The organism is Actinomyces sp. S4-C9 (assembly GCF_000758775.1).
GTDB lineage: Bacteria > Actinomycetota > Actinomycetes > Actinomycetales > Actinomycetaceae > Gleimia > Gleimia europaea.
Map to the genome: position 1 here is coordinate 115,185 of NZ_JRMU01000011.1, position 50,202 is coordinate 165,386.

Here is a 50,202-nt window from a genome sequence, read left to right on the forward strand (position 1 = left end):
CAGCCTTCATACCTGCGGAGATGAGTGTGCCTCGCTCCAGCATTTCGAGACACGCCTGCGCGGTAGACAAGTACTCCGGCTCAATGCGCTTGCCCCGCACTTCTTTTTCAAGCTTCGGTAGCTGACGTTCAAGGGTTTGCATGTCGGCAAGCATGAGCTCAGTTGAGACCGTCTCGATATCGTCCTTGGGCGACACTTTACCGTCGACGTGGACAACATCAGGATCGGCAAACGCGCGCGTTACCTGACAGATCGCGTCGGCCTCACGAATATTAGCGAGGAACTGGTTGCCCAAGCCCTCACCTTCGGAAGCACCCCGCACAATCCCCGCAATATCAACGAAAGACACAGTCGCATTAATGATCTTTTCGGACCCGAAAATGCCGGCAAGCTCTTTCAACCGTTCATCCGGGAGTGGAACCACACCAATATTCGGCTCAATCGTTGCGAATGGGTAGTTCGCTGCTAGAACGGTTGCGCGAGTGAGCGCGTTGAACAACGTCGACTTCCCAACGTTTGGAAGTCCTGCAATACCAATAGTCAAAGCCACGCCTATAGTTTAGGCCACGGGCGTTGATTAAAAAATTGCGAGGCAGGGCGTCCAAAATTTTGTCCGCCCCATCCGGTCTAATAGAACCATGACAACAATTGGCTGGATCATTTCTTTAATACTGCTGGTAGTCGGACTCGTTAGCGGATACTTTGCGGGCCGGTACGCCCAGCCGCGCCCGAGCACCCCCGAGAACGAGGGCGTAGCGCGTGACGCTTTGGCTTACCAGATTTCTAAAGAGCTAGCGCCGCTAAATCAGGCACTACATGCCATTGATGCGCGAGTTGGGCAAATGGATGCGGCGCAAAAGCATCAACTCGACTGGGTCATCTCCGAACTTGGTCTCAGCCAGAAAACCGGGCGCGAGGTTCTTGCCGCCACACAAAAGCTCGATACAGCGCTAAGGTCCTCTCCCACTCGCGGATCTTGGGGTGAGCTCTCCTTGCGCCGCGTGCTTGAAATGTCGGGCCTGACTAACCGCATTGACTTCCTCGAACAAATGCAGGTTGGCCCGGCGCGGCCAGACGTCGTTGTAAATCTACCGGGCGAGGGTGCTCTCGTAATCGACGCGAAAGTTCCCCTGGACGCCTACCTGAAAGCCATTGACGAGGAGGATTCGAGCGCTTTAAGAGCACATGCAAGCGCGGTGCGCTCCCACGTGAACCAGCTGGCAAACCGGCGCTACAGCGAGGTCATTGCTGGCTCTTTGGACCTAGTGGTCCTATACATGCCCTCTGAAGCGCTCATCTCTGCATCACTCGAAGCTGACCCTGCCCTTTTTGACGACGCCCTTCAAAAAGGCATCATTGTCGCTGGCCCCTCCGCCCTCCACACGCTACTGCGAGTGGTTGGATACTCGTGGGCAAAAGATTCCCTAGAGCAGGATGCGCGCGACATCCTTGAGCTTGGACGCACCCTCACCGAACGCATAAATGTGCTTGGCGAACACCTCGGGAAACTGGGCAGCTCCCTCCAATCCGCGGTTGAGAACTACAATCGCACCATCGGATCGTTCGAGAGCCGATTGGGAGTAACAGCAATAAACATCGCCAGCCTAGAGCGCTCCATCAAGCCTGCTCCTCGACCCATAGACAAGGCCGCGAGAAGCCTGTCCTCATCCCAAGAATAACGGCGGGTAGCCGCGTCAGCAGGTGTGGTCCGGGCCCGGCGTGCGCCTACCCGTTGCGTCCTCCGCGTCAGCACCCTCGCGTTTTAGCGCCTGACGCAAGTTGCGTGGAAGCGCGAACGTGATCGTCTCGGTGCGCGTACGCACTTCCTCAACCTCACCAAACCCAAGTGACTGTAGCCGCTCAATCACTTCGCGCACCAAAATGTCCGGCACCGAAGCACCCGATGTAATACCAACCGTTTCAACGCCTTCCAGCCACGCCAGTTCCAGTTCGGCGGCCTCATCGATCCGGTAGGCCGACTTCGCTCCCGCATCCAGTGCCACCTCAACCAAACGCACCGAATTCGAAGAATTTGCCGAGCCCACCACAATCATCAAATCAGCCTGTGGCGCGATAGTCTTTACAACCTCTTGCCGGTTCTGCGTTGCATAACAAATGTCATCCGACGGCGGGTCCATCAAAACCGGGAAGCGCTCGCGCAGCCTGCGCACCGTCTCCATCGTCTCATCGACCGAAAGCGTGGTTTGAGACAGCCACACCACCTTGTTCGGGTCACGCACCGTCACGTTATCCACTTCATCCGGCGTGCCCACAATCTGAATGTGATCCGGAGCCTCACCGTAAGTGCCCTCAACTTCCTCGTGCCCCTCGTGGCCAACAAGAATGATGTCGTAATCCTGCTTCGCGAAGCGTACAGCCTCCTTATGCACCTTCGTAACCAGCGGACACGTTGCATCAATCGTGGAAAGCCCGCGCTGCGCTGCCTCTTCATGCACCTGCGGGGACACGCCGTGCGCGGAAAACACCACGCGCGCCCCCTCGGGCACCTCATGTGTTTCTTCCACAAAAATCGCGCCGCGACGAGACAGGGTCTCTACCACGTAGCGGTTATGCACAATTTCTTTACGCACGTAGATCGGCGGACCGTATAAGTCCAAAGCCTTCTCCACCGCATCTACCGCACGGTCCACGCCCGCGCAGTATCCGCGCGGGGAGGCCAACAAAATTCTTTTACCGAATACGTCACTCACGCCTCTAAGATAGCCGCAAACTGGCGAACTTGCCGCCCGTAACAAACTGAAACAATTTATGTCCCACGTGTTTCGTAAACTAGAAGGTAGCAACACAACTTAGCGCTAGTGGGCGCTCACAGGGGGAAGCATGGAAGTTAGGACCACGCCGAGTCGCGGCGCGGACAAACCAGCGCTTGCAAAAGTAGCGCGCGAAACCACTCGGGAAAACCCGTGGCCTCTCGCCCTGCTCTCTAAGAACATGAAGCAGTACATTGACCGCATGTCCGCCCTGTGGGTTGAAGGCCAAATCGTTCAACTCAACGAGCGCCCCTCCACCCGCATGTCATTCCTAACCATCAGAGACGTAGATGAGGACGTCTCAATGGATGTAACGGTTTTTGGCGGAGTCCTTCAAAGAACGGGCGGAGCTGTCCAAGCGGGTACACGCGTAGTTGCATACGTAAAACCCACGTTCTGGGAACGCTCTGGGCGGCTCAACCTGCAAGCTAGCGAAATTCACCCGGTTGGAGTTGGCGACCTACTGGCACAGATCGAGCAACTGCGCCAGAAACTGCAAGCCGAGGGCCTGTTCAACGCCGAACACAAGAAGCTTCTACCTTTTCTTCCTCGCACCATCGGCCTCATTTGCGGGCGAAACGCGAAAGCTAAAGACGACGTGCTTGTGAACGCTATGGCGCGTTGGCCCGGCGCACGCTTCGAAATCCGCGAAGTACTCGTACAAGGCCCCAACTGTCCTCCCGAAGTTAGTGCAGCCATCGCAGAGCTCGATGCGATTGAAAGCGTGGAAGTCATCATTGTTGCGCGTGGAGGTGGTTCTGTTGAAGACCTGCTTCCCTTTTCCGATGAGCGCATCATCCGAGCCGCATTCAAAGCTAACAAGCCCGTAGTTTCGGCAATCGGGCACGAGGGTGACGCTCCTCTGTTGGACCTCGTTGCAGACGTGCGCGCCTCCACTCCAACCGACGCCGCGCGTAAAGTCGTGCCCGATCTGAAAGAAGAACACGCAAATCTCGCGCACGCGTTGGAAAGCATTCGCTCACGGGCGCAGATGCAGATCAAGCGCGAGAGCGAGTACCTCAACCTGTTAAAAGACAGGCCCGTGTTGAAAGAGCCAACCGGCTCTCTACAGATCTACAAGACTGGGCTAACTCAGGCGGTTACGAACATGCGCCACTTTGTGAGTGCGCGCATCGACCGCGAGCGCGCTGGCCTTGTTGAGGCAGCCGCGACCTTGCGGGCGCTCTCACCGCAGGCCACTTTGGAGCGTGGTTACTCGATTGTTAAAGCTCCCGGCGTTGGCCTTGTTAAAGACTCTGCGAGTGTGAAGAAGGGTGACATTTTGGAAATTATGCTTGCCCGTGGCTCCATGATCGCAACCGTGTTTGGAACCCAACCCGCGCATGGGGTGGATGAAGCGGACCAGTCTGCAAAATCAGATTCCCCCACAACGAACTAGATACTTTACAAAAGAGGAGAGAGAAAATGGATAAGGAAAAGTTGATTGACCCCGGTCAGCTTTCATACGAGCAGGCCCGCGATGAGCTGGTACAGATTGTGAAGATGCTTGAAAGCGGGAAAACTCCGCTGGAGGAGACGCTTACTCTTTGGGAGCGCGGTGAAGCTCTTGCCGCACGCTGTCATGCTGTTTTGAGCGCTGCAGAACAGCGCATTGAACAATCCCGCGCCGACTCGTCCCCCGCTCATGAAACTACGGCAGAGTAGCGAAGGCTCACCACAGTAAGAGCTCAAAACCCCCGGATACCGGGCAGTACCCAACGGTTCCCTCATCTGCGATCGGCATACGTTCAGAGATCGAAAGGGCCAAACCGCGCCCAGGGTGAACATATAAACTGAGATCAAAATCTCGAGAGTATGGAAGTCCAATGATTAATCCAAACGCACTGATAATCGGCGAAGCCCTGGTGGACATTGTTGTTCCCCAGCGCGGTGAGTCAAAAGAAATTCCTGGCGGGTCTCCCGCAAACGTTGCTCTTACACTCGGCCGGCTTGACCGCAATGCTCGCCTACTGACGTGGCTGGGCTCAGATGCGCGCGGCCAGCTCGTGCGCAAGCACCTGGAAGAGTCCAACGTGGTCGTATCAGAAGAGTCGATGCGTGCCGAAAAGACCTCTACCGCTCTAGCCAGGCTCGACGAAACAGGCGCCGCAACCTACACGTTCGACATCGAGTGGAAGCTACCCGAGTGCGAGATCGGTGACGATACCGTGGTTGTACACTCCGGCTCTATTGCCGCAACCCTGGAACCGGGCGGTAGCGATGTCGTGCGGCTTTTGGAAGGAGCGCGCGAAGTAGCCACCGTAACCTATGATCCCAACGCGCGGCCTACCATCATGGGAGATCCCGCTAAGGCATACGAACGCATCAAGGAATGCGTCCGCCTGGCTGACGTAGTAAAAATGTCCGACGAAGACGCTGAGTGGCTAACTGGAAGCTCCGACATAGACCAGGTGGCCCGCGAATGGTTAGAGCTGGGGCCCGCCCTGGTAGTTGTAACCAGAGGTGGCGAGGGCGTAAGCGCATACTTCGGCGACGAAGCTGTACACCTTCCCGCAGCCGATGTGAAGGTAGTGGACACGGTTGGAGCAGGAGACTCGTTCATGGGCGGACTCATCGATGCGCTCTGGAGCGAAAACCTGCTGGGGGCAAACAATCGTTACGCACTTGCTCACATTGATCGCGAATGCGTTATTCGCATGCTTGGCCGAGCTGGGTCGATATCTGCGATCACGGTATCACGTGCCGGCGCGAACCCGCCGTGGAAGAAAGAACTCATCTAATCCACCAGGTAGATAGAGCAACACAAAACGGCGGTTCAGATTTGAACCGCCGTTTCCATATGGGTGTATCTGCTCAAATGCAACGAGCTTAAGACCGTTACTGACTGAACTAGTGGGTTTCGATCCCGCGGGAGCGGAATACTTCTCGCGCAGCTTCGGTTTCTTCTGGTGTTGGAGGCTCTATGTCTTCCAACTCGTATTCCATGCCAAGCGCGTCCCACTTGTCTCGCGCCATCTGGTGGAACGGTAGTACCTCAACACGTTCAACATTGGGCCAGCCTGCCACGATGTCCGCCACGGCCTCGATGTTCTCATTTTTGTCCGTAAGCCCGGGAACTAGCACAAAACGGACCCACACCCTTTTGCCAAGCTCCGCGAGCCTATTGCCAAACGCGATAGTGGGCTCTAGTTGCGCTTTGGTGGTTTTGAAGTACGTCTGTTGGTCCCCGGCCTTAACATCCAAAAGCACTAGATCAATATCTGCAAGCATGTCATCCGAGCAGTTCGCGCCCAGATTCCCCGACGTGTCAATCGTGGTGTGGATCCCCTCCTCCTTGCACGCGCGAAGCAGGTTAGCAAGGAACGCGGGTTGCATGAGCGGCTCGCCGCCAGAAAAAGTTACGCCCCCATTGGTCACCTTGAAGATCGTCTTGTACCGACGCAAACGATCCATGAGGTCATCAAGCAGAACTGGCGTTCCCTTACGCATGTACAGCGTGTCCGGGTTGTGGCAGTACACGCAACGCAAAGGACAGCCCGAGAAGAACACAGTTGCCCGTGTTCCCGGCCCGTCCATTGCGGTCACAAGCTCCCACGAGTGCACCGACCCCAGCTTGCCTTCACGAACGGCCTGGAAATGTTCAGATCGTTCCATGTGCGGGGCAACAGCAATACCGTTCAGCCCCGCACCTTGCGCTCGGGGAACCTCATATTCTAAAGGATCGGGGCGGTATTCCCCCGTTGAACCTTCCGAGTAACCGGAAGATCCAACAAGCGAAGCCCGCCCCGAAGTTACGTCACTCAATCTGCTTACATACCCGCGTGGAAGGTACGAGAGAGCACGTCAAGCTGCTGTTCGCGCGTAAGACGCACGAAGTTAACCGCGTAGCCCGACACGCGCACGGTAAGCTGCGGGTACTTCTCTGGGTTCTCCATTGCATCCTCAAGGGTCTCACGGTTCAACACGTTAATGTTGGCGTGGTACAGGCCCTCAACGCCGCCGGTCGCTTCCCGGTTTGCCTTCATCGATGCGAGGCGTTCATCAAAGCTCTTTACAGTCATTTTGTTAGTCCTTCTTGATAAAGCCGGCATCCATGATACCGACGAGGTTCTCAATCTGTTCTTCCAGGTTTCGTCCCAAAGACGAAGGAATGATCGTGTTGGTAAGCGAAATACCGTCCAACGCGTCGGAGTAGTCGAGCTTGCCAACGGAAAGCATGGAAGCAAGCATTCCGTGCGTGTCTGCACCATTTTCTGGGTTTGCACCCGGCGCGAACGGCGTGCCAGCCTGGTGGCCCGACGGGAACGAGCCCGTGGCCTTACCGTAAACCACGTTTGAGGTGATCGTCAGCACCGACTGGGTCGGGATTGCGTTGCGGTACATCGGGATGGCCTTGATCTTCTCCATCACGGTGTGAACGATCGTCGCTGCGATGTCATCCGCGCGGTCATCGTCGTTACCGTAACGTGGGAACTCGCCCTCGGTTACGTAATCAACTACGAGGCCAGTTTCATCACGCACGGGCGTGACCTTCGCGTACTTGATTGCAGAAAGTGAGTCCGCAACGATCGACAGGCCCGCGATACCGCAACCCATCGTGCGGGTGATCTGCGAGTCGTGTAGCGCCATTTCCATGGACTCGTAGGCGTAACGGTCGTGACAGTAGTGGATGATGTTCAACGCCTCAACGTAGGTGCCGACCACCCAATCGAGCATTTGCTCGTACTTTTTCCATACCTCATCAAAATCCAGCGGGCCATCGCCCTCAACCGGAGCGTGGTCAGGCACAACGAGCTTACCGGACACCTCGTCGCGGCCGCCGTTGATGGCGTACAGGAGGGCCTTAGCAGAGTTGACGCGAGCGCCAAAGAACTGCATCTGCTTGCCGACCTTCATCGGGGATACACAGCATGCGATAGCTGCGTCATCTCCCCAGCGGTCGCGGATCTGGTGATCCGACTCGTACTGGATCGAGGATGTCTCGATCGAGACCTTCGCACAGAACTTCTTGTACCCCTCGGGAAGCTCGGGGGACCAGAAGATCGTGATGTTCGGCTCGGGAGCCGGGCCGAGGTTCACCAGGGTCTGGAGCAAGCGGAACGAGGTCTTCGTTACGAGCGTGCGTCCGTCCTCGCCAAAACCACCGTCGGACCAGGTTGCCCAGTACGGGTCACCAGAGAAGATCTGATCGTAAGCTTCGGTACGCAGGAAGCGGACAATGCGAAGTTTGATAACAAGCGCGTCAATGATCTCTTGCGCTTCTTCCTCAGTGAGGATGCCGCGAGCGAAATCGCGCTCAAAGTAAACGTCGAAGAAGCCGGACAGGCGACCGAACGACATTGCGGCACCATCCTGCGACTTAACCGATCCGAGGTAGCCGAAGTAGGTCCACTGCACGGCTTCTTTAGCCGTTGAGGCCGGACGCGAAATGTCGAATCCGTACTTCGAAGCCATGCTCTTCAGCTTGTTCAAAGCTTTGATCTGCTCGGAAATCTCTTCGCGATCACGCGCCCAGTCTTCCGAGAAAGGCTGGTCCGCACAGCGGTCTTTGTCAGCCTGCTTCTGGGCGATCAGGTAATCAACGCCGTAAAGCGCTACGCGACGGTAATCACCGATGATGCGGCCGCGACCGTATGCATCGGGCAACCCCGTGATGATATGCGAGGAGCGAGCCGCGCGGATGCGTGGAGTGTAGATGTCGAATACCGCATCGTTATGCGTCTTCCGGTACTTAGTGAAGATCTTCTTGACTTCTTCATTCGGCTCTTTACCGGCTTCCCTGATGGCGGTTTCAACCATGCGCCACCCACCGGCAGGCATCATCGCACGCTTCAGCGGAACATCGGTCTGGAGGCCAACCACTACATCGTCATCCTCGCTGATGTAACCAGCGCCGAAAGCGTCAACGTCCGCAGGAGTTTCAAGATCAACATCGTAAACGCGGCGCTTGCGCTCTTCCGAGAGGTACTTCTCCTCAAGCGTCTGCCATAGACGCAAAGTTTTTTCCGTTGGGCCGGCTAGGAAGTCCGCTTCACCCAGGTAGGGGGTGTAGTTGCGTTGAATGAAGTCTCGGACATCGATTTCCCAGTCCCAGTTTCCGGTGTTGAAACCTTCCCACTCAGCAAAATCGACTTTTTCACGGCCAGCGTGCTCGTCGACGGAGACAAATGACATTAAACACTCCGATTTCGATTATTTGACTTTCTCTTCACCAACAACGATACCTAACGTGATCACTGATTGGTCGGACATATATGTAAACTTGCTCACTTAACCACCCAAGCTCGTATTTTCTGCACAAACGCAACAAAAAATACAGGTAGCCAGCAAAGTGATTTTACTTACCCAGACGGCGTTCGCGCTGCCCGAAGTCGCGGAGTGCGCGCAAGAAATCAACTCGCCTAAAGTCAGGCCAGTATGCCTCGGTGAAATAGAACTCCGAGTGCACTGACTGCCAGAGCAGGAATCCCGAGAGCCGTTGCTCCCCAGACGTTCTGATCACGAGGTCCGGGTCTGGAACACCGGCGGTATATAGGTGGTCAGTAATGTCATCCACGGTTAGGACATCCGCCACCTCGTCAATACTCAAACCCTTTTGCGAGTATGCGCGAAGCAACGCGCGAACAGCGTCGGTAATCTCGTGCCTGCCGCCATAACCGACGGCAATATTCACATCTAAAGACCCCGGTTCTCGGCCTTTTGCACAGGTTAGGCAGTCTTCAAGTTCGTCTCGAATATCATCGGGCAAGAGCGAGAGGTCGCCAACATATTTCAGGTTCCATCGCCCATCATCTGCCAGACGCCTAGCGGCCTCCGCAATGATTTTGAGGAGCGGGCGAAGTTCGGCTTCATCTCTATCTAAGTTATCGGTTGAAAGCATCCAGAGCGTAACGATCTTGATACCAAGCTCATCGGCCCACTCCAAGAACTCGGTGATCTTGTCAGCACCTTTGCGATGCCCGTAGGCGGTTGCATTGCCGCCTTCCCGCGCCCATCTGCGATTCCCGTCGAGGATAAGGCCCACATGCTTTGGCAAGCGCTCCGGAGTGAGTTCGGATACAAGCCGTTTTTCGTACAGGCTGTATAACAAACGGTTTTCCATCCCTCACTCCTTCAAAAAATGATTTTACGCTTGCCTTACCTCGATAGTAGATGAGGTTTGATCGGGATTGAAGATAATGCCTCCTTGACCACTAACTTACTCCCGCGTAACCTTAAGTTACCACACCGTAAGTTATGGAGCAGAAATGCAACCTCACCCCCTTAGTGACACCGTCTTATCGGATCCAGATGTGAACTCGTCGCGGTCACTCACACCCCCCTCCATCAAGCCGCTGATGCGCGGTTGGATACACCTTGTCACGGCACCACTGGCGTTCGCCGCCGCCCTCGTCTTGCTAATCCTCGCCCCCACCGCTGGCACGAGGTGGGCATCGGTGGCATACCTCGTGTCTAGCCTGCTCCTATTTGGAATGTCCGCGCTGTATCACCGCGGAAACTGGGGCCCTAAAGCCAATGCGCTTCTGCGTCGATTTGACCATTCGAATATCTTTCTGCTTATCGCCGGAACCTACACGCCAATCTGCGTGGCGCTGCTAAGCCCCGCGCAAGCAACCAAGGTGCTGCTAATAGTTTGGATCGGAGCCGCACTAGGTATCGGCACAGCCGTGTTTTGGCCAAGCGCTCCGCGATGGTTTACAACCCCGATCTACGTACTGCTCGGCTGGGTGGCGCTTTGGTACCTGCCAGACCTATGGCAAGCGGGTGGTCCGGCGGTTGTTTGGCTACTGGTTGCCGGTGGCATCTGCTACACAATCGGCGCCCTCGTGTATGGATTCAAATGGCCCGGACCAAGCGCACGCGTTTTTGGCTTTCACGAGATATTTCACTCGTTCACGGTTGCAGGATGGGCAACTCACTGCGTTGCCGCGTTTATCGCGGTGCTGTCAGCTACCTAAACACAGGTTTACTTGCTAGAGTGATCACATCTCGCGCCTGCGACTTGGAACTTCAACTTCCGGGTCGCGGCGTCGTTCGTTTTATAGGGAGGGCCCAATGGCCGAAAAGACTTGGTTGACGCAGGAAGCATACGACCGGCTCAAGGAAGAGCTCACGCACCGTTCCACGGAGTTGCGCGCTGAGATTGCGCGAAAGATTGACGAGGCACGCCAGGAAGGCGACCTTAAGGAGAACGGCGGCTACCACGCTGCTCGCGACGAGCAGTCGATGAACGAGACGCGCATCCAGCAGCTTGAGAATCTTCTTAAAGAGGCCGAGGTTGGAGAGACGCCGGCTGATGACGGCGTCGTTGAGCTCGGCATGATGGTGACCGCGGAGATCCTGGGCGAGCGCACGGAGTTTCTACTCGGCTCGCGTATGACGGGCACGGGACTAGGGATCGAAGTTTACTCCCCTGATGCTCCTCTTGGCGAGGCCATCATGGGTGCTAAGAAGGGCGACACCGTCTCTTACTACGCGCCCAACGGAAAGGAAATCGCGGTGAAGATCATCGACGCCGTTCCGTACAAGGGCTAACGCGCACATAACGCACACATAAATATTGGCGGTTCTAGGAAATATTCCTAGAACCGCCAATATTTATATCTGCTAGTCCGCTCTAGATCGCATTTTGACCTGGCGATACTAGGTAAGACGGCGCTCACCTACCTGATAGCAGCTCTCTAAAGATAGGAGGACTACTCGGCGGATTCCCCACCATTTTTGGCCGGGGAGTCTTGTAGCACTGCCTTCACAGAATCTGATACCTGCTCGCTAACCTTCGAGTTATCCGCCTCTTCCTCGTAGGCCGTTTCTGCCGGCTCGGCTTCCGGATCGATGCGACGCATATTGGGATCGTAGGAAGTCAAAAGCTGTTCTTCTAAACTTCCGGGAGGCCCGCCCGCACGGTCATTGTCTGTGGCAAGATTCGGGAACTTGTCGTAACCATACAGGTACAGAATCGAAGTGTTGAGGAAGGCCAAAACCGGGACGGCAAATAGCGCGCCTGCAATGCCAAACAGGAACGAACCCGCCGCCACCGCGAGTAGCACCGCAACCGGGTGAAGCGAAACCGCGTTCGACATGAGCCACGGTTGCAACACGTTTCCCTCCAGCTGCTGAACCACCAAGATGACCACCAGCATGAACACGGCGGTCATGAGACCCTGATCAACCAAGGCGACCAACACGGCAATGGTGCCGGTGAGGAATGCACCCACGATCGGAATGAACGAGCCTAGGAAGACCAGAACAGCCAGCGGGATAGCCAGGGGAACACCCAGGAAGAAAGCGCCCAAACCAATACCCGTAGCATCAATAGCGGCCACGAGAATCTGCGCCTTCGCGTACGCACCGAGCGTGGTCCAGCCACGAACCGCAGCTTCGTGAAGCGGCACGCGCGCAGGCTCTGGCATGCAACGCAAGAACCAGATCCAAATCTTGCGTCCATCCTTCAACAGGAAGAACAGGACGAACAGCGCGATCAGGGCACCGGTGAACACATTACCGACCGTGGCCGTTATGGATAATGCCCCCGAAGCAAGACGTTGAGAGTTATGTTGAACCGCATTTATGATCTCGTCGTTAAGCGAATTTAAATACTTATCAATCGCTTCGCTCTCAATGGGAAGTGGCCCCGTCCTAAGCCATTCGGTCAGCCTTGAAAAGCCGTCGGTTGCACGCGAAACCAGATCGCCAAACTGCGCAATAATTTGCGAGGAAGAAAGAGAGATCAGGCCCGCAACAACCCCAATACCAATCAAGAGACTGAGCGTGGCACTAGCGGCCTTTGGCATACCGAGCTTGCGGTGAAACAGCCTATTGACCGGATCAAGCAAAACGGCAAGAAGTAGCGCTAACGCCACCGGGATAGCGATAACCGTCACGTACGAGAGCCCGTATGCAACGAGCCCCAGAGCAAAGATGACAATTACCATCCGCCAAGACCAAGCGGCCGCAACCTGTAGCGGCCAACTCACGTGGTCCTGCACTCGCCTATCCGGATGCGGGGCAGATTCAATCCTCTCCACTCGTACAGGTTCGGGTTGGATCGACTCGCGAGCCCTCAACAGGGGTTCAGAAAAACGATCAAAAAGATCGCTCACTCGCGTGGCACGACGCTTGGCCATGTGACCTCCAAAGTCTTTATTTTGCCGTCAAGGAAGTATACCGCTTCCGCTGTTTTCAAGTACAAGCGGTCGCGGCATCCGCCGCAGACATGTAAGTTGTGACCAACAGAAAGGTATTCACATGGCTACCCACAGCGGAACTATCGCGGGCAGGAAAACACCGGTTGCCTCCCACCTTGGAAATCATCCCGTTTTAAACACTCCCGTAGAGGGCCCCTGGGATAAACCACACGAGGTGCTCTATTTAGGCATGGGTTGCTTCTGGGGCGTGGAGCGCATCATGTGGCACCTATCTGGAGTTATTGCAACAGCTGTTGGCTACATGGGTGGCACCACCGAAAACCCCACGTATGAGGAAGTGTGCACGGGACAGACCGGACACGCCGAGATCGTCCGCGTGGTTTACGACCCGCGCAAGATCAGCAGCGAACAGATCCTGAAGGTGTTTTGGGAGAACCACGACCCTACTACACTCAACCGGCAGGGCAATGACCGTGGCACGCAGTACCGCTCCGCGATTTACTACACGAATGAGAGCCAACGCGAGGCTGCCCTAGCAACCCGCGACGCGTTCCAAAACGTTCTAGACGAGCACGGCAAAGGGCGGATCACCACGGAAATTGTTAGTGAGGGCGAGGCCGGCACGTTCTACCTTGCCGAACGCTACCACCAGGCCTACCTGCACCACATTCCAAACGGGTATTGCAACCACGGACCAAACGGAATGAGTTGCCCCATCGGCATCGTTTAAGACGCGTCGCGTAGTCAGCCACTCGGGCAAAACAAAGCGGCGGCCCTTGCCCAAAATGGGCTGAAGGCCGCCGCTTCGTCTATTGGTTTAACTAGCTGACTCGAACAACGTCAGTCACGAACACGAGGGTGTCCCCGCCGCCAATGCCGGCTTGCGGAACACCCGCATCGCCGTAACCCAGTTCAGACGGAATCGACAGCACAACGCGTGAGCCTTCACGAACACCGATCAGGCCCTCGTCCCAACCGCGAATGACCATACCGATACCAACGGTGAACGACAGTGGCTCGCCCCGATCATAGGAGTTATCGAAGATGTTGCCGTTCCAAACCTGACCGAGGTAGTGCGCATCGATCTGATTGCCAGGCGTAATGGGCGCACCCGCACCCTCGCGAATCACCTCAACATGCAGGCCCGCGGGAGACTCCTCCGTAAGGAACTCAATAGTGGGCTTGCGCAAGAAGTTATCGGAAACTTTCAAAAATTCACTCATGGCGTCAGTCTACTTAATCTCCCGCAGCAGAGCGCAATATTGCGAGGACGCGCAACACCTCAACGTAGATCCACACGGCCGTCACGGTGATTCCAAAAGCCACACGCCAGGCGAAAACGGCGGGTACGCCGGCCTCTACGCCACGCTTCGCCACATCAAAATCTCCAATAAGGCTGTACGTACCAATCACGATCGCGAGGCCGCCTACAATCACCCCGAGGGGGATCCCCAGCACCGAGATAGATCCCAGGCCAAACGGCGTGGTTATAGCTCCCGTCCAGACCAAAACCATGTTCACGAGGTTGTACCCCAGCACCGAGAGCAGGCCAATCAACACAAAACGGTTTGTGCGCGAGGTGTAACGCACCTTGCCGGACGCGAACAGCGCGAGAGCCACCCCGATCACCACGAACGTTGCGATAACCGCCTGTAGCACAATACCGGGGTATAGGACCTCGAATAGTAGTGATAGCGCGCCTAGCGTTACCCCCTCTGCAATCGCGTAAGCCGCGATCAGCGCGGGCCGGACCGTGTTCGAAAAGAGGTTTACTATTACGAGGACGAGGCTGACAATCATGCTGCCGAATATGACAAGGCGGGCAAGCCCCGGCGCCGCGAGAAGCGCGAACCAGCCCACCGCCGCACCAAGTAGCAAGATGGCGAGCATCGAGCCGGTCTTCACAATCACGTCGTCATAGGTCATGCGTCCCGTATTAACCGCATCGGCAGCCGGAGCCCTGTAAGCGTCCTCAAACTGATCCATGGGCGCGGTACCCGGCGCGGTTTCCTGTGGGTGATGCGTCGTAGCGTACGGATCAAACTGCCCGGATCCCGTCGCCTGTGCGCCGGTGCCAGATCTGCCCGGCTCATAGCCCGGCATCGTTGGGTATCCAGCCGGGGTCCTAGAAATATCTCTATCGAGCTCTACCATCACGGGATTACTGCTCATATGCATCCGCTCCTAAAAATAGTTATCTCGTGAATTGCTATGAATATAACGGACTTTGCACGTGGCCGAAACATTTAACTGCGAACTTGGTACCCCCAGCCGGGCTCGAACCGGCACTCGGTCGATTTTAAGTCGACTGCCTCTACCAATTGGGCTATGGGGGCTCGCGCCTATTCTACGGGGAAAACGTCTGGTTACACCAAACGCGACTATCTCTCCAACTTCCAAAAACATCGCGAAGCAGGTACAAACTGTTACAAATCGCACCGTTTTCGCCCACATTTTAACCTTGTCCACTCACGCGGCAGACAGATTGATTAAAGTCGAGGATAAGGTGTGTCTCGCGCGAGGCACCGATTAGCTGAAAGAAAGGTGAGCCGTATGTGGTCTGACGGCCGTAGAAGGCCCGGCGTCAACCCTGACCCCAGCATTAAGCGCAGGTCAACACACAACCTGCCGGGAAATGTGGGAATGCAACGCCCCTTCGCACTCTCTTCGTCGCAGACTAGGCGAATCGAACGAGAACGAAACGCCGCTAGACCGCACGCGTTAAAGAGCGTCAAGGACCTGCCCAAGTCATTCGTTCGCTTCGTATCGGATGAGACGAAAGCGGGCATGCTCCTAGTGGTTGCAGCATTGCTGGCACTGGCATGGGCGAACTCGCCGATCGGCTTCATTTACGAGACCATGGCTAACTTCACCTTTGGCCCGCAGGCGTGGCACCTTCATTTGCCGATCTCCGCTTGGGCCGCAGATGGCGTTTTGACCATCTTCTTTTTCGTGGTTGGTCTTGAGCTGAAAACCGAGTTCGTAACCGGTGCACTTCGAGATATTCGCGAAGCAGCTCTGCCCATGCTGGCCGCAGTTTTTGGCATGATAGGCCCTGCGGTGGTGTACCTGCTGGTACAGATTTTTACTGGTTCCGAGGCGTTCTCGGGCTGGGCCATCCCCGCAGCAACCGATATTGCGTTCGCGGTGGCCCTCCTCGGAGTGTTTGGCAAAGGCATGCCCCCTGCGACACGCACCTTCCTACTCACCCTGGCCGTGGTTGATGACCTCCTCGCAATCATCATCATTGCCGTGGTTTACTCCACTGATCTGAATTTCATTGCCCTCGGCATTTCGCTGGCACTCATTGCCCTATTCGGCTTCTTGGTCCAACGCCGCTACATGCACTGGTGGCTCCTGATACCGGTAGCAACCGTAGCGTGGGGCTTCATGCACGCATCCGGTGTGCACGCCACGATCGCGGGCGTAGCGATGGGCTTGCTCGTGCCCGCAGTCCGTAGGCGCGGCGAGCCACAGTGGTCCCACCACCTGGCAGAAAAGATCAATCCGATTTCAGCAGGCCTGGTAGTTCCCTTCTTCGCATTCTTCGCAGCTGGCGTGAACGTTTCGGAATCCGGCGGCATTCTAGAGACGCTTGCCGACCCGGTAGCGATTGGCGTCTCCCTCGGCCTGCCAATCGGTAAGCTGCTGGGAATCGCGGGTTCCGTTTGGCTACTAACCAAGTTCACGCGTCTGCGTCTGGGTGCCGGCGTGGATATGCCCGATATTGCCGCGATTGCGATGCTCGCCGGTATTGGCTTCACCGTGGCACTACTGATCGCGGGGCTCGCATTCCCCGCCGATTCGGTTCACATTCCGCACGCCAAGATGGGCGTCATGATGGGTACTGCGATTGCGGCCATCGCGGGTGGTTACGCGGTGCACTACCGTGCTCACCTGCATGCACGCGGCGCGGCCGCAAACCGCTTGCGCGCGCTCTCCTCGTAATCTGCTTAGAGGATCAACTAGATGATGGACAGCGCGATTCCATCGAGGATGTCGTGCTCCGAAACCCAGTTGCCGCGTAGCTTCGGATTATCCGCTGCTGCGCGGCAAACTATTTGCCGCCAAATGAGCGCGCCGACACTAATGACGTCTTCGCGTCCAGCCGGCATGTAGGGCAGTCGCGCAAGCTCATCCACGCTCGCATTGATCATGTAGTCGCAGGAAGCCACCATCTGTTCAAGACTAAAGCGCGACGCGTGCACGGCCTCCGGATCCCATTTTTTAAGCCCCAGGGCGTGGCAGGTAATGGTCGTAACCGTGCCGGCAACGCCAACTAGCGAGTTCACCTGAGTGAACGGCACGGCCGCTGCGGCCTCGTCAATCAAGCTGTCAATCCACGCTACGGCCCTGCTCGCATCCGGGTTAGGGGCTGCTATTTCGGGGAACTTCTCGGTGACACGAACCGATCCCATGTTCATAGAGATCGCGCCTAGCACGCCAGTTTTAGCAGCGCCCGCCACGAACTCGGTGGAACCTCCCCCGATATCAATCACCATCACGGGGTTTTCAGCTTCGTACAAGCTCGAGACCGCACCGGTGAACGAGAGCGCAGCTTCCTCGTTGCCCTCCACAACTTCTGGCTCAATCCCAACCGCGTCTTTAACGGCTACGCGGAAGTCGTCACGGTTTTGCGCATCGCGACTCGCAGACGTGGCCACAAAACGCAGTCTATTCACACCGGCTTCGCGGCAGATCTGCGCGTATTCCTTCGCCTGGTTAGCCGTGCGCACAATCGCCGCCTCAGAGAGGTAGCCGGTGCGATCCACGCCCTCCCCAAGCCGTACGATTTCCATTGTGCGCAGGTCGTCAACAAACGAGCCAGACTCCATGTGGCCAATCAGAAGCCTGATGGAGTTGGTACCACAATCAATGGCTGCCACCTTGCCGCCCTCGCGGCCCAAAAGCCACGGGAAGTCTTCACTCACGCGTCCGCTCCTTCAAAATCAGCGGGAGTTTGGCCCGGCAGGCAGGAACACTTCTTCTGGTCCCACAGCCCCATCTCTTCTAACTTGGCCAGTGTCCAATCTCCAATCGGATTTACGCCCGGGCCAGCGGCAAGCGCGTGGCCAAGCAGGGCATGCAAACACTTCACGCGCTGCGGCATTCCTCCAGCCGAGAAACCACTTATCTCATCAACTTTTTCCACAGCGTCACGCGCCTCAATATAAGCGAGGTGGGCAGCGGCGTATTCGCTGCGCAACTGCTCGTCGTTTGCAAGGCACTCATTCAAATGCTCCATCCACTGATTGGACTCGAGAACGGAACACCCCTTAACGGCGGCGGGATGGGTCAAGTAGAACATGGTTGGAAAAGGACTGCCATTTTCTAAGCGAGGAGCAGTTGCTACTACCAATGGAGCACCGCAAACACACCTGGCCGCAATCCCTAAAACCCCGCGCGGCTCGCGCCCTAACTGAAGCTCAAGAATCTTCAGATCAATATCTTGCGTCTTATCCAACGCCTACTCCTCTTTTTTCTTTAAGCACACCGACGGGTCAAGACGAACCGGCTGATTCACATCATCGGCGGCATCCGCAGTATCAGCCACCACCAGGTACCAAGGCCGAGGCGGACCCTGGTCCTCAACAGGCTTGGTATCTGTCATCCCATCCGCGATGCCGGGCGCGTCAAGCACTTGATACTGCGTCTCCCCCGGCTGGACATACTGTAGTCGCGCCCGCGCCTGTGAGGCTACGTACGACTTGTCGCCCCACCGGTCCAGCTGATCTTGCAGCTCGGCGTTAGTCTGCTTCGCCTGCTCGATTTGGATTAGAACCGAACGATACTCACGCTGCTGGGCCCACCACTGGTGAAGTGGTTGTGTTACGCCCAAAAGAGCAATTACTAAAGTCAAAGTCAAGGCGAACGCTTTGAGCGACACCTTTCGCTCCGTAGCGGGAGCCTCTGCCGTTTTGGTGACGCTGGTCTTTCTTGCCCGCGAACGCGGCCTGCTACTTCCCGCTGACGAGTGTGGCCGCGCCCCCCTCCGCGCGATACCGGCGGGCTTGGATTGCGAGGTAGCTTTCTTCGCGCCGCTCCCCATGCCTTTAGGCATGGTTGGACGACGAACTCCGCTAACCCTACGCTCACTCATGCCTCTAGTTTTACAAAACTTAAGCGAAGTTGCCTAAACCGCGCCGGCGGCGGGTGAAACAAAAAAGACGGGGCCCGAAGGCCCCGTCTCGATGCTCTATCAGCTAGCGGTTAAACCACTTGCTGCAAAGAGTTAGAAGTTCGCGCGTGGGAAAGCGCTGCGGCCAGCGTAAACCGCTGCGTCAGCAAGCTCTTCCTCAATACGCAGAAGCTGGTTGTACTTAGCAACGCGCTCAGAACGAGCCGGAGCACCGGTCTTGATCTGACCGGAGTTCGTTGCAACAGCGAGGTCAGCAATCGTGGTGTCCTCGGTCTCACCGGAGCGGTGCGAGGTCATCGACTTGAAGCCGGCACGGTGTGCAGCCTCAACAGCGTCAAGCGTCTCGGTGAGGGTACCAATCTGGTTCACCTTCACGAGCAGAGCGTTAGCGGCGTGCTCCTTAATGCCGCGTGCAAGACGAGCCGGGTTCGTTACGAACAGGTCGTCACCAACTAGCTGCACCTTGTCACCAATCTCGCTCGTAATCTTGACCCAAGAATCCCACTCGTCCTCAGACAGCGGATCCTCAATCGAAACTAGCGGGTACTGTGCAAGTAGCTTCTCGTAGTACTTCACCATGAACTCGGTGTCGCGCCCCTCGCCCTCAAGCATGTACTTGCCATCCTTGAAGAACTCGGTAGAAGCGACGTCAAGAGCAAGAGCGACGTCCTTGCCCGGCTTGTAGCCGGACTTCTCGATTGCCTCAATAATGAGGTCGAGTGCAGCAGCGTTCGACTCCAGCGACGGCGCGAAACCGCCCTCGTCGCCAAGACCGGTGGAAAGACCGCGGCCCTTAATAACGCCCTTGAGGGTGTGGTATACCTCAGCACCCCACTGGAGGGCCTCACGGAACGAACCTGCACCGATCGGAGCAATCATGAACTCCTGAATGTCAACGTTCGTGTCAGCGTGCGAACCACCGTTGAGGATGTTCATCATCGGAACGGGCAGGACGTGCGCGTTCGGGCCACCAACGTAACGGTACAGCGGCAGGCCAGACGACTCTGCAGCTGCCTTGGCAACAGCCAGCGAAACACCGAGAATGGCGTTAGCACCAAGCTTGCCCTTGTTGTCCGTACCATCGAGATCGATCATGGTCTCATCGATCAGGCGCTGCTCAGTGGCATCTTCATCAATCAGCTCAGGAGCAATAACATCAATTACTGCCTCAACTGCATCCTCGACACCCTTGCCCATGTAGCGGTTGTCGTCACCATCGCGACGCTCAACGGCCTCAAATGCGCCGGTAGAAGCACCCGACGGAACGGCTGCACGCGAAACGGTGCCGTCGTCAAGCAGAACTTCAACTTCAACAGTCGGGTTGCCACGAGAGTCAAGAATCTCGCGAGCACCAATGGCCTCAATGTGTGCCATGTTTTTCTCCTTCTATAGATCCGGTAATGTCGCGGACTATTTTTAACGAGTTATCGTTCCCTCAGTAGGGTTTTGCAGACCATCTGCATCCCCCTTAGGTCTAGGTTGAAGATCAGCGGGGTGTAAGTCCTTCGAGGGCCCTGCCGATGCTTCTTAAAACTTACTGTTGTGGCGGGAGTACAACGCCCTGCAGGTTCGGTGCGTACACAACGTTGTTCTCGTCTAGCGCCCCATACCTCGGGTTGAGCTCAATGTCCTTGCCCTTCTGTGCCTCAGCCACTTCCTGCGCCAACACCTGCTGATCCACTTTGCCCTGCAGGAGCACCAAAAGCTGGTTGATGCGTACAACGCCAACGGCAGCCGCATTAGCCGGCTCGCCGGGAGACTGCACCGAAGCCAGCGCATTACGGGCGTCTTCATCTGAGAACTCAACGCCGAGCTGGTTTGAAACCTCGCGAACTGCCTCCCCTTGCGCCAACACATAAACCACGCCTGCAGTTGGGAACGGCTGGCCGCTGATTTGCGAAAGCTGCTGGGCAGCCTCGCTCACTTCGTCTTCCGTATAGGTGGTTCCATCGATCTTCAGTGCCACACCCGGCTGGGCAGAACAGGCTGCCAGAGCAACCGTTGCCATAACTGTGCCGGCGCCAACTACAATGCGTTTCCATGTTGACTTAAGTGTCACGGTTACGCGTCCTTTCGTTTTCAACCATCTGGTACAGATTCTACGCTGTTTCCCTTAACATTTTCTTGCCCCTAGCTGGGTTAACCTTTAGAGTCAGGCGAATAATCAACGATTGTCTGCAAAAAGTTTTGCGTCCAATCAAGTAGTTCCTGGTCCACGATGGCCGGGCCACCAAGTTTTTTGGACTTAGGAGCGGGCACCAGAATCTGGCGAACAGCCCCCTTAATTATCGAACCCGGGTACAGTCTCTTCAAACGTAGAGCTTGAGAATCGCGCAATTCCACGGGAGAAAATCGAATGTAGCGCCCCTGGGCCACGATCTCTTTAATACCGAGGTCACGTGCATACTCGCGCAATCCAGAGATAGCGAATAGCAACAGCACCTGCTCGGGGATTTTCCCGTAGCGGTCCACGAGCTCTTCGCGCAGGTCATGAGCCTCCTCGGGTGAACGCAACGCAGCAATCTTTGCGTAGGTCTCGAGGCGAAGTTGCTCGCCCTCAATGTAGCTCGGCGGGATGTGCGCATCCACGGGGATTTCGATGCGCATCTCTTCACGTTTCGGAGGCTGCCCGTCGCGATAGGTTGCCACGGCGTCAGCAACCATACGCACGTAAAGATCGAAGCCCACGCCCGCAATGTGTCCAGACTGTTCGCCACCCAGCAGGTTGCCGGCGCCGCGAATCTCCAGGTCTTTTTGCGCCACCGCGATGCCCGCGCCCAGATCAGTGTTAGCCGCAATCGTTGAAAGTCGCTCATGTTCGGTCTCGGTCAGAACCTTGTCTGCCGGGTACAAGAAGTACGCGTATCCCCTATCGCGTCCGCGTCCAACGCGACCTCGTAGCTGGTGAAGCTGCGACAGTCCCATCGCATCCGCACGGTCCACGATGAGCGTGTTGGCGTTAGAAATATCCAGACCGGTTTCAATAATCGTGGTGCATACGAGGACGTCGAACTCGCGGTTCCAAAAGTCCACGATCACCTGCTCTAACTGAGCTTCAGCGAGCTTTCCATGCGCAATACGAACCCGCGCCTCGGGCACGAGCTCTTGAATATGATCAGCGATCTTGCCGATATCTTCCACGCGGTTATGAACGTAGAACACCTGACCGTCACGCAGAAGCTCACGTTTGATTGCGGCACTAACCTGCTGGTCTGAATATGCCCCCACAAATGTAAGAATTGGGTGGCGCTCCTCTGGCGGAGTGGTCAGGAGCGACATTTCGCGGATGCCCGTGATTGCCATTTCAAGCGTACGAGGAATAGGCGTGGCTGACATTGACAAAACATCCACGTCGGTGCGCATCTGCTTCAGGGTTTCCTTGTGCTCAACCCCAAAACGCTGCTCCTCATCAATGACAACGAGGCCGAGGTCCTTGAAGCGGACAGATCCTGTAAGCAGGGAATGGGTTCCAATCACCACGTCGATCTGGCCGGTGCGAAGGCCTTCGCGAATGCGTTCCCCCTCGGTCGCGCTAGTGAAACGCGATAGGGCCGCAACATCTACAGGGAAGCCCGCGTAACGCTGCTGGAACGTCTCCAGATGCTGCTGAACCAAGAGGGTGGTGGGCACGAGGACAGCCACTTGCTTGCCGTCTTGCACTGCCTTGAACGCGGCTCTAACCGCGATTTCAGTCTTGCCGTAGCCCACATCGCCACCAAGCAGGCGATCCATAGGGATCGGCTTTTCCATGTCTGCTTTGACCTCGTCGATCACGGTCAGCTGATCCGGCGTCTCCACGTACGGGAACGCGTCCTCAAGTTCGCGCTGCCACGGCGTATCGGGGGAGAACGCGTAGCCCTTCGCGGACTTACGCGCGGCGTAAAGACGAACCAGCTCTCCCGCTATCTCCTTAACAGCCTTACGCGCCTTGGCCTTAGTTTTCGCCCATTCAGCCCCGCCCATCTTGGACAGCTTTGGCTGATCCGAACCCGAATACTTAGAAACCTGATCCAGCTGATCGGTTGGAACGTACAGGCGGTCCCCAGGCTGGCCGCGGCGGGTGGGTGCGTACTCGATTAACAAGTAGTCGCGCGTAACAGCCTCTTCGCCGCGTCCAATGGTGCGCGAAACCATTTCAATGAACTTGCCAATGCCGTGCTGCTCGTGGACGATGAGATCGCCCTTTTCTAGCGTCAGCGGATCAATACCTTTGCGCCTGCGCGCCGGCATTTTTCGCATTTCTGCGGTCGACGAGCCCGCCTTGCCCGTCAGATCCGTCTCGGTAACAACCGCAACCTTCAGTTCCTCAGCTACAAATCCCGGCCCTGAGCCGGCGGCCAGCACTTCGATTACGCCCGGCTCTAACCCCTCGGACACCGCCTCGACTATTTTTGCAGGCACAAATGCTTCGTTTAGCACCGCTGTAATACGTTTAGCCGGGCCCGGCCCATCCGTGGTTACAACCAGTTTCCAGCCGTCTTTTTGAAGTTTTCCAAGGTCAGAGGCGGCCTGGTCAATCTTGCCGCGATACGGCTTCACGTCACGAGCGCCCACCTGCATGAGGCTCGGCGTCACAACAATCGAAGCGTGCGCCGACGGCGCGTCGGTAAGCGCGTCAGCCAATTCCATTGGAGCAAGAGCGGAAATCTCCGCCCACCCAAAGCCGCGTTTGCGCGCCAGTGAGCGCATTTGCGTCAACGTTTTGAACGACGCGTTGCCAGCCTGAAGCGGAATCTCACCACCAGCCGCGGCGCCCGTCCAGGCGGCCTCCAAGAACTCTTGCGTAGTGGCAACGAGGTCTTCGGTGCGCGATTCAACGCGTTGTGGCTCAATGATAACCACCTGCGAATCGGCGCCAACGAGATCCAGCACCGTTTCCATTCCGCCTACGAGTACGGGGCTGAGAGACTCCATGCCTTCCACGTTGATGCCTTCACTGATGAGCTCCAGCATCTGACCCGCACCCGGCAGCTTCGCGACGGCCTCGCGCGCGCGTTCGCGCACATCGTCGGTTAGCAAAAGTTCACGAGCAGCCGGCGCCCACAGACCCTCTTTAGCTGCGCCAACCGCGCGTTGATCTGCAATTGAGAAGTAGCGGACGTCATCGACCTCATCGCCAAACATTTCGATACGAGTCGGGTACGGATCAATGGGCGCAAATACATCTAGAATTCCGCCGCGAACGGCCATTTCGCCGCGCTTTTGCACCACTTCCGTGCGCTCGTAACCCAGATTCATGAGGCGGTTAGCCAGGCTTTCAAAATCAACGGTGTCGCCCACTCTAAGCCGCACGGGCTCCAGGTCCCCAAGACCGGAGATCACCGGTTGCAAGAATGCGCGTAGCGGCACAAGCAGCACTCTGATGGCGCCGGTTCGCGAGCCAACTTCGCCCTCGGGGTGCGCCAAGCGCCGCATGACCGCAACCCTGCGGGCCATCGTGTCCCGCTGCGGGCTGAGCCTCTCGTGCGGTAGGGTTTCCCAGCTGGGAAGCACCTCCACTCCGTCGATATATCCGCGCAGGTGGGTGGCCAGTTCTTCCGCGTCCCGGCCGGTAGCTGTTACCACAACCAGCGGCCTTGCCCCCTCCTGCAGTGCCGTTTTTGCAAGCAGAGGAGCCCGCACTCCAGCTGCGGCAATGACCGTGGGATTGCCCCCTTCGTTTAGGGCAAGGGCGGCAGCAGCAAGCGCCTCGTCACCATCAAGAGCGCTAAGTAGACCGCGAAGTTTTTTCAAAACAGCTCCTCGCATCCAACCGGACTAGGCCGTATGCAGTTTTTGTTGCGCCTGGTCAAAACCGAGGGTAACCACATCCTCGATCGCATCCGCAGCCAAGCGAACCGTTACAGCCCATTCATCCAGGTCTTTCTTAGGGAAATCCGAAAGCACGAACGCGGCAGCGTCCATTCGCCCAGGCGGGCGGCCCACGCCAAAGCGCAACCGGTTGTAATCCTTCGTGCCAATCAGCTGCGAGATTGAGCGGAGCCCGTTGTGTCCGCCCTCGCCGCCGCCTCGTTTAAGTCGAAGAACGTGCGGTTCGATGTCGAGCTCGTCGTGCACAACCAGCAGGTGGTCCGGCTTTACCCCATAAAACTGCATGAGTTTCGATACCGCGTTGCCCGATAGATTCATGTACGAGTCGGGGTATGCAAGAATAGCGGCCGGCCCGGGCCTGCCTTCTGGAAGCATCCCAATACGCGCATTTGCTACATACGCGCCAGCGCGGTGCTTACTAAACGTTGCACCGGCATTGTCAGCTACCGCATGGAGCACAATGCGACCCGCGTTGTGCAGATTGTTTTCGTATTTTGGTCCCGGATTACCCAAGCCAACAATAAGCCACTGATTCGCTGTTTCTTGCACGCCCCCACTCTACCAACTCACGCGATGCGGGAATTTCGCGAGGGGGACAGAGCAAAACAAACAAAGGAATAGGCCGCGTTCACCTAGTTAGCTGGCGCCGATGGCTTTGCATGCAGGAAGTGCGGCTGATTAAAGCCTTCCTTCGCAAACCGTTCGGTGATAGCATCCATGACCGCGCCGGCCTGGTGCTTTCGAACCAGCGCAATCGCTGATCCGCCGAATCCGCCACCCGTCATCCGAGCCCCCACAGCTCCGTTCTCAAGCGCCGTTTCCACAGCGATGTCCAGTTCAGGAACCGTGACCTCGTAGCCATCCCGAAGCGATTCGTGCGATGCCGTCATGAGCGAACCGATCTGGTCCAACCGCTCATCCATCAACGCTCCGTCCTCGAGGAGCTCAACAAAGTCGAGCGTGCGTGCCGTTTCAGTGATGACGTGGCGAGCGCGCTTTTGCTCCTCTTCACTGAGGGCAGACAGATCCGCGTCGCGGGACAAGCTAGCGAGGTAGTCCACGCCGAGCTTCTGCGCCGCGGCCTCGCACGTGGCGCGACGGTTAGCATACTGACCATCCGCCAGGCGGTGTGGTGCCCGCGTATCAATGACCAGCAACTCCAAACCAACAGATTCGAGGTCAAATGGAATGTGCCTGATGGAAGCATCTTTCGAATCAAGCAGAATCACTCCTCCAGCACGGCACCGCATCGACGCAGCCTGATCCATTCCACCGGTTGGAGCGCCAGCAATCTCGTTTTCAGCACTAATGCAAGCCTCAACCAGTTCTTTACGACCCTTCTTAGTGGTAATCATCGAAACCCAGTTTTCGGTCTGCGCCATGAGAGCATCCCAGGCAACAGCAACCGCACACTCAAGCGCCGCAGAAGATGAAAGGCCCGCACCAAACGGCACGCAAGAATCGATTGCGAGGTCGAGACCGGGCATCTTGCCCCTCCCCTGCTGTTCAAGAGCCCAGGCAACTCCCACCACGTAGGCCGGCCAGCCCTCAACAGGGTTCTTCGAATCATGCGTATCGACCTCGTCGAGATTAACCTCTCGCACGCCCTCCTCCTGTGCGGACACCAGGCGAACAATCCGGTCATCACGCTGACTTACCGCGGCATAGGTGCGGTGTGGAAGCGCCATAGGAAGCGCGAAACCACCGTTGTAATCGGTGTGCTCACCGATCACGTTCACGCGCCCAGGCGCCGAGTGGAGGGCCTCCGGACTGTAACCGTAGGAGCGCTCGAAAAGCTCGGTGACTTTGCGCGTGCCCTCTTCAAGAGTCCATGACTCCATCACGATGTTGCTCATTTTTCGTAGACCTCCCGTAGACGATCTGCAATTTTTTCTGGCGTGGTGTCAGAAATCCACGCGCCCATGCCAGATTCGGAGCCACCCAGATACTTCAACTTGCCGGGCGCGCGCTGGATCGAATGCAACTGCATGTGCAAGCGCATAAGTTCGCGTTCCTCCCCCACGGGAGCCTGGTGCCAAGACATCACGTAGGGAATCTCCAGGTAGGTCTTCTGGCCGTCTTCCTCGACTTCAAAGAACTTGTTCCCCGCCTTCAGCATACGAATATAAAGCTGGGCAAGTTCCTCACGCTCTTCATCGGTAAGCTCGTAAAGCGCCTTCACGTCACGCTTGGGCATTAGATGCATTTCAACCGGCCAGCGCGACGCTGCGGGCACATACAACGCCCAGTGCTCAGTTTCATCAACAATCCTGCGACCGCTACGCAGTTCGGCGGCGAGGACATCGCTCAGCAGATCTTTGCCCGTATTCTCCCGGTACCGCTTGGCCTGACGGATCATAGTTGCTGTGCGAGGCGTGATGTAAGGGTAGGCGTAGATTTGCCCGTGCGGATGATGCAAGGTCACGCCGATTGCTTCACCGTGGTTCTCAAAGCAGAACACCTGCTTAATGCCATCTATCTTTTCGAGCTCCTGCGTGCGGTCTGCCCAAGCCTCGATGACTGTGCGCATGCGGGTTGGCCCCATGTCCACAAGATTGCGATTCAGGTCAGGGCCAAAACAGATGACCTCACAGCGACCAGCGGCCGGAGCCACCTTCCAAATGTTCTCTCCACCCAGGTCACTAACCTCCATGGTTTCGCCCGGAATCTGCATGAGCGAGGGGAAACGATTCTCAAACACTACGACGTCGTAGTCGGTATCGGGGATCTCACCGTCCTGATAGGCGGCACCCGGACGTGCCGGGGCGAGCGGGTTCGCATCTGCTGGAGGCAGGAACGTGCGGTTCATGCGGTGCGTTGCGATAACCACCCATTCACCTGTTAGCGGATCCAAGCGCATCGTTGGCCCGGTTACCGGTTTCTCATTGCCATTCTCATCCTTGACTGGCGCGAACCTATCTTGCAGGGGCCTTGGATCATCCAAACGGCGAGTCTTCTCACCGCTGACGTAAGGTTCCGAATCATCGAAGTAGAAAAAGTCGCGACCATCAGCCAGCTTCGTAGCAGTTTTACGAACGCGAGCAGTCATCAGCACTCCCAACAGTGTTTTCGTATCTATTAACCTCCTAAAGCCTACCCCTCAAGAAGCTTTTCTGACGCTGTTCCTTGAGCTGTCTTTTTCCTTCCATTTACCTACCGGTGCTTTCACATTGGCGTATTTCCAATCAACACTGCGCGTCTGCTACTCCTTCATCCTTTCCAAATATGAATACGCCCCGCCGCTTGTGATAGTAATAATCCGTAAACAGGCGACTATGCGTGGCAAGGAATAAGTATGTACCTTCCCTCCTGCGGGACCGACGAGGAACTCATCGGCATACTCGTAGCAGTTCCCGAGCCGCTTGCAGGCGACATTGACGCACTTCGCACCCGTCTCAACTTAGATACCGCAAACAGCACTGCACCGCACATCACTCTTGTGCCACCTACTCCCGTGAAGCGGGCCGACCGCGAGCGCATCATGCATCAACTGGGAGAGGTTGCCGCGAAACGCGCGCCTTTCCGGATTTGTCTACGGGGAGCGGGTTCGTTCCGCCCGGTGTCGCCTGTCTCTTTCATTAATATCGCTGCTGGTGGCGAGGCTCTGGCCGCCCTCGAGGACGAGATCAGCGAAGCCCTAGATCTTCCGCCCGCACGTTTTCCCTTCCACCCGCACGTGACGCTTGCTCACATTGACCATGAGGAGACGTTGGACGAGGCCGAGAAGCTTGCTGCGGATTTCGAGGCGGAGTGGGCTGCAAGCGGCTTCAGGTTGGACCATGTGGGCGCCGATGGCGTGTACCATTCCCAGGCATTGTTTAGTTTTACTGCCGGCTAGATTCACGCGCTACGAACCCGCCTCGTGAGCAATTGGGCACATAACCACGACTGTAAGTGGGTTTGGGAAAGCCGCGACGCAGATTTTCGGGTAGTTTCGAGCTGTAGACGATTCCGCGCTGGATAGGACAGACGAAATATGGCGAAATCCGTGCTCGATCAGCCAGTAGAAGTTTTGGCACCAAGAGCTCCCGATGCTCCAAACCTGTACGGCCCCACTTTCCAAGAGGTGAAAGAGGCAGACGGGATATTGGCCAAGGTAACGGGGCTCATGGATTGGTACAACCATTCTCGCATTGGGCGGGGCATGCGCCGCTACACGCTAAAGCGCGGAAATCTATTGGCCGGCGGTGTCTCTTACACTTCGCTGTTTTCCATTGCGGCGGCACTAACCGTTGGATGGACGATTTTCATGTACTTCCTGGGCGGCAACGATCAGCTTCGCGAGGCCGTGTTGCATGCCCTTGAATCGGCCATGCCTGGCCTTATCGACACCGGCGATGGCACCGGCATGATCGACCCGGATTCACTGATTCAAACAAACGTTTGGTCCGTCACCGGCATCGTGGGTCTATTGGTGTTGGTATTTTCAGCATCGAAAACCATGGACGCGCTAAAAATGTCACTGTGGTCGATGTTCGGAATCGTGCGCCTGCCAAATAGTGCGGTAGCGATCAAGATCCGCGACTTGTTTGGATTCGCGGTCCTGGGCATTGGCGTGCTTGCTACTGCCGCTCTTGGAATCATGATGAACACGGTCGGCTCCTGGTTTATTGACCTGTTGAGTATCGAGGGGGTAGCTGGGCGCATTCTTTTGAACATCGCTACTCTGCTTGCCGCTTTTGTGGTGGACACTCTTTTGGTGATTGCTCTGGTGCGCGTCACTGCAGGCGTTCGCGTTCCCAGCCGTGATCTCTGGATTGGCGCGGCTGTGGCGGGTGTTGGCTCGGCAATTTTGCGCTATCTGGGAACCAGCGCGGTTGGTTCCGTGGCTGACAATCCCCTGCTTGCCGCCTCGGCAGCCCTGGCCACCCTCATGCTATGGGTTAACCTCATCGTGCGCCTGCTGCTTATGGTTGCCGCGTGGATAGCCAACCCGTTCTACGCGGAGTTCCCGCAGGATCAGAAGTACGTACACGGTGATAGCACACCTAACTACGTCACCATGACAGAGCCGGACACCCTCGATTGGCCGCATAATCCCCTCACGGGCGACATTGCGTTTGACCCGCGTGAGAATCCGGAATCCTACGAAACCGTCCTGGAGGACGAGGTCTGGCATTCGCCGCGCGCCAAGTGGTTGCGCGTTCGTATTGAGAGCGCGGAGGCCAAAGCCCAAAAGTATCGCGACGAACTTTTAGCTATGGGCCAGCGCCAGCAGGTGGGCGAAAAGTAGGGCCCGCTACCGCACGTGTTAAACAGAACTTTAAGTAATGCTACGCGCTGAGATTTTGAAAGTAGGACAATGACCTTCTCGCTAGCTTCGATCAACGTTAATGGAATTCGCGCCGCGGTTAAACGCGGTATGAAGGATTCCCTGGCGGACACTAAGCCCGATGTGATCGCGTTGCAGGAGGTGCGCGCGGCAAGCGCAATCACCACCGACCTGCTGGAAGATTGGGAGCTACTCAACTTCGAATGCGAGATTAAGGGGCGCGCCGGTGTAACCATCGGGGTTCGCCGTGACTCCCACGTAAAGCTCCTGCCCGAAACCGCCCGTTTTGGCGCCCATCCGCAAAATAGTGAGGCAGTGGCTGTAGATACAGGCCGTTGGCTCGAAGTGGACGTACAGGACGGAGATCAAACTGTACGTATTGTCTCCGCCTACTTGCATTCGGGCGAAGTAGGTACAGAAAAGATGGATCAAAAGTATGCTCACCTCGATCTCGTTACCAGCCGTATGAGCGAACTGCGCGAGCTACCCAACGTGATTATCACGGGCGACCTAAACATCGTTCACACCGAGCTCGACATCAAGAACTGGAAGGGCAACCACAACAAGACAGCCGGCGTGCTCGACTCCGAAATCGCGTACGTGGACCGCTGGATTGAATCGGGTTGGGTTGACGTTGCCCGTCAACTTACCGGCCCGGTGCAGGGCCCATACACTTGGTGGTCATACAGGGGCAAGGCGTTCGACAACGATGCGGGTTGGCGCATCGACTACCACCTGGCCAGCCCCGCGATGGCTCAGCGCGCTCAAAGCGTGCACGTGGACCGCGCGGTCGATTACGCCTCCCGGTACTCCGATCACGCTCCCCTGCGCATCATTTACAGCTAAGCGCCTGAACTGCGCATGAAAAAGTCGCCCCACTTGGGGGGCGACTTTTTGTTTATATTTACGAGGGCGCTACCGCCTCCGCGATTATCCGCTAAAGCCTTTCAGCGGCTTCAACTACGTTGGCGAGCAGGAGGGCGCGAGTCATCGGCCCCACTCCTCCAGGATTGGGAGACAGGGCCGAGGCAACCTCATCAACGCCATCTGCAACGTCGCCGGCCAGGCGCGCTTTGCCATCTACTTCAACGCGGGAAACCCCTACGTCAAGAACCACGGCGCCCGGCTTCACCATGTCCGGGGTAATAATTCCCGCGGCACCGGTGGCGGCAACCACCACGTCAGCTCGGCGGACCTTGCCGGCAAGATCCTGCGTGCCCGTGTGGCAGAGTGTGACGGTTGCGTTCACGTACTTGCGGGTAAGTAGCAGGCCGATGGAGCGGCCCACGGTTACGCCGCGCCCCACCACAACCACGTCTTTACCCGCCAGATCTATACCGGCGCGTTCAACGAGTTCGATGACTGCCCGCGGCGTGCACGGCAGGGGCGAATCGATTTCTTCCGATACGCGAAGCACCAGGCGTCCCAGGTTCATGGGGTGTAGGCCGTCCGCGTCTTTCGCCGGGTCAATGGCCTCCAAAATCCGGTTGGTATCCACGCCCTTGGGCAGCGGAAGCTGCACGATGTAGCCCGTGCACGAATCGTCAGCATTGAGGCGCTCTACCGCGGCCAGAATGTCGGCCTCAGTAGAATCACCGGGCAAATCCACGCGGATAGATTCGATCCCCACCTCTTGGCAATCGCGATGCTTTCCCGCAACGTAGGTTTGTGCGGCCGGGTCATCACCCACCAGGATCGTGCCAAGCCCGGGCACAACGCCGCGAGTACGCAAAGCCTCCACGCGCTCGCGTAGTTCAGTTTTGATCTGCGCTGCCGTAGCTTTTCCGTCTAGGACCTTGGCTTTGCCTTCCCAGGGCGCCCTCACTTGTCAAGGCCTTCGTAGAGCGGGAATGCATCAGTTAGGGCCTTCACTCGGGCGTGTAGGCCCTCAACGTCTACGTCACCGCCCGATGCGCCCTGCACGAGGGTGGTGGCGATGATGTCCGCAACCTCCTCGAACTCCTTGGCGCCAAAACCGCGGGTAGCAAGCGCGGGAGTGCCGATTCGTAGACCGGACGTGACTCGCGGAGGGCGCGGGTCAAACGGCACAGCATTGCGGTTCACGGTGATACCAACCGCGTGGAGCAGATCTTCACCCTGCTGACCGTCGAGATTCGAATCGCGCATGTCAACGAGAACGAGGTGCACGTCGGTACCGCCGGTAACTAGCGAGATGCCAGCGTTCTTCACATCGTCTTGGAGCAGTCGATCAGCGAGGATCTTAGCCCCCTCGAGTGTGCGCTGCTGGCGCTCCTTAAATTCTTCGCTCTGCGCGATCTTCATAGCAACAGCCTTGGCAGCAACCACATGCATGAGCGGGCCGCCCTGCTGCCCGGGGAATACCGCAGAGTTAATCTTCTTGCCGAGCTCCTCATCGCGAGACATGATCATGCCGGAGCGCGGACCACCAATGGTCTTGTGCACCGTGGTGGATACGACGTCCGCAAACGGAACTGGGTTCGGGTGCAGGCCGGCGGCAACCAGGCCGGCGAAGTGCGCCATGTCTACCCACAGGTATGCTCCGACATCATCGGCAATCTCGCGGAACTTCGCAAAGTCGAGGACGCGCGGGTACGCGGACCAGCCGGCAATGATGACCTTGGGCTTAACCTCGAGGGCAATCTCGCGGACCTCATCCATCTCAATGCGCATGGTCTCTTGGTTCACGTGGTAGAAGTGCGGCTCATACAGGCGGCCCGAGAAGTTGATTCTCATGCCGTGAGTCAGGTGTCCCCCGTGATCCAGTGAGAGGCCAAGAATACGATCGCCAGGCTGGGCGATTGCGGCCAGAACCGCCGCGTTTGCCTGCGAACCCGCGTGCGGCTGCACATTCACGTAAGCAGCACCAAAGACCTCTTTCGCACGTTCAATAGCGAGGTTTTCTGCGACGTCTACAAACTCGCAACCCCCGTAGTAGCGGCGGCCAGGATAACCTTCCGCATACTTGTTGGTAAGGACGGAACCCTGCGCTTCCAAAACTGCCTTGGGCACAAAATTCTCAGACGCGATCATTTCTAGGGTTTCACGCTGGCGCCCCAGTTCATCATCAAGAACCTTTTGAATCTGTGGATCCACCTGCGCTAGGGACTGCAAGAGTTGAGATGTTGCCATGAGTTCTCCTATTTAGGTTTGTCTTCCAAACACCAAGTGTTTTGATGATCCTTGACCCAGGCGGGCGGCCGTTGAATCCCAAAGACGCTCCCCGGTGGTGGTCCACCTGCGCCAGTCGCGTCGTCGTTTCAAACATAGCGCAAAACGCGCGCGGGCGGGGTGCCCGTCCTCTTTTCGAACACTTTTGCAAACAGCTAGTTTTTAGGCTCGAGGAAATGGCTAACACTCACGATTACTTCCGCGAGCGCGAGGAGGGCGCCCCTACATCACCTTGGTTTTTTCAACCTCTTTAGTCATCTTCTCGATATTGCCGGCAATGGCATGACGGAACACGAGGCCAATGAGCAGGTTGGGAATGATGAACAGCAGGATCATGGCGAGGTTTTGTACGAAGTCGCCCGCGTAAATACCGGCCACTGCCGAACGCATGAGGTTGATCGCGTAGGTTGCGGGAAGCCACGGGCTAATGTTTTGGAACCACTGGGGTAACAGTTCAAGTGGGTATGCTCCCCCGGCAGCAGAAATCTGGAGCACAAGTAGCACTACCGCTATCGCCTTGCCCGCATTGGACAGTGATATCACCAGCGTGTACACGATATTTGTAAAAACGGTAGAGATTACCCATCCGGCCAGCATCAGCAGGAAGGGGTGCGCCGGTTCAATCTCAACGATCACGATCAGCCCGCCCATCAGCAAAGTTGATTGAGCCATGCCGATCAACCAGAACATGATGTAGCGTCCCAAGTATTCTTGCGCTCCCGTGAATACCGGCTTGCGTGCGTGCTTCACCGTCTTCTTTGCCTTGTGATCTTCGCTATCGCTAGCCTGGGTTCGATCAGCCGCTTCATTATCATCGACCGATTCGCCGTCGCGAACCTCCTCGGCGTTTTCGGGCTCCTCGAGTTCGCCAGAATCTTCTAGTTCTTCTTTTGCCTCAACGCCATCATTTGAGTCGTCATCATCATTGCTTTTCATGCTTTCTAAGTAGCGTTTGCCCACGTTCTTAGATACGTCCGTACGCAAGAAAACACCAGCCAGTAACGCGCCCACCCACAGCGCAATCACAGTGAATAGAGGCGCCATACCCACTCCGAAAGACGCCACTGGGAATACAGGCGTGCGATCCACGGCTACGGGCGATGACAATAGGCGGGCAAAACCCTGCGGGTCGGTGCCAAGCGCTTTGGCGATTTGGCTCGTATCTGCGCCGGAGTTGGCCTGACGAACCTGCTCGTTAGCCTCGTTCAGGCGTTTCACACTCTCGCGCATACTCTGTGCGGTTATGGAAAGCGATTGCGCCGCGCGATCCATTCCCGCGATGAGGCCACCCGCACTCTCTGATAGGTCGGACTTCACTGCCTGCATGTAAGAGCGGAAAACCGCCGCGTTCTCTCCAGCTGATTCGAGGTTGGATCGCAAGCTGTCGATTTGTGGCTGCAGGTTCTTTGAAAAGCTATCGTGAGCCGCACTGATTGCACCGGCGGCTTCTTCAATCGCCTTACGCGCAGCCTCTTTAGAATTTGAATCGCTAGACCTACCTGCACGCAGATCCTTTGATATCTGACCTAAGCGGTCTGAAAGGCTTTGTTGCCGCGCAATCGCCGTATCAAGATCAGCCAGAAGGTCGTCCCCGTCCGGTCCTAAAACTTGGGCGAGCTTGTCCCTCGTCTGCTTGAACCCGTTTATCTGCTTATCGAGCATGGCACGTAGCTGATCAACCGCGTCCGCGCTACTCTGCGCGGTCTCGTCAGCCGAGTTCAGCAAAGTATCCAGACGAGATTCAACTTTTTCAATGTTGGAGGATGCCTGGTTCAGCGCATCATTTAACCCGGCGGAAAGCCCAGCGAATGGATCGGCCGTCCCACTGCTTGAATCGAAAGAAGTGCCGGTGGCCTGGTCAAAAGAATCCTGGACGCCCGCAGCTAAATCCCGAGTCCCCGTAGCTAGTGGGATTGTAGAGCCAATCAGCGCAGAAAGGGAATCTACTGTGTCAGCGCCGGCGTTTAACTGCGCGGCCAGCGACTCCAGGCGATTACCTAACCGATCCAGCGTGGCCTGCGTTTGTGCATCATCCAGATACGCAGAGACGTCCTCGGCCATCCCCACTGCCACTTCGGCTAGGGCTTGCGAAAACGTGGTGTTGATCTGCGCGGTTACCCCCTGCGCCCCTTGCGTGGTCAGGTTCGCGGAAAGTGGGTTCTTCTTCTCGTTGGTATACAGCGTGATGTTGGCAGGCTTTGCCCCGCCCGCGTAGAAGGTAAACATCGAGGTGGAGAAGTCATCAGGTAGCACAATTGCCGCGTAGTATTCACCCGACCTCGTGCCCTCGAGCGCCCTGTCCTCACTGGTTAATACCCAATCAAGCTGATCGTTAGTGGCGAGCTCTTTCATCACGATGTCGCCCACGTTCACGTTCATTCGCAACACTTCGCTGTTGTATCCCTTATCCGTGCTGGCCACCGCGATTTGAAGGCGATCAGAGTTAGAGAACGGATCCCATGTTGCAAGTACGTTAAACCACGTGAAGAACAGGGGAACGCTGATGAGGATCACTACGAAGATCTTCGCCATCACCGAAGAGTTGATCTGGCGCAGGTCATCACGCGCAATAAAGAAGATCTGTTTCATCACCGCGCCTCACCTTCGGCATACTCCCGCTCCGCCTCACTACGGGGGCGCGCTAGACTGTCAAACAGTTCATCTTCACTCAGGTGCGATAGGTCATTTGCACGCTGGAGGGAGCTCCTTAGCCCCTCGGTGGCAACAAGCGCGCCTATGATTACCAGGCCCCAAACGGCGACGAGGCCAAGCAAAGCTGATTTGCTTGCAGCGGTCAGGCTCGAAACCAGGCTCAACGCTACGAATCCTAAGATGCCTACTATGGTTAGACCGTTGATTAACAGGCGATAATGCGAGTTGAAACGTTCTTGACGGTAAGCGATCCGGTTGGCAAATTCCTTGCGGTTTGAGAGCAACGCAATAATGTTACTGAGCCGGTATACCGAACCTTGTAGCTGCACGTCCTCGTTAACTACCAGTTCGGTGCGAGCCAGATCGTTGTAGAACAACTGCGTGAAATAGCCCAGGTGACGCCGGCCCAAGAAGCCGAGTAGTAACGCTGAGGTGCTCATGAGTAGCAGGATTACCATGAGGCGCCAGTAGTGTCCGGCGTAAAACCCGCCAATGGTTTCTCGCATGGCATCGATGCCGTAAGAAAATGGCAACAAAGGATACAGGCCACGGAAGAAGCCAGGCATGAGTTCGATGGGATAAATGCCTGAAGCTCCCGGAATCTGCAAGACCACCAATAGAATTGCGAGGGCACGTCCCACATGGCTGAGTGCCGCCGCGAGTGCGTAGATTATGGAAAAGTAGATCGGCCCGATCAGCGTAGCAGTTGCAATAAAAGCCAGCACATTCGCGGTTTGCACCCCAATCATGAGGCTACCGACGCTCACTATCAGCCCCTGCCCCATCGACAGCGCTCCTGAAAGCATGAAGCGCCCCAAGTACGCCGAGCGCAAGGGGAGCCAGCCGAAGCCTTCCTTATCGACTTCCACCCGGAAGATGATTACGAGGATGAGGCCACCGATCCACATCGAGAGGTTGATGAACATCGCGGCCATGCCCGAACCGTATGAATTAACTTTGAAGACGGCCTGCTGATCAAACTTCACGGGGGACGCCAAGTAGCGCCCGATGTTCTGCGGGTCCAGACCAATCACCGTTTCGAGTGTGCCCGACTGTATGGCAGTGGCAAGTGTTGCCACATCGGTTTGGGCCACTCGAACAGAGCCCGCAAGGCCATCCAGATTCCCTTTGGCCTGCGTCAGCACCTCTTGGGTGGCACCAATCTGTTCTTCTACCCCGTCAACGAGGGAGAACACCTGGGTCAGTGATGCCCGCGTAGTGGTGATAGCCGAGTCGATTCCGCCCAGGCGCGCCGAGAGGTCAGTGACCTGTGCGGTCAGTTCGCTGACCGCTTGACCAGCAAGTTCTTGCGTTTTGTTAGTAATGCCTTGCGTAGTCGAAAGTGCGTCATTAAACGATTTGACCAGCTGGTCAAGATCCTTGGCAGCCGTCGCCGCGTCCTTACCGGATTGATTTACCTTATTCAGCAGGTCTTGAGCATCATCAAGACGCACATTAAGCTCCTGCGCCGCGTCTTGCGCGGCCGGGATTTGCTCAAGGATCGCCACGCGCTCGCGAACAGCGTCAAGCGAAGTATTTGCGCGTTCAATGCCGCCTTGAAGCTGAGGCTGTATCTCATTTAGCCGCGCTGTGGCATTAGACACCGCAGCCATAGCAGATGCCGAAGACTGATTTAACGCCTGCTGGGCACTCGCGCTGGCTTTACCTGCAGACACGGCAAAACCTTGCGCATCCGATACGACGGTTCCCAAAATCGTTTGCGAATCAGTCAGCGCGCCTGATATGTCGGCAAGAGCCGGATCTGCAGCTGTAAGCGCGCCGCGCACGCTCCCCATGGTCTGTAGCGATTCGGTTAGGGATGCGCCGGCCGCGTCGAGGATTTCCTGCGCGTTTCCAAGGTCTTTCTCCACGCCTCCTAAAGCGCCAAGCGCGCTACTTTCTGCACTATTGATATTTGTAGAAATTTTTAGGCTTCCATCGCGCAGTCCTTGCACGATCGCCTGCCCCACCTGCTCGCGGAAAGTGGAGGTTATTTGAATATCGAGTTCGTTGGCACCCACGTCAGTGATTTTCGGCGCTATCGCACCCTTCTTCTCATTGACCAAATATTCGATTGTGGGTTGGTTGCGTTCACCGGAGAAAATATCGACGAGGTCGTCGCTAAAGCTAGCCGGGATAATGAACGTAGCGTATACGTCGCCGGCTCTAATACGGTCTGTAGCTGCGGATTCTTCGAGAAACTGCCAACCTAGCTGATCATTCTTCGAAAGCTCTTCTACGATCAGATCACCAACATTGATCTTCCCGGTGAGATCAGAACTGGTTCCCACGTCATTATTCACTACCGCAATCGGTAAGTTCTCCGTAGCCACATAGGGGTTCCAAAACGCCAGAATATTTAGCCACGAATAGAGAGCTGGCATCACGAGGATGCCAATCACGATTATGAGGGAGCGTGGGACAGCAATAATGCGCTTGATGTCCCTGACGAATACCCGCCAACTATCGTTCATCCACCCAATAGTAGCCCGGGCCCCAGGATGTTGCCGGTTGCAGCCGCGTCTACTCCCTCACCTGCGCTGGCCAAATTTTAGTTGAACACAACCGTGCGAGTGCCGTTCAGTAGCACCCGGTGTTCGGAGTGCCACCTCACTGCCTGCGCGAGGACGCGACGCTCCACATCTTGCCCTTCAGCAACGAGGTCGCGGGTTGAATCGCGGTGGGTCACGCGAGTGACGTCCTGCTCGATGATCGGGCCTTCGTCAAGGTCGGCAGTCACGTAATGCGCAGTTGCGCCAATCAGTTTCACGCCGCGATCGTGGGCTTGCGCATACGGCCTCGCCCCCTTGAAAGATGGCAAGAACGAGTGATGAATGTTGATGACATTGCCGGCAAGCTCATCGCATAGGCTGTCAGACAGAATCTGCATGTAGCGAGCCAGCACAACCAGTTCAATGTTTTCGGCGCGGACGAGGTTCAAAAGCTCATCCTCTGCAGCAGCCTTTGTATCCTTCGTAACCGGAATGCACAGGAACGGAATGCCGTAGAACTGCGCAACGGGTGCGAGGTCCGGATGGTTGCCAACAATCGCCACGACGTCAATCGGAAGATCAGCGTATCGCTGGCGGTAGAGCAAATCAGTCAAACAGTGCCCTTCTTTAGACACCATAATGATCGTGCGCAGAGGACGGCCGTACAGGTCAAGATTCCAGACTGCGTCAAATCGCTTAGCGAACTCTTCCATCCCCACTTCAATAGGCGCACGCCCGGCAGGACATTCGAGTTCTACTCGCATGAAAAACAGGCCTGTGTCCGAGTCGCCGAACTGTTGCGACTGGATGATGTTGCCCTGGTTCTCCACGATAATGTTAGACACCGCGTGCACGATGCCCGGCCCGTCCGGGCACGAGATAGTGAGGATAAGTTTGGTGTCACTTACGTTTTCTTCAGCCATGCGTCCCACTTTAAACCAAAGCCAAAAGGGTTAATAACTTTGCATACCAAAGGCGGCTCGCAGGCCAGACAAAAGCGCCTAGCTGCGAGCCGCCTCTAGCGTAATCTGCTTACTTTACGAAGCCGAGGGCGCGCACGGCGTCACGCTCTTCTTCAAGAGCCTTAACGTTGCGTGCAATGCCGGCCTTCTGGCGATCGTCAAGCTCGAGGCCCTGAACGATCTCCCACTCGCCACCGGTGGAGGTTACCGGGAAGCCGTAAATGAGGCCTTCGGGTACGCCGTAGGATCCATCAGATACGGAGCCGGAGGTTACCCAGTCGCCTTCTGGAGTGCCGTTTACCCAGTCGTGCATGTGGTCGATCGCCGCGGAAGCAGCCGATGCAGCCGAGGAAGCGCCACGTGCCTCAATGATGGCCGCACCGCGCTTTGCGACGGTAGGAACGAAGTATTCGTCCAGCCATGCCTCGTCAACCAAATCCTTGGCGGACTTGCCATCAACGCGAGCGTAGGTAACATCCGGGAACTGGTCTGCCGAGTGGTTACCCCAAACAACCATGTCCTTGATGAGGCGCGACGGTACCTGCAGCTTGTGAGAAAGCTGCGACATTGCGCGGTTGTGATCCAAGCGCATCATCGCGGTGAAACGCGAAGCCGGTACGTCCGGAGCCGCTGCCGAAGCAATCAGAGCATTCGTGTTAGCCGGGTTGCCAACCACGAGCACGCGAACGTCGTCAGCCGCGTTGTCGTTGATTGCCTTACCCTGCGGGCCGAAGATACCACCGTTTGCCTCGAGCAGGTCGGCGCGCTCCATGCCCTTCGTCCGGGGGCGAGCACCAACCAGGAATGCCGCGTTCGTGCCAGCAAACGCCTTGTTCGCGTCATCGAAGATGTCAACGCCTTCGAGGAGCGGGAATGCGGCGTCATCAAGCTCCATCGCAGTGCCTTCAGCGGCCTTCAGCGCCGGCGTGATCTCAAGAAGGTTCAGCTTTACAGGAACATCCTTGCCAAAAACAGCGCCCGAAGCGATGCGGAACAGCAGTGCGTAGCCAATGTTTCCGGCTGCGCCAGTAACGGTTACGATGCGAGCTTCTGTCATAGTGGAAATCTCCTTACGTTTTAGACAGCTAGGGTCAAATGACCCACCTCTTCTATCGTAGCGCGCACGCCGCTCAAGAGTTAGCTAACGCCCCCACTTTCGGTGCACCTTTGGGCGCGCAATGCGAGGGCGTTAGCGCAATTTACCGGCTACTTGTCGCGATGCTCCAGGTAGTAGCTGATTAGCGACCTCGTGGACGGATCCTGCGCGTCAAGCACTTCGCGGTCTCCCGCAACGGCTGGAGTAAGCTCGCGTGCAAGCTCCTTACCAAGCTCAACGCCCCACTGGTCAAACGAGTCGATGCCCCAAATGATGCCCTGCACAAACGTGATGTGCTCATACAGTGCGATCAGCTGGCCCAGAACGGAGGGGGTGAGCACCGGCGCCATAATCGAGGTTGTCGGCTTATTGCCCTCAAACACGCGGGCCGGAACGATGTGTTCGGGCGTGCCCTGGGCGCGAACCTCGTCCGCCGTCTTGCCAAATGCCAGAGCCTTGGTCTGGGCAAAGAAGTTGCCAAGGAACAGGTCATGCATGTCGGCGTCCTCATCACGCAGCGGCCATGCCGGGTTCGCAAACGCGATGAAGTCAGCTGGCACGAGGCGAGTACCCTGGTGGATCAACTGGTAGAACGCGTGCTGGCCGTTGGTGCCGGGTTCGCCCCAGAACACCTCTCCCGTCTGGTAATTAACGGGCTTGCCGTCCCACGTGACGCTCTTACCGTTAGACTCCATCGTGAGCTGCTGCAAGTACGCGGGGAAACGGTGCAGGTACTGCGAGTACGGAAGCACAGCGTGCGTGTGGGCGCCAAGGAAGTTCGTGTACCACACGTTCAGCAAAGCCATGAGGACAGGGACATTGGCTCCCCATTCTTCGGTGCGGAAATGCTCATCCATGTCGTGGAAGCCAGCCAGGAACTCCTCGAAAGCCTCCGGGCCGAGCACAATCGCCAAGGAAGTACCCACCGCAGAATCAACGGAGTAGCGGCCACCAACCCAATCCCAAAAACCGAAAGCATTTTGCGGGTCAATACCAAACTCTTCAACCTTATCCAAAGCCGTGGACACGGCAATGAAGTGCTTACGCACAGCCTCAGCCTTCGACTTACCGGCAAGCGCGTCCGACTTTTCGAGGCCATCTAGTAGCCATTCACGCACAACCCGCGCGTTCGTGAGCGTCTCCAGCGTGGTGAACGTCTTTGAAGCGACGATAACGAGTGTGGTTTCCGGATCCAGATCCTCCGTCTTCTCACCCGCATCCGTTGGGTCAATATTCGAAATATAGCGAGCCGTGAGGCCTTCCTTCGCATACGGCTTCAGCGCCTCGTAGGCCATGACGGGGCCGAGGTCCGAACCGCCAATACCGATGTTCACAACCGTTTCAATCGGCTTTCCGGTTACGCCAACCCACTCTCCAGAACGTACCTTGTTCGCGAAGGCATACACGCGATCTAGCACCTCGTGCACGTCCTGCACAACGTTTTGTCCATCAACCTCAAGCGAAGCGTCCTTTGGCAAGCGCAACGCGGTGTGCAGTACAGAACGGTTCTCCGTAACGTTAATGCGCTGCCCGCTAAACATGGCCTCCATGCGCTCTTGCAGATTCGTCTGCTCGGCAAGATCCAACAGCGCCTCAACAACCTCGTCGGTCACGAGGTTCTTTGACATGTCAACGCGCAGATCAGCGGCGTCGAACGTGAATCGATCCACGCGGCCAGGATCTTTTGCAAACCAGCCTCTCAGGTCCGGGGCAAAATCCTTTGCAAGAGTAGAAAGCTTACTCCATGCTTTTGTGGACGTAGGGTTCACTGGGGTTGTCATCGTCATTCCTTCTTTGGGTATAAACGCTTTTGAAATCTAGTATGTCACGACGTGGTCGGCGTCTTCGATTGGTATTTCCACGGGGATCACGTCCCCGCGCGGCATCGACACCACCGGTATTACAGTCGCGATTGATAGCCACCACTGTTCAAAGGGACGTCGGTTCTTAGTGTCCAGATGATCCATCATGCGGCGCACGGGGAATGCTTGCATTTTGCCGCCGGCCTCGCCGATGTAGCACGCGTCATCACCGCCGCGCGCAAAAATTTCATCAAGCACCTCGATCGCCTCGTATACGAGACGGGTTGCGAGCAGCCGGTCGAACGGTGACGGCGCACCACCTTGCTGTAGGTGGCCAAGCGCCGAATGACGCACGTCGTACAGGCCCTCCCCCTCAGATTCGAAAACCCGCGCGAGGAATTCGCGGTTATATTCGGGGTGAGCTTCCTCGTTTCGTACTACGAGGAACAGGCGCCGACCCGCACGGAACGACTGCTTCAGGTAGGCAACGTCCTTTGAAATATCCGCGAGCGTAGTGGGTTCTTCATTCAGATACACTTTTTCAGCGCCGCTGGCGATGGCAGCCATGAGCGCCAGATAACCGCACTTGCGCCCCATTGTTTCCGCAACGAAGCAGCGGCGCGAGGCAGCAGCAGACTCTTTGATTCGATCCAGTGCCCAAACCGCGTTGTTGACCGCCGTGTCCGCGCCGATACTGAGCTCCGCGCCGGGCAGGTTGTTATCGATTGTGGCTGGCACTAGCACCATGGGAATGTTGAACGCCGGGTAGCGGCCGCGCTCTTGGAACATGTCGTAAATCGACAGGTAGGCGTTCATACCGCCAATCAGGAGCAACGCGTCGATTTTATGTTCCTCGATGGCGCGCCCGATCGCATAGTACTGGTCAACGGTCGGCATGGTGCGGCGCGTGCCAAGCTCGGCCCCACCCTTGAACGCCCAACCTTCAACATCAGACCAGGTCAGCTCCCGCACATTGCCATTCATCAGGCCGGCCATGGAGCCCTGCACGCCCAGAATCTGCATGCCCTTATCCAGGCCAATGCGCACAGCGGCGCGCGCAGCGGTGTTCATGCCCGGAGCCAACCCGCCCATGTGCATAACAGCTACCCGCTTTGCTCCCTCGGGAATCGCGGTATTGCCCGGTGGCTCGGACAGAATCTGATTAATGCGCGTCATCTTCACAAAAGAGGCGCCCCGTGACTCGATGGCCTTATCGAACTCTTTGTTTGCCACAAGTTCGGCAACGTTGCGGGTGGCCTCTACCGATTCAACTAGCGGAATGCGAGTCAACCGGTTCTTGCGTACGCCAATGACATTCGCCGGGGTATCCGCAGTAGCCTTCAAAATCTCTTGCGCCGCCCCGTATCCCATGAGGGTCGGCATCCACCTGTCGTATGCCGAGGGCGTACCACCGCGCTGAACGTGCCCTAGGATCGTGATGCGCGGTTTTTCTCCCAGGCGAGCCTCAATGGCCTCGGCAACCTGCGCCGATGTGATCCGATTACCTTCCGAGTCTTTTGCCCCCTCGGCAACAATCACGATGGACTCGCGCCTGCCCGCCTCGCGGCCCAGACGGAGCTTTTCAGACATGTCCTCTTCCCAACCGGGCGTGGGCGGATTCTCGGGCGTGAACACGTAGTCCGCACCGCCCGCAACCGCCGACATGAGCGGCAGATAACCGCAGTGGCGCCCCATTACCTCGATGACGAACATACGCTGGTGGGATGCGGCCGTTGACGAAATGTCGTCAATCGCCTCCACAATGCGGTTTAGCGCAGAGTCCGTACCGATCGTCATATCGGTGCCCACCATGTCGTTGTCGATCGAACCGACAATGCCCACGATCATGAGCGCAGGGTGAGCGCTGGCCACCTCTGGTGTGATCTCACCAGCTTCCAACAGGCCCTGGACGTGGCCGGGCCATTCCTTGCGGAACTCGTTAGTGCCGGTCAAAGACCCGTCGCCGCCAATCACAACCAGGCGGTCAATGCCCCTCTCGAGCAGATTCTTGCACGCGCGGCGCCTGCCCTCGTACTCGTAGAACTCCGGGCTTCGGGCCGTGCCGATCACGGTTCCGCCCTCGTTCAAAATTGAGGACACGTCGGACCACGCCATTTCTTTGATCCGCGCGCCGCCCTCAACGGCGCCCTGCCAGCCCTCCAAAATTGCGTACGGCGTGGCGCCCATCTCGAGGCTGGTGCGCACCACCGCGCGAACAGCCGCATTCATTCCCTGAGCGTCACCTCCCGATGTAAGCACGCCAACGCGTTTCTTCAAATCAGGAGACGGTGTCATCTAGACCTCCAAACTAGGAACAAGACCACTCCTATTATCGACTGTTTGGCACACACTTTGCCAAGTGTTCAGGAAATGTGACTCTCGTGAAGTATTTGTGCAAGTGACAGGGGCGCAACGCGCAAAGATTGTCTAAACCGGGGAAGGCGTTGTTGCCGCCGATATTGTTAGCGCAAGCCCCGTGATAATCGCGATCAAAAACAGGGCGTCAAACAGGGTGGACCGCGCGCGTAGCCACGTGTGACCGCGCGCCAAAATGCGGATTAGAAGCAGCGCAACAAAAAACGCAACCAGGCCCCACAGCGCCGCCCGCACACTCGCCCACAGCGCAACCGCCGTCAGACCCGCAATACAGGCCGTAACAAAAATGATTCCGGCCGCAATCACTGCTTTTTTGCTCGACACGCCCTCCATCCTATCGGCTGGAGGGCGCGTCTACATTCACCGTTTAGATTGTCGCTTGATTCTAGTGCGAGAAGTGGCGATTACCCGTGAAATACATGGTGATGCCGGCTTCCTGAGCTGCCTCAATCACTTCCTCATCGCGAATCGAGCCACCCGGCTGAACCACTGCTTTCACACCTGCATCGATCAAAAGCTGCAGGCCGTCAGCGAACGGGAAGAAAGCGTCCGAGGCGGCTACCGCCCCCTCGCTTCGACGCGGAGCCTGCTCCACCTTGAGGTCCGCATTTGAAGCGCCCCCAACTCCGGCCTCCACCTTCGCAGCATCACCGGTCTCACGACCTCCGAGGGTATTTGCCCGCTCCACGGCCAGGCCACACGAATCCACGCGGTTAACCTGCCCCATACCAACACCCACCGATGCCTGGTCCTTTACCAGCAAAATCGCGTTTGAGCGTACTGCCCGAGCCGTTTTCCACGCGAATTTCAAATCCGCAAGCGTCGCCGCATCGGCAGGAGCCCCCGACACCAGTTGCCAGTTTGCCGGGTCATCGCCGGTCGCATTCACGTCGTCACGATCTTGGGCCACGAGGCCTCCTGTGATCTGCTTGAACTCAACGGTTCCACGCGAAGGCGCCTCAACCGTTAGCAGCCGAATGTTCTTCTTCTTAGAAAGGACCTCGAGAGCGCCGTCCTCGAATGAGGGAGCAACTACCACCTCGGTGAAAATCGGGGCAACCTGCTTGGCCATCTCTACCGACACCGGACGGTTCACCGCTATCACGCCGCCAAACGCAGACACCGGATCGCACGCGTGCGCCTTGCGGTGAGCCTGCGCAACGTCCTCGCCAACCGCAATACCGCACGGATTGGCGTGTTTGATGATTGCAACACACGGCTCATCGTGATCATATGCCGCGCGCAAGGCCGCGTCCGCGTCCGTGTAGTTGTTGTAGGACATAGCCTTGCCATGCAACTGCTTTGCGCGAGCCAGGCCACCAGTTTCCGTGCGACCTGCAAAACCAGCACCCGCATTCACATACACAGCGCCGCGCTGATGCGGGTTCTCGCCGTAACGAAGCGTATCCAAACGCTCCCATGTGCCCGCCAAGAAGCCAGGAAGTGGCTCCTCATTACCCTGCTGTGCCTCGTCCTTGTCGATCTGTTGTGCAAACCATGTGGCAACCGCCGCGTCATAAGTTGCGGTGTGTGCAAATGCCTGCGCTGCCAAGCGGCGACGCTGCTCATCCGTGAAACCACCGGCCTTCACCGCGTCGATAACCTCGCCATAGCGCGACGGATCAATCACCACCGCAACGGAAGCGTGATTCTTCGCCGCCGCGCGCACCATCGTGGGGCCGCCGATATCGATCTGCTCGATAGCCTCTTCAAACGTTGCGCCCGACGCAATCGTTTGTGCAAACGGGTATAGGTTCACAACCACGAGGTCGAACGGGTCAACGCCAAGCTCAGACAACTCATCGACGTGTTCCGGTTTTGTCCGATCAGCCAAAATACCCGCATGAATCCGCGGATGCAGAGTCTTAACGCGGTCACCCAAGCATTCTGGGAAACCTGTGACCTTCTCAACGGGAGTAACCGCAACTCCAGCCTCTTCGATCAAACGGGCAGTCGAACCCGTAGAAACAACCTCCACGCCATTTTCTGCCAGAGCCTTTGCCAGCTCCACCACGTTGGACTTATCAAAAACAGAAACCAGGGCACGTTTAATTGCAGACATCATTCCTATCCAATCCTGCCCCACACCCAGGCGGGCGGCGTCGAAGGCACTGCTAGACCGCTCCCCGGTGGTGATCCACCTGCGCCAGTCACGGCCACCCTCAGTGTAATGAACCTGCTCTTGCAGGTTAAGGAATGTCCAAAAAGTGAGGCGTTAGCCTACCTCCACCCAGCGGCCCGTCGTGGTCCAGCCTTCCCGCATCATTTTGCCCACGATCTCAACCAGCTGGCGGCGCTCAGCCACCTGAATGCGCTCTAGTAGCTCGGCCAGCGTGTCACCTGCCTCAACGGGAACAACGCATTGGGCAATCACGCGGCCCGTGTCCATTCCGGGATCCACAAAAAACAGGGTTGCGCCCGTATATTTAACGCCGTAAGCGAGGGCATCTGCCGGACCTCGAATACCCGCAAAAGATGGAAGTAGCGAGTTGTGCGTGTTCACCACGCGACCATCGAAAGTATTCAGAAATTCGGGGCCAAGTAGCTTCAAGAAACCAGCAGAAATCACCAGGTCAGGGTCAAAGCCCGCTACAACCTCGGTCATCGCGCCGTCCCATTCTTCGCGGCTCGCATAGTCGCTAACACGCTCCACGAAGGTGGGAATTCCTGCTTTTTCAGCGCGTTCCAAGCCTTTAACGCCCGGACGATCCGATCCTACGGCAACGACCTCGCACCCGTATCCAGGGTCTTCACACGCGTCAATCAATGCTTGCAGGTTTGTGCCAGAACCAGAGATGAGGACTACCAAACGCGCGGCTTTCGCTCCGGCTGATGACTGCGACGGCGAGTACTGCGTGCCTGCCGCGGGAACATGCTCCCCCGTCTCCTGCACCGACTCAGCCTGGACGTGCGGCGATACTTTGAGGCTCGAGGCCGCGATACCCGTCTGCGCCACGTTCCTGTCGGCGGCGGACACTTTGCTGGGAGATTCTGCGGAAGTCGTCACTGCTGCTCCTTGAACGACGATAATCCGATAACTAGTTTCAAATCCTCACCCGGTTTCGTCAACCTCGGTCTCAATTTGTCTCGTTATGATCGGGGGAAACTTCTTGAGCTGCATCTTGATCTGCATCCGGGTCAGGCTCCTCCTGAAGCGCACTATCTTCCTGCGCAAGATCCGGCGGAGCGACCTGATCGTCGATGGTTTTATTCCGGCTAATCTTCTTGGAGGTCGAGCGCGTGACTCGGGACGCGGCTGCTCCTGCCTGCGCATACTTATCGAGGAAGAACGGGTGCGCGAGTGCGTACACAACCGCAGCGCTCACACCAACTTCGAGCGTCGCCAACGCCACAGCGTAAACCAAGCGCGGCCCCAAAAGCCCCATTCGCGCAACACCGAGGGTTCCCATCGAAAGCCACATCCACGCCGCCACCAGCACCAGAAGGGTTAGTACATACATTGAGGCATGCACCAGGTGGTCGGCCAGATTCTCTTCCCTCCTCCACTTCACTGCGGCCATACCAAGCAAAACACCGAGCGCGATAGGAATTAGCACAACCCAAATTCCTACCTCGGTCTGCGGAATAGCACCCAGGATTGGGATCGCGGGAATCGCGGCTACATCTGCGCGAGAGGGTGTGACTATAGCGTCCGAAGCCGTGTAAAAACCCGGCCCCATTAGCCACGACGCTGCCCAACCGGCCACATTAGGAAGGTACAGGGCCTGAGTGATCCAAATGATCACGGAGTCAAAAACGGAGGCGTTAAGCAGATCCGCTATGCCTCTTATCCGGCTCCAGCCGGCAATAATCCCTACGAGGCCGGTCACCATTCCAACCGCGAAGAGTGCGGCGAAACCAACTACTGCATCTTTGATGGCACGTAGGTACGGGCCCACGCCGGGCTTAGATTCCAAATCTAAATCATGCGACTTCAGCGACCACACCCACGCTAGGGCTGACACGAAGAGGCTCCCGAGGACCAGCTGGGGTAGCGAGGCACTCGTTTTGTTGAACACTGCCAGCAAAAGCACGACCCCGAGGTATACCGGTATGAACAGAGCTGAACCACGCCAGCTTGCCACGTTTGCCCGCGCTAATCCGGCTCTGGCCAGCGCCACGTGCATGATTGTTAGCCCCAGCGGAATCATCTTGTAGCTTGCGCCAGCGATCTTCACGCTGGCACCGTATGACATCGCCCAAAAGTCGCTACCCACCGAGATTGCGGAGTTCCAATCGGCCTCCATCATCCACGGATTCGACGCGTTGGCCAGGAAACTAACCAACGCAACTGCGGCGATTAGTGCCCACGAGAAGAACGCAGTTTCGAGGGCTGCGAGCAGTAACTGCGGCCAACCCGCGGGCGGGCGCACCACAATGACCTTGCGCTCCACGGGCATTCGCGCCACCGTTGGAACAGCATCGGGTTGTTCAGCTAGCTCGCCCTCTGCCGCTTTCAAGGACTGCGCTGGCTCTTCTTCAGCCTGCCCGTCCACATCTTCTTCGATTTCGTCTTGCGAGGGAGCCTCTTCCAGCTCGTCTAGAAGATCTTGCTCGATAAGTGCGCGCTCCACGTCGGTGAGACGCTCGGTTGGAAGTTCATGTGGCGTGCGTGGATCTGCGGCGCGTCGGTTCTGGCGACTGCGAGCCTGCGCAATGGCGCGCCGTAGCTCCTCGGCGTCTCGCCGCGGGTTTGACACACCCGTCTCGAGGTCGCGACGGCGCTGCTCTAAAACCCGCTCGCGAACCTGATCAGCATGTGCCTTGCGAGCTAACTTGCGCTCGCTAGCTTCCCGTTCTTTCTTGCTCGGCCGGTGCACGCGCTCGCGCTCGCTTCGATCCCCTGTGTTTTCTCGCATCGTTTCTATCTTGGTTCAAACCGCCGGCTTTATCGCGGCGAATTGCCGGTGTGTCCACCAAACGCACCTCTGCTATCGCGTGGGAGCAACACAAAAGGGCGGTCCCGAGTAATTGAACTGTCCCCCGGAAGTTGGACTGATTTATTCAGTTTTTCTTCCGGGGGATTTGTATGCATCCGAGATCTACGTTGACTTATGAGCAGCGTGCGGCGCTGGTGGGTTTGTTTGAGCAGGGTTTTGGTTACAAGAGTGCGGCTAGGCAGGTTGGTGTTGCTAAAAAGCCGGCCAGGAATTTGTATGATCGCTGGCAGATTCGTGGCAGTGTTGTACTTGTGAGAAAACCAAACACTAGTGTTTATCCTTTTGAAGTCAAGCGTGATGCAGTGTTGCGTTTCCTTGCTGGTGAATCTCGTGGGAGTATTGCTAAAGATCTTGGACTATCCAGGCCAGATTTAGTGAGGAAATGGGCTCGGATTTATGAGCAGCAAGGTGAGGACGGGTTACGTCCTAAACCTAAAGACAGGCCTGCTAAGTCTGGGTCTAAACCGAGTAAGCCTTTGTCTGACACTGAGCAGTTACGCCGTCAGGTGGAGTATTTACAGGCGGAGAATGCTTACCTAAAAGCATTAAGGGACTTGATGCGCAAAGAGCAATAACTCGTACCCGAGTGGTTGCAAGTCTCAAGTCCCAGTATCGTCTTGCGGATTTACT

42 protein-coding genes, 1 tRNA gene and 2 riboswitches (1 of these 45 cut by a window edge) are annotated in these 50,202 nt (G+C 56.9%); of the genes, 12 read left to right on the forward strand and 31 right to left on the reverse strand.

Translation table 11 applies throughout. The annotated features are described in order from the left end of the window. Positions 1 to 550 carry the 5' portion of a redox-regulated ATPase YchF gene (gene ychF / locus HMPREF1628_RS05965; protein WP_034509305.1) on the reverse strand. Its footprint begins 539 nt before the window's first position, so 550 of the gene's 1,089 nt are visible here — the first part of the coding sequence; the start codon lies at positions 548 to 550; its stop codon lies off the left edge, out of view. Between the two features lie 88 nt (positions 551 to 638). Here ychF and HMPREF1628_RS05970 point away from each other — a divergent pair, with 88 nt between their 5' ends. Then, positions 639 to 1,679 (forward strand): DNA recombination protein RmuC, encoded by a 1,041-nt coding sequence (locus tag HMPREF1628_RS05970; protein WP_052038928.1) that lies wholly within the window; start codon positions 639 to 641, stop codon positions 1,677 to 1,679. Positions 1,680 to 1,694: 15 nt separating this feature from the next. Here HMPREF1628_RS05970 and HMPREF1628_RS05975 read toward each other — a convergent pair whose 3' ends face one another. Further along, entirely contained in the window at positions 1,695 to 2,711 is a 1,017-nt protein-coding gene (locus tag HMPREF1628_RS05975; RefSeq protein ID WP_052038929.1) for a 4-hydroxy-3-methylbut-2-enyl diphosphate reductase, read from the reverse strand. Between the two features lie 130 nt (positions 2,712 to 2,841). Here HMPREF1628_RS05975 and xseA point away from each other — a divergent pair, with 130 nt between their 5' ends. The 3 genes from xseA to HMPREF1628_RS05990 all read left to right on the forward strand — a co-directional run bounded on the left by xseA (position 2,842) and on the right by HMPREF1628_RS05990 (position 5,512). Further along, positions 2,842 to 4,170 (forward strand): exodeoxyribonuclease VII large subunit, encoded by a 1,329-nt coding sequence (xseA, locus tag HMPREF1628_RS05980; RefSeq protein ID WP_034509310.1) that lies wholly within the window; start codon positions 2,842 to 2,844, stop codon positions 4,168 to 4,170. Between the two features lie 26 nt (positions 4,171 to 4,196). Further along, positions 4,197 to 4,436 carry an exodeoxyribonuclease VII small subunit gene (locus HMPREF1628_RS05985; protein WP_034509312.1) on the forward strand — a complete coding sequence of 80 codons (240 nt, stop codon included), beginning with the start codon at positions 4,197 to 4,199 and terminating at the stop codon, positions 4,434 to 4,436. A gap of 161 nt (positions 4,437 to 4,597) precedes the next feature. Next, positions 4,598 to 5,512 carry a carbohydrate kinase family protein gene (locus tag HMPREF1628_RS05990; RefSeq protein WP_034509315.1) on the forward strand — a complete coding sequence of 305 codons (915 nt, stop codon included), beginning with the start codon at positions 4,598 to 4,600 and terminating at the stop codon, positions 5,510 to 5,512. A gap of 109 nt (positions 5,513 to 5,621) precedes the next feature. On the opposite strand, the gene pflA is transcribed toward HMPREF1628_RS05990, so the two are convergent. The 4 genes from pflA to HMPREF1628_RS06010 all read right to left on the reverse strand — a co-directional run bounded on the left by pflA (position 5,622) and on the right by HMPREF1628_RS06010 (position 9,834). Further along, positions 5,622 to 6,536, reverse strand: coding sequence for a pyruvate formate-lyase-activating protein (pflA, locus tag HMPREF1628_RS05995; protein ID WP_052038930.1), 915 nt, complete (start codon positions 6,534 to 6,536; stop codon positions 5,622 to 5,624). 5 nt (positions 6,537 to 6,541) lie between these two features. Further along, positions 6,542 to 6,793: an autonomous glycyl radical cofactor GrcA2 gene (grcA2, locus tag HMPREF1628_RS06000; RefSeq protein ID WP_034509318.1), complete on the reverse strand. Its 252-nt coding sequence runs from the start codon at positions 6,791 to 6,793 to the stop codon at positions 6,542 to 6,544. Positions 6,794 to 6,797: 4 nt separating this feature from the next. Then, positions 6,798 to 8,906: a pyruvate formate lyase family protein gene (locus HMPREF1628_RS06005; protein WP_034509322.1), complete on the reverse strand. Its 2,109-nt coding sequence runs from the start codon at positions 8,904 to 8,906 to the stop codon at positions 6,798 to 6,800. Positions 8,907 to 9,069: 163 nt separating this feature from the next. Beyond that, positions 9,070 to 9,834, reverse strand: a complete 765-nt coding sequence (locus HMPREF1628_RS06010) for an isoprenyl transferase (protein WP_034509325.1) — start codon at positions 9,832 to 9,834, stop codon at positions 9,070 to 9,072. A gap of 145 nt (positions 9,835 to 9,979) precedes the next feature. Here HMPREF1628_RS06010 and trhA point away from each other — a divergent pair, with 145 nt between their 5' ends. Both trhA and greA read left to right on the forward strand, forming a co-directional pair. After that, the gene (gene trhA / locus HMPREF1628_RS06015; protein WP_084703274.1) at positions 9,980 to 10,690 is read left to right on the forward strand and encodes a PAQR family membrane homeostasis protein TrhA; all 711 of its coding nucleotides are present in this window, start codon (positions 9,980 to 9,982) and stop codon (positions 10,688 to 10,690) included. Positions 10,691 to 10,787: 97 nt separating this feature from the next. Then, positions 10,788 to 11,267: a transcription elongation factor GreA gene (greA, locus tag HMPREF1628_RS06020; RefSeq protein WP_034509328.1), complete on the forward strand. Its 480-nt coding sequence runs from the start codon at positions 10,788 to 10,790 to the stop codon at positions 11,265 to 11,267. Positions 11,268 to 11,428: 161 nt separating this feature from the next. On the opposite strand, the gene HMPREF1628_RS06025 is transcribed toward greA, so the two are convergent. After that, positions 11,429 to 12,859: an AI-2E family transporter gene (locus tag HMPREF1628_RS06025; protein WP_034509331.1), complete on the reverse strand. Its 1,431-nt coding sequence runs from the start codon at positions 12,857 to 12,859 to the stop codon at positions 11,429 to 11,431. Positions 12,860 to 12,980: 121 nt separating this feature from the next. On the opposite strand from HMPREF1628_RS06025, the gene msrA reads away from it, so the two are divergent. Continuing rightward, complete coding sequence (gene msrA, locus HMPREF1628_RS06030) at positions 12,981 to 13,610, forward strand: peptide-methionine (S)-S-oxide reductase MsrA (protein ID WP_034509334.1); 630 nt, start codon at positions 12,981 to 12,983, stop codon at positions 13,608 to 13,610. 91 nt (positions 13,611 to 13,701) lie between these two features. On the opposite strand, the gene HMPREF1628_RS06035 is transcribed toward msrA, so the two are convergent. The 3 genes from HMPREF1628_RS06035 to HMPREF1628_RS06045 all read right to left on the reverse strand — a co-directional run bounded on the left by HMPREF1628_RS06035 (position 13,702) and on the right by HMPREF1628_RS06045 (position 15,216). Beyond that, on the reverse strand, positions 13,702 to 14,103 hold the full coding sequence (locus tag HMPREF1628_RS06035; protein ID WP_052038931.1) for an FKBP-type peptidyl-prolyl cis-trans isomerase: 402 nt from the start codon (positions 14,101 to 14,103) through the stop codon (positions 13,702 to 13,704). A gap of 13 nt (positions 14,104 to 14,116) precedes the next feature. Then, a complete protein-coding gene (locus HMPREF1628_RS06040) occupies positions 14,117 to 15,052 on the reverse strand; it encodes a Bax inhibitor-1/YccA family protein (RefSeq protein ID WP_034509336.1) in 936 nt (311 codons plus the stop codon). Positions 15,053 to 15,139: 87 nt separating this feature from the next. Beyond that, positions 15,140 to 15,216 (reverse strand) — tRNA-Leu (locus tag HMPREF1628_RS06045). Positions 15,217 to 15,433: 217 nt separating this feature from the next. Here HMPREF1628_RS06045 and nhaA point away from each other — a divergent pair. Further along, positions 15,434 to 16,828 (forward strand): Na+/H+ antiporter NhaA, encoded by a 1,395-nt coding sequence (nhaA, locus tag HMPREF1628_RS06050; protein ID WP_034509338.1) that lies wholly within the window; start codon positions 15,434 to 15,436, stop codon positions 16,826 to 16,828. Between the two features lie 17 nt (positions 16,829 to 16,845). Here nhaA and HMPREF1628_RS06055 read toward each other — a convergent pair whose 3' ends face one another. The 9 genes from HMPREF1628_RS06055 to galT all read right to left on the reverse strand — a co-directional run bounded on the left by HMPREF1628_RS06055 (position 16,846) and on the right by galT (position 27,879). Then, a complete protein-coding gene (locus tag HMPREF1628_RS06055) occupies positions 16,846 to 17,811 on the reverse strand; it encodes a Ppx/GppA phosphatase family protein (protein ID WP_332248673.1) in 966 nt (321 codons plus the stop codon). Beyond that, positions 17,808 to 18,344, reverse strand: coding sequence for a DUF501 domain-containing protein (locus tag HMPREF1628_RS06060; RefSeq protein ID WP_034509340.1), 537 nt, complete (start codon positions 18,342 to 18,344; stop codon positions 17,808 to 17,810). The genes HMPREF1628_RS06055 and HMPREF1628_RS06060 overlap by 4 nt, the downstream gene beginning before the upstream one ends. A 3-nt stretch (positions 18,345 to 18,347) precedes the next feature. Then, positions 18,348 to 18,980: an FtsB family cell division protein gene (locus HMPREF1628_RS08675; protein ID WP_084703276.1), complete on the reverse strand. Its 633-nt coding sequence runs from the start codon at positions 18,978 to 18,980 to the stop codon at positions 18,348 to 18,350. Between the two features lie 132 nt (positions 18,981 to 19,112). Continuing rightward, on the reverse strand, positions 19,113 to 20,393 hold the full coding sequence (eno, locus tag HMPREF1628_RS06070) for a phosphopyruvate hydratase (protein ID WP_034509344.1): 1,281 nt from the start codon (positions 20,391 to 20,393) through the stop codon (positions 19,113 to 19,115). Between the two features lie 160 nt (positions 20,394 to 20,553). Continuing rightward, positions 20,554 to 21,078 (reverse strand): hypothetical protein, encoded by a 525-nt coding sequence (locus HMPREF1628_RS06075; protein ID WP_034509347.1) that lies wholly within the window; start codon positions 21,076 to 21,078, stop codon positions 20,554 to 20,556. 80 nt (positions 21,079 to 21,158) lie between these two features. Further along, positions 21,159 to 24,752: a transcription-repair coupling factor gene (gene mfd, locus HMPREF1628_RS06080; RefSeq protein ID WP_156956909.1), complete on the reverse strand. Its 3,594-nt coding sequence runs from the start codon at positions 24,750 to 24,752 to the stop codon at positions 21,159 to 21,161. Between the two features lie 24 nt (positions 24,753 to 24,776). Further along, positions 24,777 to 25,379, reverse strand: coding sequence for an aminoacyl-tRNA hydrolase (gene pth, locus HMPREF1628_RS06085; protein WP_034509353.1), 603 nt, complete (start codon positions 25,377 to 25,379; stop codon positions 24,777 to 24,779). An 83-nt stretch (positions 25,380 to 25,462) separates the two neighbouring features. Continuing rightward, positions 25,463 to 26,686, reverse strand: a complete 1,224-nt coding sequence (gene galK, locus HMPREF1628_RS06090) for a galactokinase (protein ID WP_034509356.1) — start codon at positions 26,684 to 26,686, stop codon at positions 25,463 to 25,465. Then, entirely contained in the window at positions 26,683 to 27,879 is a 1,197-nt protein-coding gene (galT, locus tag HMPREF1628_RS06095) for a galactose-1-phosphate uridylyltransferase (RefSeq protein ID WP_034509359.1), read from the reverse strand. The genes galK and galT overlap by 4 nt, the downstream gene beginning before the upstream one ends. 246 nt (positions 27,880 to 28,125) lie before the next feature. Between galT and HMPREF1628_RS06100 the strand changes: the two genes are divergently transcribed. The 3 genes from HMPREF1628_RS06100 (at position 28,126) to HMPREF1628_RS06110 (ending at position 30,948) form a co-directional block, all read left to right on the forward strand. Then, positions 28,126 to 28,668: a 2'-5' RNA ligase family protein gene (locus HMPREF1628_RS06100; protein ID WP_034509362.1), complete on the forward strand. Its 543-nt coding sequence runs from the start codon at positions 28,126 to 28,128 to the stop codon at positions 28,666 to 28,668. 174 nt (positions 28,669 to 28,842) lie between these two features. Beyond that, positions 28,843 to 30,063, forward strand: coding sequence for a YihY/virulence factor BrkB family protein (locus HMPREF1628_RS06105; RefSeq protein ID WP_232219401.1), 1,221 nt, complete (start codon positions 28,843 to 28,845; stop codon positions 30,061 to 30,063). 69 nt (positions 30,064 to 30,132) lie between these two features. Continuing rightward, on the forward strand, positions 30,133 to 30,948 hold the full coding sequence (locus HMPREF1628_RS06110) for an exodeoxyribonuclease III (RefSeq protein WP_034509368.1): 816 nt from the start codon (positions 30,133 to 30,135) through the stop codon (positions 30,946 to 30,948). 91 nt (positions 30,949 to 31,039) lie between these two features. On the opposite strand, the gene HMPREF1628_RS06115 is transcribed toward HMPREF1628_RS06110, so the two are convergent. The 12 genes from HMPREF1628_RS06115 to HMPREF1628_RS06170 form a co-directional block, all read right to left on the reverse strand. Further along, a complete protein-coding gene (locus tag HMPREF1628_RS06115) occupies positions 31,040 to 31,927 on the reverse strand; it encodes a bifunctional methylenetetrahydrofolate dehydrogenase/methenyltetrahydrofolate cyclohydrolase (protein ID WP_034509371.1) in 888 nt (295 codons plus the stop codon). After that, on the reverse strand, positions 31,924 to 33,213 hold the full coding sequence (glyA, locus tag HMPREF1628_RS06120; protein ID WP_034509373.1) for a serine hydroxymethyltransferase: 1,290 nt from the start codon (positions 33,211 to 33,213) through the stop codon (positions 31,924 to 31,926). Before glyA ends, HMPREF1628_RS06115 begins: the two co-directional genes overlap by 4 nt. Before the next feature lie 47 nt (positions 33,214 to 33,260). Further along, positions 33,261 to 33,342: riboswitch (ZMP/ZTP riboswitch) on the reverse strand. Between the two features lie 132 nt (positions 33,343 to 33,474). Continuing rightward, positions 33,475 to 35,841, reverse strand: coding sequence for a YhgE/Pip domain-containing protein (locus HMPREF1628_RS06125; protein ID WP_034509376.1), 2,367 nt, complete (start codon positions 35,839 to 35,841; stop codon positions 33,475 to 33,477). After that, a complete protein-coding gene (locus HMPREF1628_RS06130) occupies positions 35,841 to 38,378 on the reverse strand; it encodes a YhgE/Pip domain-containing protein (protein WP_034509379.1) in 2,538 nt (845 codons plus the stop codon). Before HMPREF1628_RS06130 ends, HMPREF1628_RS06125 begins: the two co-directional genes overlap by 1 nt. Before the next feature lie 77 nt (positions 38,379 to 38,455). Then, a complete protein-coding gene (purU, locus tag HMPREF1628_RS06135; RefSeq protein WP_034509381.1) occupies positions 38,456 to 39,319 on the reverse strand; it encodes a formyltetrahydrofolate deformylase in 864 nt (287 codons plus the stop codon). A 109-nt stretch (positions 39,320 to 39,428) separates the two neighbouring features. After that, positions 39,429 to 40,415, reverse strand: coding sequence for a malate dehydrogenase (locus HMPREF1628_RS06140; RefSeq protein WP_034509385.1), 987 nt, complete (start codon positions 40,413 to 40,415; stop codon positions 39,429 to 39,431). A 149-nt stretch (positions 40,416 to 40,564) separates the two neighbouring features. Next, positions 40,565 to 42,235, reverse strand: coding sequence for a glucose-6-phosphate isomerase (gene pgi / locus HMPREF1628_RS06145; protein ID WP_442853080.1), 1,671 nt, complete (start codon positions 42,233 to 42,235; stop codon positions 40,565 to 40,567). Positions 42,236 to 42,271: 36 nt separating this feature from the next. After that, entirely contained in the window at positions 42,272 to 44,551 is a 2,280-nt protein-coding gene (locus HMPREF1628_RS06150) for a 6-phosphofructokinase (RefSeq protein WP_034509391.1), read from the reverse strand. 132 nt (positions 44,552 to 44,683) lie between these two features. Further along, entirely contained in the window at positions 44,684 to 44,956 is a 273-nt protein-coding gene (locus HMPREF1628_RS06155) for a hypothetical protein (protein WP_034509394.1), read from the reverse strand. A 61-nt stretch (positions 44,957 to 45,017) separates the two neighbouring features. Further along, positions 45,018 to 46,697 (reverse strand): bifunctional phosphoribosylaminoimidazolecarboxamide formyltransferase/IMP cyclohydrolase, encoded by a 1,680-nt coding sequence (gene purH / locus HMPREF1628_RS06160; RefSeq protein ID WP_034509397.1) that lies wholly within the window; start codon positions 46,695 to 46,697, stop codon positions 45,018 to 45,020. A 14-nt stretch (positions 46,698 to 46,711) separates the two neighbouring features. Beyond that, a riboswitch (ZMP/ZTP riboswitch) is annotated at positions 46,712 to 46,796 on the reverse strand. 51 nt (positions 46,797 to 46,847) lie between these two features. Next, positions 46,848 to 47,639: a phosphoribosylglycinamide formyltransferase gene (purN, locus tag HMPREF1628_RS06165; protein WP_232219402.1), complete on the reverse strand. Its 792-nt coding sequence runs from the start codon at positions 47,637 to 47,639 to the stop codon at positions 46,848 to 46,850. A 70-nt stretch (positions 47,640 to 47,709) separates the two neighbouring features. Next, positions 47,710 to 49,491 carry a cell division protein PerM gene (locus tag HMPREF1628_RS06170; protein ID WP_052038933.1) on the reverse strand — a complete coding sequence of 594 codons (1,782 nt, stop codon included), beginning with the start codon at positions 49,489 to 49,491 and terminating at the stop codon, positions 47,710 to 47,712. A 170-nt stretch (positions 49,492 to 49,661) separates the two neighbouring features. Between HMPREF1628_RS06170 and HMPREF1628_RS06175 the strand changes: the two genes are divergently transcribed. Then, on the forward strand, positions 49,662 to 50,147 hold the full coding sequence (locus tag HMPREF1628_RS06175) for a helix-turn-helix domain-containing protein (protein ID WP_034509402.1): 486 nt from the start codon (positions 49,662 to 49,664) through the stop codon (positions 50,145 to 50,147). Positions 50,148 to 50,202: the final 55 nt, after the last annotated feature.

What these genes read in the sequence shown, in the direction of transcription:
- HMPREF1628_RS05970 (WP_052038928.1), top strand. Translation starts at nt 639, where the DNA reads ATGACAACAATTGGCTGGATCATTTCTTTAATACTGCTGGTAGTCGGA.
- xseA (WP_034509310.1), top strand. Translation starts at nt 2,842, where the DNA reads ATGGAAGTTAGGACCACGCCGAGTCGCGGCGCGGACAAACCAGCGCTT.
- HMPREF1628_RS05985 (WP_034509312.1), top strand. Translation starts at nt 4,197, where the DNA reads ATGGATAAGGAAAAGTTGATTGACCCCGGTCAGCTTTCATACGAGCAG.
- HMPREF1628_RS05990 (WP_034509315.1), top strand. Translation starts at nt 4,598, where the DNA reads ATGATTAATCCAAACGCACTGATAATCGGCGAAGCCCTGGTGGACATT.
- grcA2 (WP_034509318.1), bottom strand. Translation starts at nt 6,793, where the DNA reads ATGACTGTAAAGAGCTTTGATGAACGCCTCGCATCGATGAAGGCAAAC.
- HMPREF1628_RS06005 (WP_034509322.1), bottom strand. Translation starts at nt 8,906, where the DNA reads ATGTCATTTGTCTCCGTCGACGAGCACGCTGGCCGTGAAAAAGTCGAT.
- HMPREF1628_RS06010 (WP_034509325.1), bottom strand. Translation starts at nt 9,834, where the DNA reads ATGGAAAACCGTTTGTTATACAGCCTGTACGAAAAACGGCTTGTATCC.
- trhA (WP_084703274.1), top strand. Translation starts at nt 9,980, where the DNA reads ATGCAACCTCACCCCCTTAGTGACACCGTCTTATCGGATCCAGATGTG.
- greA (WP_034509328.1), top strand. Translation starts at nt 10,788, where the DNA reads ATGGCCGAAAAGACTTGGTTGACGCAGGAAGCATACGACCGGCTCAAG.
- HMPREF1628_RS06025 (WP_034509331.1), bottom strand. Translation starts at nt 12,859, where the DNA reads ATGGCCAAGCGTCGTGCCACGCGAGTGAGCGATCTTTTTGATCGTTTT.
- msrA (WP_034509334.1), top strand. Translation starts at nt 12,981, where the DNA reads ATGGCTACCCACAGCGGAACTATCGCGGGCAGGAAAACACCGGTTGCC.
- HMPREF1628_RS06035 (WP_052038931.1), bottom strand. Translation starts at nt 14,103, where the DNA reads ATGAGTGAATTTTTGAAAGTTTCCGATAACTTCTTGCGCAAGCCCACT.
- HMPREF1628_RS06040 (WP_034509336.1), bottom strand. Translation starts at nt 15,052, where the DNA reads ATGAGCAGTAATCCCGTGATGGTAGAGCTCGATAGAGATATTTCTAGG.
- nhaA (WP_034509338.1), top strand. Translation starts at nt 15,434, where the DNA reads ATGTGGTCTGACGGCCGTAGAAGGCCCGGCGTCAACCCTGACCCCAGC.
- HMPREF1628_RS08675 (WP_084703276.1), bottom strand. Translation starts at nt 18,980, where the DNA reads ATGAGTGAGCGTAGGGTTAGCGGAGTTCGTCGTCCAACCATGCCTAAA.
- eno (WP_034509344.1), bottom strand. Translation starts at nt 20,393, where the DNA reads ATGGCACACATTGAGGCCATTGGTGCTCGCGAGATTCTTGACTCTCGT.
- galK (WP_034509356.1), bottom strand. Translation starts at nt 26,686, where the DNA reads ATGAGCAACATCGTGATGGAGTCATGGACTCTTGAAGAGGGCACGCGC.
- galT (WP_034509359.1), bottom strand. Translation starts at nt 27,879, where the DNA reads ATGACTGCTCGCGTTCGTAAAACTGCTACGAAGCTGGCTGATGGTCGC.
- HMPREF1628_RS06100 (WP_034509362.1), top strand. Translation starts at nt 28,126, where the DNA reads ATGTACCTTCCCTCCTGCGGGACCGACGAGGAACTCATCGGCATACTC.
- HMPREF1628_RS06110 (WP_034509368.1), top strand. Translation starts at nt 30,133, where the DNA reads ATGACCTTCTCGCTAGCTTCGATCAACGTTAATGGAATTCGCGCCGCG.
- glyA (WP_034509373.1), bottom strand. Translation starts at nt 33,213, where the DNA reads ATGGCAACATCTCAACTCTTGCAGTCCCTAGCGCAGGTGGATCCACAG.
- HMPREF1628_RS06125 (WP_034509376.1), bottom strand. Translation starts at nt 35,841, where the DNA reads ATGAAACAGATCTTCTTTATTGCGCGTGATGACCTGCGCCAGATCAAC.
- HMPREF1628_RS06130 (WP_034509379.1), bottom strand. Translation starts at nt 38,378, where the DNA reads ATGAACGATAGTTGGCGGGTATTCGTCAGGGACATCAAGCGCATTATT.
- purU (WP_034509381.1), bottom strand. Translation starts at nt 39,319, where the DNA reads ATGGCTGAAGAAAACGTAAGTGACACCAAACTTATCCTCACTATCTCG.
- HMPREF1628_RS06140 (WP_034509385.1), bottom strand. Translation starts at nt 40,415, where the DNA reads ATGACAGAAGCTCGCATCGTAACCGTTACTGGCGCAGCCGGAAACATT.
- pgi (WP_442853080.1), bottom strand. Translation starts at nt 42,235, where the DNA reads ATGACAACCCCAGTGAACCCTACGTCCACAAAAGCATGGAGTAAGCTT.
- HMPREF1628_RS06150 (WP_034509391.1), bottom strand. Translation starts at nt 44,551, where the DNA reads ATGACACCGTCTCCTGATTTGAAGAAACGCGTTGGCGTGCTTACATCG.
- purH (WP_034509397.1), bottom strand. Translation starts at nt 46,697, where the DNA reads ATGATGTCTGCAATTAAACGTGCCCTGGTTTCTGTTTTTGATAAGTCC.
- HMPREF1628_RS06170 (WP_052038933.1), bottom strand. Translation starts at nt 49,491, where the DNA reads ATGCGAGAAAACACAGGGGATCGAAGCGAGCGCGAGCGCGTGCACCGG.
- HMPREF1628_RS06175 (WP_034509402.1), top strand. Translation starts at nt 49,662, where the DNA reads ATGCATCCGAGATCTACGTTGACTTATGAGCAGCGTGCGGCGCTGGTG.